Annotated in this window: 64 protein-coding genes and 1 pseudogene (1 of these 65 only partly in view); 50 read left to right on the top strand and 15 right to left on the bottom strand. The window is 54.9% G+C overall.

The features are described 5' to 3' along the window. Positions 1-59: 59 nt before the first annotated feature. Positions 60-527 carry a YcgN family cysteine cluster protein gene (locus tag AC0JZ8_RS18095; protein WP_092662467.1) on the top strand — a complete coding sequence of 156 codons (468 nt, stop codon included), beginning with the start codon at positions 60-62 and terminating at the stop codon, positions 525-527. 10 nt (positions 528-537) lie between these two features. Beyond that, a complete protein-coding gene (locus tag AC0JZ8_RS18090; protein WP_471893391.1) occupies positions 538-831 on the top strand; it encodes a heavy-metal-associated domain-containing protein in 294 nt (97 codons plus the stop codon). A gap of 302 nt (positions 832-1,133) precedes the next feature. Here the strand turns inward: AC0JZ8_RS18090 and AC0JZ8_RS18085 are convergent, their stop codons facing one another. Further along, positions 1,134-2,147, bottom strand: a complete 1,014-nt coding sequence (locus tag AC0JZ8_RS18085; RefSeq protein ID WP_471893112.1) for a hypothetical protein — start codon at positions 2,145-2,147, stop codon at positions 1,134-1,136. Between the two features lie 191 nt (positions 2,148-2,338). Here AC0JZ8_RS18085 and AC0JZ8_RS18080 point away from each other — a divergent pair, with 191 nt between their 5' ends. From AC0JZ8_RS18080 to AC0JZ8_RS18040, 9 genes are all read left to right on the top strand, one after another. Beyond that, positions 2,339-4,813, top strand: a complete 2,475-nt coding sequence (locus AC0JZ8_RS18080) for a heavy metal translocating P-type ATPase (RefSeq protein ID WP_471893111.1) — start codon at positions 2,339-2,341, stop codon at positions 4,811-4,813. Further along, positions 4,810-5,220 (top strand): Cu(I)-responsive transcriptional regulator, encoded by a 411-nt coding sequence (gene cueR / locus AC0JZ8_RS18075; RefSeq protein WP_062453472.1) that lies wholly within the window; start codon positions 4,810-4,812, stop codon positions 5,218-5,220. Before AC0JZ8_RS18080 ends, cueR begins: the two co-directional genes overlap by 4 nt. A gap of 15 nt (positions 5,221-5,235) precedes the next feature. After that, the gene (locus tag AC0JZ8_RS18070) at positions 5,236-5,436 is read left to right on the top strand and encodes a heavy-metal-associated domain-containing protein (protein ID WP_062453471.1); all 201 of its coding nucleotides are present in this window, start codon (positions 5,236-5,238) and stop codon (positions 5,434-5,436) included. Between the two features lie 44 nt (positions 5,437-5,480). Beyond that, positions 5,481-6,446 (top strand): magnesium and cobalt transport protein CorA, encoded by a 966-nt coding sequence (locus tag AC0JZ8_RS18065; protein ID WP_062453470.1) that lies wholly within the window; start codon positions 5,481-5,483, stop codon positions 6,444-6,446. A gap of 84 nt (positions 6,447-6,530) precedes the next feature. Continuing rightward, on the top strand, positions 6,531-6,728 hold the full coding sequence (locus AC0JZ8_RS18060; RefSeq protein WP_062453469.1) for a hypothetical protein: 198 nt from the start codon (positions 6,531-6,533) through the stop codon (positions 6,726-6,728). Positions 6,729-6,816: 88 nt separating this feature from the next. Next, positions 6,817-7,152 (top strand): hypothetical protein, encoded by a 336-nt coding sequence (locus AC0JZ8_RS18055; protein ID WP_062453468.1) that lies wholly within the window; start codon positions 6,817-6,819, stop codon positions 7,150-7,152. A 400-nt stretch (positions 7,153-7,552) separates the two neighbouring features. After that, positions 7,553-7,753 carry a hypothetical protein gene (locus AC0JZ8_RS18050; RefSeq protein ID WP_062453467.1) on the top strand — a complete coding sequence of 67 codons (201 nt, stop codon included), beginning with the start codon at positions 7,553-7,555 and terminating at the stop codon, positions 7,751-7,753. Between the two features lie 113 nt (positions 7,754-7,866). Next, positions 7,867-8,148 (top strand): metal-sensing transcriptional repressor, encoded by a 282-nt coding sequence (locus AC0JZ8_RS18045; protein WP_062453466.1) that lies wholly within the window; start codon positions 7,867-7,869, stop codon positions 8,146-8,148. Between the two features lie 26 nt (positions 8,149-8,174). After that, entirely contained in the window at positions 8,175-9,401 is a 1,227-nt protein-coding gene (locus tag AC0JZ8_RS18040) for a nickel/cobalt efflux transporter (RefSeq protein ID WP_062453465.1), read from the top strand. Positions 9,402-9,425: 24 nt separating this feature from the next. On the opposite strand, the gene AC0JZ8_RS18035 is transcribed toward AC0JZ8_RS18040, so the two are convergent. Both AC0JZ8_RS18035 and AC0JZ8_RS18030 read right to left on the bottom strand, forming a co-directional pair. After that, on the bottom strand, positions 9,426-11,345 hold the full coding sequence (locus tag AC0JZ8_RS18035) for a diguanylate cyclase (protein ID WP_082476146.1): 1,920 nt from the start codon (positions 11,343-11,345) through the stop codon (positions 9,426-9,428). Positions 11,346-11,613: 268 nt separating this feature from the next. Next, positions 11,614-12,243 carry an outer membrane protein gene (locus AC0JZ8_RS18030; RefSeq protein WP_062453463.1) on the bottom strand — a complete coding sequence of 210 codons (630 nt, stop codon included), beginning with the start codon at positions 12,241-12,243 and terminating at the stop codon, positions 11,614-11,616. 181 nt (positions 12,244-12,424) lie between these two features. Here AC0JZ8_RS18030 and AC0JZ8_RS18025 point away from each other — a divergent pair, with 181 nt between their 5' ends. The 7 genes and pseudogenes from AC0JZ8_RS18025 (at position 12,425) to AC0JZ8_RS17995 (ending at position 17,934) form a co-directional block, all read left to right on the top strand. Continuing rightward, the gene (locus tag AC0JZ8_RS18025) at positions 12,425-13,822 is read left to right on the top strand and encodes an MFS transporter (protein ID WP_471893110.1); all 1,398 of its coding nucleotides are present in this window, start codon (positions 12,425-12,427) and stop codon (positions 13,820-13,822) included. Between the two features lie 107 nt (positions 13,823-13,929). Beyond that, positions 13,930-15,390 (top strand): protein adenylyltransferase SelO, encoded by a 1,461-nt coding sequence (locus AC0JZ8_RS18020; RefSeq protein WP_062579679.1) that lies wholly within the window; start codon positions 13,930-13,932, stop codon positions 15,388-15,390. Between the two features lie 247 nt (positions 15,391-15,637). Continuing rightward, positions 15,638-16,276 (top strand): hypothetical protein, encoded by a 639-nt coding sequence (locus tag AC0JZ8_RS18015; protein WP_471893109.1) that lies wholly within the window; start codon positions 15,638-15,640, stop codon positions 16,274-16,276. A gap of 88 nt (positions 16,277-16,364) precedes the next feature. Then, positions 16,365-16,856: pseudogene (locus AC0JZ8_RS18010) on the top strand (terminase large subunit domain-containing protein); the annotation flags it as partial. Between the two features lie 159 nt (positions 16,857-17,015). Further along, positions 17,016-17,153 carry a hypothetical protein gene (locus tag AC0JZ8_RS18005; protein WP_471893108.1) on the top strand — a complete coding sequence of 46 codons (138 nt, stop codon included), beginning with the start codon at positions 17,016-17,018 and terminating at the stop codon, positions 17,151-17,153. Next, positions 17,150-17,482, top strand: coding sequence for a DUF2958 domain-containing protein (locus AC0JZ8_RS18000; protein WP_471893107.1), 333 nt, complete (start codon positions 17,150-17,152; stop codon positions 17,480-17,482). The genes AC0JZ8_RS18005 and AC0JZ8_RS18000 overlap by 4 nt, the downstream gene beginning before the upstream one ends. Positions 17,483-17,544: 62 nt before the next feature. After that, positions 17,545-17,934 (top strand): GNAT family N-acetyltransferase, encoded by a 390-nt coding sequence (locus AC0JZ8_RS17995; protein WP_471893106.1) that lies wholly within the window; start codon positions 17,545-17,547, stop codon positions 17,932-17,934. Here AC0JZ8_RS17995 and AC0JZ8_RS17990 read toward each other — a convergent pair. Together AC0JZ8_RS17990 and AC0JZ8_RS17985 are read right to left on the bottom strand one after the other, a co-directional pair. Further along, on the bottom strand, positions 17,931-18,191 hold the full coding sequence (locus AC0JZ8_RS17990) for a hypothetical protein (RefSeq protein WP_471893105.1): 261 nt from the start codon (positions 18,189-18,191) through the stop codon (positions 17,931-17,933). The genes AC0JZ8_RS17995 and AC0JZ8_RS17990 overlap by 4 nt on opposite strands. Positions 18,192-18,301: 110 nt before the next feature. Further along, positions 18,302-18,460, bottom strand: a complete 159-nt coding sequence (locus AC0JZ8_RS17985; protein WP_471893104.1) for a hypothetical protein — start codon at positions 18,458-18,460, stop codon at positions 18,302-18,304. A gap of 343 nt (positions 18,461-18,803) precedes the next feature. Between AC0JZ8_RS17985 and AC0JZ8_RS17980 the strand changes: the two genes are divergently transcribed. The 5 genes from AC0JZ8_RS17980 to AC0JZ8_RS17960 all read left to right on the top strand — a co-directional run bounded on the left by AC0JZ8_RS17980 (position 18,804) and on the right by AC0JZ8_RS17960 (position 22,942). Next, positions 18,804-20,264: a VapE domain-containing protein gene (locus AC0JZ8_RS17980; protein WP_471893103.1), complete on the top strand. Its 1,461-nt coding sequence runs from the start codon at positions 18,804-18,806 to the stop codon at positions 20,262-20,264. 482 nt (positions 20,265-20,746) lie between these two features. Continuing rightward, on the top strand, positions 20,747-20,935 hold the full coding sequence (locus AC0JZ8_RS17975; protein WP_471893102.1) for a hypothetical protein: 189 nt from the start codon (positions 20,747-20,749) through the stop codon (positions 20,933-20,935). Positions 20,936-21,319: 384 nt separating this feature from the next. Then, positions 21,320-21,883 carry a hypothetical protein gene (locus tag AC0JZ8_RS17970; protein WP_471893101.1) on the top strand — a complete coding sequence of 188 codons (564 nt, stop codon included), beginning with the start codon at positions 21,320-21,322 and terminating at the stop codon, positions 21,881-21,883. An 11-nt stretch (positions 21,884-21,894) separates the two neighbouring features. Continuing rightward, complete coding sequence (locus AC0JZ8_RS17965; protein WP_471893100.1) at positions 21,895-22,290, top strand: hypothetical protein; 396 nt, start codon at positions 21,895-21,897, stop codon at positions 22,288-22,290. A gap of 253 nt (positions 22,291-22,543) precedes the next feature. Further along, positions 22,544-22,942 (top strand): hypothetical protein, encoded by a 399-nt coding sequence (locus AC0JZ8_RS17960; RefSeq protein ID WP_471893099.1) that lies wholly within the window; start codon positions 22,544-22,546, stop codon positions 22,940-22,942. 91 nt (positions 22,943-23,033) lie between these two features. On the opposite strand, the gene AC0JZ8_RS17955 is transcribed toward AC0JZ8_RS17960, so the two are convergent. Together AC0JZ8_RS17955 and AC0JZ8_RS17950 are read right to left on the bottom strand one after the other, a co-directional pair. Beyond that, positions 23,034-23,456, bottom strand: coding sequence for a hypothetical protein (locus AC0JZ8_RS17955; protein ID WP_471893098.1), 423 nt, complete (start codon positions 23,454-23,456; stop codon positions 23,034-23,036). Positions 23,457-23,469: 13 nt separating this feature from the next. After that, positions 23,470-23,694, bottom strand: a complete 225-nt coding sequence (locus AC0JZ8_RS17950) for a hypothetical protein (protein ID WP_471893097.1) — start codon at positions 23,692-23,694, stop codon at positions 23,470-23,472. Positions 23,695-23,732: 38 nt separating this feature from the next. Here AC0JZ8_RS17950 and AC0JZ8_RS17945 point away from each other — a divergent pair, with 38 nt between their 5' ends. Together AC0JZ8_RS17945 and AC0JZ8_RS17940 are read left to right on the top strand one after the other, a co-directional pair. Beyond that, a complete protein-coding gene (locus AC0JZ8_RS17945) occupies positions 23,733-24,173 on the top strand; it encodes a lysozyme (RefSeq protein ID WP_471893096.1) in 441 nt (146 codons plus the stop codon). 40 nt (positions 24,174-24,213) lie between these two features. Further along, positions 24,214-25,143, top strand: a complete 930-nt coding sequence (locus AC0JZ8_RS17940; RefSeq protein ID WP_471893095.1) for a DUF4238 domain-containing protein — start codon at positions 24,214-24,216, stop codon at positions 25,141-25,143. A gap of 348 nt (positions 25,144-25,491) precedes the next feature. On the opposite strand, the gene AC0JZ8_RS17935 is transcribed toward AC0JZ8_RS17940, so the two are convergent. Further along, positions 25,492-26,193: a hypothetical protein gene (locus tag AC0JZ8_RS17935; RefSeq protein ID WP_471893094.1), complete on the bottom strand. Its 702-nt coding sequence runs from the start codon at positions 26,191-26,193 to the stop codon at positions 25,492-25,494. Positions 26,194-26,391: 198 nt separating this feature from the next. Here AC0JZ8_RS17935 and AC0JZ8_RS17930 point away from each other — a divergent pair, with 198 nt between their 5' ends. The 7 genes from AC0JZ8_RS17930 (at position 26,392) to AC0JZ8_RS17900 (ending at position 31,422) form a co-directional block, all read left to right on the top strand. Continuing rightward, positions 26,392-26,637, top strand: a complete 246-nt coding sequence (locus AC0JZ8_RS17930) for a hypothetical protein (protein ID WP_471893093.1) — start codon at positions 26,392-26,394, stop codon at positions 26,635-26,637. A 100-nt stretch (positions 26,638-26,737) separates the two neighbouring features. Continuing rightward, complete coding sequence (locus AC0JZ8_RS17925) at positions 26,738-27,223, top strand: hypothetical protein (protein WP_471893092.1); 486 nt, start codon at positions 26,738-26,740, stop codon at positions 27,221-27,223. 250 nt (positions 27,224-27,473) lie between these two features. Then, positions 27,474-28,310, top strand: a complete 837-nt coding sequence (locus AC0JZ8_RS17920; RefSeq protein WP_471893091.1) for a hypothetical protein — start codon at positions 27,474-27,476, stop codon at positions 28,308-28,310. Between the two features lie 168 nt (positions 28,311-28,478). Continuing rightward, entirely contained in the window at positions 28,479-29,093 is a 615-nt protein-coding gene (locus AC0JZ8_RS17915) for a recombinase family protein (protein WP_471893090.1), read from the top strand. A 194-nt stretch (positions 29,094-29,287) separates the two neighbouring features. After that, positions 29,288-30,223 (top strand): STM4504/CBY_0614 family protein, encoded by a 936-nt coding sequence (locus AC0JZ8_RS17910; RefSeq protein WP_471893089.1) that lies wholly within the window; start codon positions 29,288-29,290, stop codon positions 30,221-30,223. Beyond that, positions 30,220-30,945 (top strand): hypothetical protein, encoded by a 726-nt coding sequence (locus tag AC0JZ8_RS17905; RefSeq protein WP_471893088.1) that lies wholly within the window; start codon positions 30,220-30,222, stop codon positions 30,943-30,945. The genes AC0JZ8_RS17910 and AC0JZ8_RS17905 overlap by 4 nt, the downstream gene beginning before the upstream one ends. Positions 30,946-31,038: 93 nt before the next feature. Continuing rightward, a complete protein-coding gene (locus AC0JZ8_RS17900) occupies positions 31,039-31,422 on the top strand; it encodes a hypothetical protein (RefSeq protein WP_471893087.1) in 384 nt (127 codons plus the stop codon). 543 nt (positions 31,423-31,965) lie between these two features. Here AC0JZ8_RS17900 and AC0JZ8_RS17895 read toward each other — a convergent pair. The 5 genes from AC0JZ8_RS17895 to AC0JZ8_RS17875 form a co-directional block, all read right to left on the bottom strand. After that, positions 31,966-32,403: a hypothetical protein gene (locus AC0JZ8_RS17895; protein ID WP_471893086.1), complete on the bottom strand. Its 438-nt coding sequence runs from the start codon at positions 32,401-32,403 to the stop codon at positions 31,966-31,968. Positions 32,404-32,405: 2 nt separating this feature from the next. After that, a complete protein-coding gene (locus AC0JZ8_RS17890) occupies positions 32,406-32,690 on the bottom strand; it encodes a hypothetical protein (protein WP_471893085.1) in 285 nt (94 codons plus the stop codon). A 95-nt stretch (positions 32,691-32,785) separates the two neighbouring features. Beyond that, positions 32,786-33,403: a hypothetical protein gene (locus tag AC0JZ8_RS17885; RefSeq protein WP_471893084.1), complete on the bottom strand. Its 618-nt coding sequence runs from the start codon at positions 33,401-33,403 to the stop codon at positions 32,786-32,788. A 325-nt stretch (positions 33,404-33,728) separates the two neighbouring features. After that, positions 33,729-34,136: a DUF5681 domain-containing protein gene (locus AC0JZ8_RS17880; RefSeq protein ID WP_471893083.1), complete on the bottom strand. Its 408-nt coding sequence runs from the start codon at positions 34,134-34,136 to the stop codon at positions 33,729-33,731. After that, entirely contained in the window at positions 34,136-34,387 is a 252-nt protein-coding gene (locus AC0JZ8_RS17875; protein WP_471893082.1) for a hypothetical protein, read from the bottom strand. Before AC0JZ8_RS17875 ends, AC0JZ8_RS17880 begins: the two co-directional genes overlap by 1 nt. A gap of 106 nt (positions 34,388-34,493) precedes the next feature. Here AC0JZ8_RS17875 and AC0JZ8_RS17870 point away from each other — a divergent pair, with 106 nt between their 5' ends. Further along, positions 34,494-34,931: a hypothetical protein gene (locus AC0JZ8_RS17870; RefSeq protein ID WP_471893081.1), complete on the top strand. Its 438-nt coding sequence runs from the start codon at positions 34,494-34,496 to the stop codon at positions 34,929-34,931. 94 nt (positions 34,932-35,025) lie between these two features. Beyond that, complete coding sequence (locus tag AC0JZ8_RS17865; RefSeq protein ID WP_471893080.1) at positions 35,026-36,471, top strand: hypothetical protein; 1,446 nt, start codon at positions 35,026-35,028, stop codon at positions 36,469-36,471. 15 nt (positions 36,472-36,486) lie between these two features. On the opposite strand, the gene AC0JZ8_RS17860 is transcribed toward AC0JZ8_RS17865, so the two are convergent. Continuing rightward, complete coding sequence (locus tag AC0JZ8_RS17860) at positions 36,487-36,996, bottom strand: DUF6998 domain-containing protein (RefSeq protein WP_471893079.1); 510 nt, start codon at positions 36,994-36,996, stop codon at positions 36,487-36,489. A gap of 153 nt (positions 36,997-37,149) precedes the next feature. Between AC0JZ8_RS17860 and AC0JZ8_RS17855 the strand changes: the two genes are divergently transcribed. The 15 genes from AC0JZ8_RS17855 to AC0JZ8_RS17785 all read left to right on the top strand — a co-directional run bounded on the left by AC0JZ8_RS17855 (position 37,150) and on the right by AC0JZ8_RS17785 (position 53,620). Then, the gene (locus AC0JZ8_RS17855; protein WP_471893078.1) at positions 37,150-39,366 is read left to right on the top strand and encodes a portal protein; all 2,217 of its coding nucleotides are present in this window, start codon (positions 37,150-37,152) and stop codon (positions 39,364-39,366) included. Between the two features lie 3 nt (positions 39,367-39,369). After that, the gene (locus AC0JZ8_RS17850) at positions 39,370-39,618 is read left to right on the top strand and encodes a hypothetical protein (RefSeq protein ID WP_471893077.1); all 249 of its coding nucleotides are present in this window, start codon (positions 39,370-39,372) and stop codon (positions 39,616-39,618) included. Between the two features lie 59 nt (positions 39,619-39,677). Beyond that, entirely contained in the window at positions 39,678-40,691 is a 1,014-nt protein-coding gene (locus AC0JZ8_RS17845; RefSeq protein ID WP_471893076.1) for a hypothetical protein, read from the top strand. A 13-nt stretch (positions 40,692-40,704) separates the two neighbouring features. Next, positions 40,705-41,655, top strand: coding sequence for an SU10 major capsid protein (locus tag AC0JZ8_RS17840; protein WP_471893075.1), 951 nt, complete (start codon positions 40,705-40,707; stop codon positions 41,653-41,655). A gap of 138 nt (positions 41,656-41,793) precedes the next feature. Further along, the gene (locus AC0JZ8_RS17835) at positions 41,794-42,024 is read left to right on the top strand and encodes a hypothetical protein (RefSeq protein WP_471893074.1); all 231 of its coding nucleotides are present in this window, start codon (positions 41,794-41,796) and stop codon (positions 42,022-42,024) included. A gap of 2 nt (positions 42,025-42,026) precedes the next feature. Then, the gene (locus AC0JZ8_RS17830) at positions 42,027-42,623 is read left to right on the top strand and encodes a phage adaptor protein (protein WP_471893073.1); all 597 of its coding nucleotides are present in this window, start codon (positions 42,027-42,029) and stop codon (positions 42,621-42,623) included. Continuing rightward, entirely contained in the window at positions 42,613-44,142 is a 1,530-nt protein-coding gene (locus AC0JZ8_RS17825; RefSeq protein ID WP_471893072.1) for a hypothetical protein, read from the top strand. Before AC0JZ8_RS17830 ends, AC0JZ8_RS17825 begins: the two co-directional genes overlap by 11 nt. A gap of 4 nt (positions 44,143-44,146) precedes the next feature. Further along, entirely contained in the window at positions 44,147-44,446 is a 300-nt protein-coding gene (locus AC0JZ8_RS17820; RefSeq protein WP_471893071.1) for a hypothetical protein, read from the top strand. Further along, a complete protein-coding gene (locus tag AC0JZ8_RS17815) occupies positions 44,446-44,865 on the top strand; it encodes a hypothetical protein (RefSeq protein ID WP_471893070.1) in 420 nt (139 codons plus the stop codon). The genes AC0JZ8_RS17820 and AC0JZ8_RS17815 overlap by 1 nt, the downstream gene beginning before the upstream one ends. A gap of 3 nt (positions 44,866-44,868) precedes the next feature. Continuing rightward, on the top strand, positions 44,869-46,914 hold the full coding sequence (locus tag AC0JZ8_RS17810) for a tail fiber domain-containing protein (protein WP_471893069.1): 2,046 nt from the start codon (positions 44,869-44,871) through the stop codon (positions 46,912-46,914). Then, positions 46,915-48,294: a hypothetical protein gene (locus AC0JZ8_RS17805; RefSeq protein ID WP_471893068.1), complete on the top strand. Its 1,380-nt coding sequence runs from the start codon at positions 46,915-46,917 to the stop codon at positions 48,292-48,294. A gap of 50 nt (positions 48,295-48,344) precedes the next feature. After that, positions 48,345-49,271, top strand: a complete 927-nt coding sequence (locus AC0JZ8_RS17800) for a phage tail tip lysozyme (protein WP_471893067.1) — start codon at positions 48,345-48,347, stop codon at positions 49,269-49,271. After that, a complete protein-coding gene (locus tag AC0JZ8_RS17795) occupies positions 49,264-51,135 on the top strand; it encodes a hypothetical protein (RefSeq protein ID WP_471893066.1) in 1,872 nt (623 codons plus the stop codon). The genes AC0JZ8_RS17800 and AC0JZ8_RS17795 overlap by 8 nt, the downstream gene beginning before the upstream one ends. 68 nt (positions 51,136-51,203) lie before the next feature. Then, positions 51,204-53,132 carry a beta strand repeat-containing protein gene (locus AC0JZ8_RS17790; protein ID WP_471893065.1) on the top strand — a complete coding sequence of 643 codons (1,929 nt, stop codon included), beginning with the start codon at positions 51,204-51,206 and terminating at the stop codon, positions 53,130-53,132. Next, the gene (locus AC0JZ8_RS17785) at positions 53,132-53,620 is read left to right on the top strand and encodes a hypothetical protein (protein WP_471893064.1); all 489 of its coding nucleotides are present in this window, start codon (positions 53,132-53,134) and stop codon (positions 53,618-53,620) included. The genes AC0JZ8_RS17790 and AC0JZ8_RS17785 overlap by 1 nt, the downstream gene beginning before the upstream one ends. Here AC0JZ8_RS17785 and AC0JZ8_RS17780 read toward each other — a convergent pair. Next, a complete protein-coding gene (locus AC0JZ8_RS17780) occupies positions 53,617-55,332 on the bottom strand; it encodes a recombinase family protein (protein WP_471893063.1) in 1,716 nt (571 codons plus the stop codon). The two genes, AC0JZ8_RS17785 and AC0JZ8_RS17780, sit on opposite strands and share 4 nt — an antisense overlap. Here AC0JZ8_RS17780 and AC0JZ8_RS17775 point away from each other — a divergent pair. Beyond that, positions 55,327-55,381, top strand: the 5' portion of a protein-coding gene (locus AC0JZ8_RS17775) for a phage terminase large subunit family protein (RefSeq protein ID WP_471893062.1). It continues 884 nt past the right edge of the window; 55 of the gene's 939 nt are visible here — the first part of the coding sequence; the start codon lies at positions 55,327-55,329; the stop codon falls past the right edge of the window. The two genes, AC0JZ8_RS17780 and AC0JZ8_RS17775, sit on opposite strands and share 6 nt — an antisense overlap.

The raw sequence follows: 55,381 nt of genomic DNA, 5'->3' as shown, positions 1-55,381 counted from the left end.
GAATCCGCAACAGGGTAAAGGCGGCAGGGGAAAATTGGTCCCCATCCGCGACAGATATGATGATGGAAGACGCATTCTGGAAAACCAAGACGCTTGAGGATCTGTCCCAGCAGGAGTGGGAAAGCCTGTGCGATGGCTGCGGGCTCTGCTGTCTCAACAAGCTCGAGGATTACGACACGGGCGAGGTGGCTTTCACCTCGGTTGCCTGCCGGCTTCTCGACGGCACGAGCTGCCAGTGCAAGGACTATCCCAACCGCCAGGCGACCGTTCCGGAATGCATCCAGCTGACGCCGGCCCAGGTGGACGAAATCCCCTGGCTGCCGCCGACCTGCGGCTACCGCCTGGTGCGCGACGGCCATGATCTTTACTGGTGGCACCCGCTGATCTCAGGCGATCCGGAAACGGTTCACCAGGCCGGCATCTCGGCCCGCGGCCGCACGATCAGCGAAGAAGAGGTCGATGTCGAGGATTTCGAGGACTATCTGATCGACTGGCCACTGCATGTCGGCGAGGCACAGCGGGGCTAGGTAGCAGGCGCTGAGGCGCATCCATCGCCATGAACCGATCACCGTTGCCATCGAGGGCATGACCTGTGCCTCTTGCGTGCGCCGGGTGGAGACCGCGGCGGCCAAAGTGGCGGGCGTTGGAAAAAGCGCCTTCAGTTTTGCCACGAAGAAGCTGACTGTCGAGACAGGCGAGGGGTTCGATCCGGAGACGCTCGAAAAAACCGTTCGGAAAACGGGGTATGAAATCCCTGACGGCGCGATGGAACCCGCGCTGCGGGAAGCGGGTTGTCGAGATGGCGCTGCTCATCACCCGGCACCTGTCTAGGCGTCCGTTAAACTTCACCAGCCTAGCGACGTCAAAGATCCAGGAGTAAGATTACAGCATGCTCAAGATGTCGCCACGACATCAGAGCGCGACGGAATCCAAAATTCGTCGCGGGAAATTCAATGCTGTGCCGGAAAATCGAGATGGCCCTGTTTCAGGGATCATCGCATCCGGCATGCAATTCGAGCTAGAATTCAGACCAGAGTTTCGTCGGGAAAGCGCATCTACAATCCTTTCATGCCTCGATCGAGCAGTTTTTGCCTAAAAATATTTAGGCCTTATGCGAGTTAATAACAAGTAACTCAACTGGTGATTTGGAAATACAGTGAAAACCCGTCTCCCGGCAAAAGCGTATCGGTGCAGGTCTGTCTCTGGTCGCCGGGCCTCTCCTTTTTCTGGTCTTCTGCCATTTCGTCCTTGAAACACTTTCGAATTCCGTTCTGTCTAAACCGGGTTTCGATGTTCTTCTCCTTGCAATTGACTTCAAGAGTGAAGCCGTCGCAGACGTGGCGCGATGTCACTGAGAAAATGGGATCGTTGTCGACTGCCCATGAGACGATACGGTCACGTTTGATATCGTAGGTCGATGCGCCGGAAAGCTCGTAGGTCGTCACCACTCGATCGTGGAGTTTTTCCCGCTTGAGATCGATTGGCTGGCGGATGTCGACAGACTTTAGGAAAATGTCGTCCTTGATGACCTTGTAATCCCTCATCTTCAGTTTTCCGCCGGTACTGATCGTGGTGGTGATGGTGAATTTCGCGGTGCTGCTCGGGATGACCTTATAGGTCTGTCTCTCGGTTATCTGGATGATACGGTTCGCTTCATCGCGCCAGTTGATGTCGATGATCCTCCGATGGTCCCGGATCATCTGTTCTTCCTCGCGACCAATGACGGCACGAAACGCGGACGTAAGTCTGTCGAAGAATTCCGATTGCTCTTTTTCATGAAGATTGGAAAAGCGGCGATAGCGGAAAACCGCCAGTCTTGCCCAGAGGTCGTCAATATCGTTTCTCTTCGAGAGAAACTCGGTCGACCACATGACGCGATTAAGCGCATCCTCCAGAAAATTGATGGAATGCAGCATTCGGATGAAAACCGCGACAATTCCGCCGGTCAGGCTGAGCGTTCCCAAACCCCATGCCAGATCTCCGAACCACATCGCGGATGGAAACACGACCGTTGGCGGTGTTCGTAGGAAATGCCCGACGATCAGCAGCGCAAGCGAGAAGAGCATGATCGTCGATGCTGCGATGACCCAGAGCAAGCCGCCGGTCTTCTTTGCAAGATTTTTCCAGATCTCCGACAATAACTGCACGGCCGTCCCCCTCCCTGGAGTGCAACCCCTACAGTGTCGGTAGAAAAAATGCAACATTATAGTGCATTCTGAAGAAGGTTGTGCGCCGTAGGGAGCGGGAAAGTATAGGATACCCCATCATACCCGACGTCATCCCTTGACCTTCCCATGATGGGAAGCCCTACATGGTGATGCGAAGAGGATCGCGACCCATGAACCAGATTATTCGCCCCATCCATCGCTCCGAACCGATCACCGTTCCCGTCGAGGGCATGACCTGTGCCTCCTGCGTGCGCCGCGTGGAGACCGCGGCTGCCAAGGTGGCGGGTGTCGAGAAAAGCGCCGTCAACTTTGCCACGAAGAAGCTGACGGTCGAGACAGGCGAGGGGTTCGATCCGGAGACGCTGGAAGCGGCTGTCCGCAAGATGGGGTATGAGATCCCCGACGGCGCGATGGACCAGGCGCTGCTGGAGGCGGGTTATGGCGAGGGCTCTGTCGATCACACGTCGTTGAAGCCTGTGGCGAAGAGCGCGCAGGCTGATCATACCCATTCCGATCAGACCAAGTCCGCTCATTATCAAGCGGAAAATCTGCATCCGGCGCATGACAATGCCACCCACGACCATGCTCACATGCATGGCGGTGAAGCCGGTGTCCTGAAGCGTGATCTCGCCATTGCGGCAGTGCTGACGTTGCCGCTGTTCGTGCTGGAGATGACGGGCCACGTCTACGCGCCGTTCCATCACTGGCTGATGGGAGTCATCGACACGCAGAACCTCCACTACCTCTACTTCGTGCTGGCAACGGTGGTGATTTTCGGACCGGGTCTGCGGTTCCTGAAGCTTGGTCTGCCGGCCCTGTTGCGGGGCCATCCGGAGATGAATTCGCTGGTCGCAGTGGGCGTTCTTGCCGCCTATGGCTATTCGGTGTTTGCCACCTTCGCGCCGGGACTGCTGCCGGAAAGCGCGCGTTTTGTCTACTATGAAGCGGCTGCCGTTATCGTGACCCTGATCCTGTTCGGCCGCCTGCTGGAGGCGCGTGCCACAGGCCGCACCGGCGAGGCAATCGAGAAACTGGCCGGTCTGCAGGCGAAAACCGCGCGGGTTGAACGGAGCGGGGCGGTCGTCGATATTCCCTCGTCCGAGGTCGTGGTCGGCGATATCGTCGGGATCCGTCCCGGCGAACGTCTGCCGGTCGATGGCACCGTGATCGACGGGCAATCGAATGTTGATGAATCGATGATCACAGGTGAGCCGCTGCCGGTCGAGAAGATGGCGGGTGCAATTGTCACCGCCGGAACGGTCAACCGCACCGGCTCCTTCCGTTTCCGCGCCGAAAAGGTCGGCCGCGATACGGCGCTTGCCGGCATCATCCGCCTGGTGGAACAGGCGCAGGGCGCCAAACTGCCGATCCAGACGCTGGTGGACAAGGTGACTGCGTGGTTCGTGCCGGCCGTGATGCTTCTGGCGGTCGTTACATTCGTCGTCTGGTTCCTGGTGGGACCGGAGCCGCGGCTGTCGCATGCGCTGGTGGCGGCGGTGGCGGTGCTGATCATTGCCTGCCCCTGCGCCATGGGTCTCGCCGTCCCGGTCTCGATCGTCGTCGGGGCGGGCAGGGCGGCGGGCATCGGCGTGCTCTTCCGCAAGGGCGATGCGCTGCAGGCGCTGTCGGATGTGGATCTCGTCGTGTTCGACAAGACGGGCACAGTGACGATGGGACGGCCGCAGCTGACGGATCTGGATGTCGTGGACGGGTTATCGGAAGACGAGGTTCTGCGCCTCACCGCCGCCGTCGAGCGTCGCTCCGAACACCCGATTGCGGATGCGATCGTCAAGGCGGCGGAGGCGAAGGGTCTGGTCTTGGCCGAGACCGAGGATTTCCGCTCCGTCACCGGCTACGGCATCAGTGCCCGCGTCGATGGCCGGGACATTTCGGTCGGCGCCGACAGGTTCATGGACAAGCTCGCCATTTCGGTCGCACCACTGGAACAGACGGCCGCCCGGTTGGCCGGCGAGGGCAAGTCGCCGCTCTATACCGCGATAGACGGTCGTCTGGCGGCGGTGATTGCCGTTGCCGATCCGCTGAAGCCGTCGAGCGTTCAGGCCATCAAGGCGCTGCGGGCGATGGGCATCGAGGTTGCCATGGTGACCGGCGACAACCGTCGCACCGCACAAGCGATTGCAGCCCAGGTGGGGATCGATACGGTCGTTGCCGAGGTTCTGCCCGAGGGCAAGGTGAAGGCGCTGGATGACCTGCGGAAGGGTAGCGGTTCCACTGCTCTGTCCTCGCCACAGGCGACTTCGCCTCGGCCGCGCCGGATCGCCTTTGTCGGCGACGGTATCAACGATGCGCCGGCGCTGGCGCATGCGGATGTCGGCATTGCCATCGGTACCGGCACGGATGTGGCGATCGAGAGCGCCGATGTGGTGCTGGTCGGCGGCGATCTGACCGGCGTGGTGTCGGCGATTGCCATCAGCCGGGAAACGATGCGCAATATCAGGCAGAACCTGTTCTGGGCGTTCGGCTATAACGTGGCGCTGATCCCGCTCGCCGCCGGTCTGTTCTATCCCTTGCTCGGATTGACGCTTTCGCCGATGCTGGGCGCCGCCGCCATGGCGCTGTCGAGCACGTTCGTGCTTGGCAATGCGCTGCGATTGAAAACCGTCGCACTGGGAGAGAAAGCGTGAATATCGGCGAGGCCGCACAAGCATCCGGCGTTTCGGCCAAGATGATCCGCTATTACGAGGAGATCGGCCTGATTACGCCGGCCGCCCGCACCGGCAACAATTACCGGACCTATGGCGGCGATCAGGTGCATGTGCTGCGCTTCATCAAGCGCGCCCGCTCGCTGGGGTTTTCGCTCGAGGAAACGCAGGCGCTCTTGAAACTGTGGCAGGACCGCAGCCGCGAGAGCGCCGCCGTCAAGGACATCGCCACCACTCATATCGACGATCTGGAGCGGCGCATCGCGGAGATGCAGGGCATGGTCAAGACATTGAAGCACCTTGCCCATTGCTGCGGCGGAAACGACCGTCCCGACTGCCCGATCCTTGACGACCTTGCCGGTTCCGCGTCACCGGCGCATACAGATTGAAGAAGGAGACCTGAGATGACCGTGATCTTCACCGTGCCGGACATGACCTGCGGCCACTGCGAAAAGACCCTGCGAAACGCTCTCGCCGAAGCGCTGCCGGATGCACCCGTGTCGATCGATCTTGTCACGCATACGGTGATGGTGGGTGGCGACGAGGCAAAGGCCGCGCAAGCGATCCGTGACGCGGGTTATTCGCCGGAACGGGCCAAGGCCTAGTACGTTATCGGCATCGCAGACCATACTCCATCGCAGAGCATACCATGACAGTTGTCGCCTCCTATGTGTACCGCAACGGAAAACGTGCCGAGGCGGTGCCTGTCGATGGGCCGGCGCCGAGACTGTCCGGTCAGGATTTCGTCTGGATCGGCCTGCACGAGCCGTCACCGGACGAGCTACATGCGCTGGCCGAAACCTATGAGCTGCACCCTCTCGCGGTCGAAGACGCCATCAACGCCCATCAGGTGCCCAAGGTGGAAGCCTATGGCGAACAGCTGTTCGTGGTGGCAAAGACCGCCCATCTGGAAGGCGAGAAATTCAAGTATGGCGAGACGGCGATTTTCGTCGGAAGGCGCCACATCATCACCGTCCGGCACGGCTCGGCCCGCAACCATGCCGCCATCCGGGCACAGCTCGAAGCCTCGCCGCAGCTTCTCTCCAAGGGGCCTGACTACGTCCTGCACGGGATCATCGATTTCATCGCCGACGGCTATCTGCCGCTGGTGCAAACGATCGAGGACAAGGTGCTGGAAATGGAGCAGAAGATGCTCGCGAACTTTCTCGAACGCGAGCAGATCCGCCGTCTCTTCCGCCTGCGCCGTCAGCTGATCCTGTTCGGGCGTATCCTGGGCCCGATGTCGGAAGTGGCGGGCAAGCTCGTCAATCTCGACCTTCCCTGCCTCGACCGGGACGCCAAGCCGTTCTTCCGTGACGTGCTCGATCATATCCGAAGGGTCGAAGGCATGGTGGGCGGACTTCGCGAAGTCATCACCTCGGTCTTTGAAGCCTCGAACCTTCTGGAACAGCAGCGCCAGGGCGTCATCACCAGGCAGCTGGCTGCCTGGGCCGCCATTCTTGCGGTGCCGACGGCCATCGCCGGCATCTACGGCATGAATTTCGAGAACATGCCGGAATTGAAGACCGAATACGGCTATCCCGCCGTGCTGGTTGCGATCGTCCTTCTCTGCAGCATCCTTTTCTACCGGTTCCGGAAGTCCGGCTGGTTGTAGCTGCAACCAAGCAAGGGAACTCTCGAGCCGGCGTCGAGTTGGTTCGGTCAGAAAGATGAAACCCTTGCTACGGAGAACCCCGCCATGGTCGACCAGACCCCGATGATCCTGCTGGCCGTTGTCTTGCTTGCCGGTATTGGCACGCTCGGATTTTTGATCCTGCGCCGCTGGAAGACCAAGCGCATTCCCAAAGCGCACGATCTGCCCGAGGTCGCCAACCGGCGCTGGCTGCGACGCGAAGCGCGCAATGCGCAGTCGCTCATCGACAAACGGGTTCCATAGAAGCGCGGTTCCTCACGGGAATTTGAGATGAAACCAATTTGTGCCCGGCCGGTTAACACCCTGTAGGGATACGAAAAGGAATTCAAAAATGATCAAGACATTGACAGTTGTTGCCGCACTTTCGTTTGGCCTATCCTCTGCAGCATTTGCGCAGACGAGCTATGATATGAACGGTTCGGCCAACCGCGCGGACGTCCAGCAGAACATGAGCGGTGCCGGCGGCAACATCCCGCCGAAGCCAGCCGCATCGGGTACTGTAGACCCCTATTCGACAGGCAGCGTTACCCCGGGCTCGGCAGTCGGTTCGACCGGCGCCTACGGTAGCCGCGCAGGCTGCGCACCGGGCGGTGAGCCAGGCGATGCTGCAAACTCCGGCAACCTGCCGAACCTGACGGGCGAAACTGCCCAGGGTACCGGTTGCTGATCACACAGTGACGGTAGCGGTTGGACGGGTCTTACCCCCGTCCGATCGAGCTTGATCAAAGGTCCTCGGTGAAAGCCGCGGGACCTTTTTTCATGGCAAAAAGGGGTGCGGTCAGAACCACGGTAAGTTGAATGCTGGGAAAACTGGGAAATCAAAAGGACGGCCAGCGTGATCTCGCGGCAGCGACGTGACGTCAATCGGCCACCCGACCCCGTTCTAAAGATAACGGCAGTCGCGTCCTTTCGCGCTTTTGGCAGACCGCAGCCGTCAAGTCCATTGCAAATTTGGCAACACGGGCCCGACATTCCTGCATGAACATCGGTCATTGCAGGGGATCGTGCGAAAAGCTATTCGTCTGGCCTGAACGCATTGGCCGGGAGACACGACAATCATCAAGATCATGGTATTGCTTCACAGCGCCAACGGCCTCGAATGGCAGTCTCCGCCCAAGGGCACCAGCTTGAAGACGCTGAGCGAAGCCGAAGAGCAGGGCTTCATCACCATCCGCGGCGAGTTCCAGAAACGCCAGTTCCGACTGACAGAGATGGGTTTCGAATATATCCAGCGTGACAAAAGACGTCTGGAAGCCCGGCGGTCGTAAGCCAGGCTAACGGCACAACGCTCGCAGCCTCCACCCAGAGAGCTGGAGGAACTCGTATGAAAGCAGTTCTGAAGATACTTGCCTTATCCCCTCCAGGGGGATAGGATTATCGCATGACAGAACACGATCACGTCCACGAAAGTCATCCCGAAATCGTCAAGCGGCTGAAACGGGCTGAGGGACATCTCAAAAGTGTGATCGCCATGATCGAGGGCGGCAGGCCGTGTCTCGACATCGCCCAGCAGCTGCATGCGGTGGAAAAGGCGATCACCAATGCCAAGCGCACCCTGATCCAGGACCATCTGGACCACTGTCTCGAAGACACGATCGGCGCGCTCGATCGGGAGAAGCGCCACTCCATCGACGAGTTCAAGTCGATCACCAAATACCTTTGAGACCTAAATACCCGTGAGATATTTCCATGCCTGATTTTGCCGACCTCCTGCAGCAGGGATCTGCCCATGCCTGGCTGTTTGTTCCAAGCGCCATCCTGCTTGGGGCCTTGCACGGCTTGGAGCCGGGCCATTCGAAGACGATGATGGCAGCCTTTATCGTTGCGGTGAGGGGGACGGTCACGCAGGCGGTGCTGCTCGGTCTTGCCGCGACGATCTCGCACACGATCGTCGTCTGGGGCATCGCCTTTGCGGGCATGTATCTCTGGCAGGGCATGGATGCCGAAGCTTCCGAACCCTATTTCCAGCTTGTTTCCGCGGCGGTCATCATTGCGATCGCACTCTGGATGCTGTGGCGAACATGGCAGGATCAGCAGATGGGAAAGGCCGCTGCCGCCCACGGGCATGATGGCTCGCATGGGCATGACGGTCATCACGGCCACCACGGTGGCCATGGCCACGACGGCCATCACGGCGCCCATCACGGCGCACATGACCACGGTTCAGCGCAGGGGCATGCCGCAGGCCACGGTGACATCACGCGGGTCGATACCGGGCACGGCATCGTCACGCTCGAAATCTTCGAAGACGGCGTTGCGCCTGTCTGGCGTTTTCGCTCCGAGCGCGGCCACGGCTGGACGGCGTCCGATGTCGTCGTCACGACACAGCGCCCGGATGGATCGCGGCAGGCCTTCGTCTTTGCCGATCAGGGCGGATATCTGCAGTCGACCACGGACATTCCCGAGCCGCATGCGTTCGTCGCAAGCCTGAGCCTTGGCCACGGCAACCATACCCATGACTACGACCTGTCCTTCACGGAAGGCCACGACCATGACCACGCCGAGATGCAGGGGCTAGACGTGGCGACGGACGGGTATCAGGATGCCCATGAAATGGCGCATGCCAACGACATTCGTCGCCGGTTCGCCGACCGCAAGGTGACCACATGGCAGATCGTTCTGTTCGGTCTGACCGGAGGTCTCATCCCGTGCCCAGCCGCCATCACGGTTCTGCTTCTCTGCCTGCAGCTCAAGGAGTTCACGCTCGGCTTCGTGCTGGTCATGTGCTTTTCCATCGGCCTTGCAATCACGCTGGTGACCGTCGGGGCCGTTGCTGCGCTGAGCGTGCGTCACGCCACGTCGCGCTGGAGCTGGTTTTCGACAGTTGCCCGTCGCGCGCCTTATGTCTCCAGCCTCCTCATCATCGCCGTCGGCCTCTATGTCGGCATCCACGGCTGGCAGGGACTGCCGGCGTAAGGGGCGTCGCGGATTGGGCGGGGCTTAGCTCCCCGCCGTCTCCACCCGGTTTCGGCCTGCAGCCTTGGCGTTGTAGAGGGCTTCGTCGGCGCGCTTGAAGAGGGCTTGCGAGGTTGTAACGAGGTCCTGGCCGGGGATGAGCGTGGCGAGGCCGACGCTGATCGTGGCGCGGTTGGAGGGTGGGTTTCTGCCGTGTTCCAAGCCGATCTCTTCGACGCCCACGCGGATGCTTTCGGCGATGGCATGCGCGGCCTTCGCGTCGGTTGCGGCGAGCAGCACCGCCACTTCCTCGCCACCATAGCGGGCGCAGACATCGCCGGGGCGGATGACGGTTGACCGTACCACCTGTGCGATCGCGCGCAGGCATTCGTCACCGGCCGCGTGGCCATAGGTGTCGTTGAAAAGCTTGAAACGGTCGGCGTCGATCATCAGCAGCGACAGCGGCGTCATCGAACGGTTCGCCGCAGTGACCATCGCCTCGAACCGGGCGTTGAAGAAACGCCGGTTGGCAAGCCGTGTCAGGTCGTCGGTATTGGCAAGAAGATCGAGCTCATCCTGTGCGCGCTTGTGGCGGCTGACATCGCGGGTGATCGCAACCACCCGCGGCGCCTGGGCCGGATGCGAAGCCGGCAGACGGCTCATCGCCGTTTCCAGCCATACTTCCTCGCCGTCGGGCTTGACGTGGCGAATCAGGAATTTCTCATGACCAGGCCCGCTGCCGAGACGCTCCGTTGCCTGGCGCACCAGGAATTCGGTATCTTCGGCCATGCCGGCAAAGATGCTGCGGCCGATCAGGTCCTCTGGCTCGAGCCCGAGGATGCCGATCGAGGAGGGCGAGACATATTCGCGGATGCCGTGTTCATCGAACCGGGTGATGAGGTCGCTGGAGGATTCAGCGAGCAGGCGGAACTCCGCTTCGCGCGCGGCGACCAGCGCTTCGCGCTCCTGGCGCAATTGCATCTGGCGGCGCCAGTAGACCGTGGCGAACCCGGCCGCGATGAGAAGGATCGCCGCATAGATCCAGCGCGTCCTCGCGGTCGACGCCCAGGAGATCAGCACCTGCCATTCCGATGCGGCCGCGAGCGCCACCAGGCCGGTCAGCTGGCTCTGGTGAAAGCCACCCGCCCGCGCCGTCTGGTCGATCGGTGACTGGTAATGAAAGGCGCCGACGCGGGTCTGGCGGACATGGGCAAACAGGTCGCTCTTGGACATGTCCTGGCCGAGAATGCTGTCGGCCATGGGCGCGCGGGCGAGAACCACGCCATCTCCGCGAACGAGCAGGAAGGAGGCGTCGGACCCGATATCGTAGCGGCTGAAGAAATTGACGAAATGGTTGACCTTGATGGTGGAGACCACAACCCCGCCGAACGTGCCGTCCGGCAAAATCACCTTCTGCGAGATCGGCAGGACCCAGGTCTGGGTCAGCCGGCTGAGGATGGGCTTGCCAAGGACCGGGAGCGGGAAGGGGCTGGCCTTGTGGAACTTGAAATAGTCGCGGTCCTGGTAGGAGACCCCGGCGGGGCGTGTTGCCGACGAGGTCGCAACCATCTGGCCATCGGCATTGAGATAGGAGAGCGTATCGAGTGTGGGCGACGCACTGAGCTGGCGCTTCATCAGCGCGTCGATCGCCTGGGCGAGATCGGCCTCGCCGTCTTTCTCCTCGATCTTGGAGATCAGGCTTGCGAGCGGCAGCCGCGACATTTCCACCACGTCGTCGGCATGCTGGGTAATTGCTTCGGCCGTCTGTTCCAGTGCCGCTTCGACCCGTGCGACCTGTGTCTTCCAGTTGGAATATTCCGCCCAGCCGAAAAGTGCCAGAAACGCACCGAAGCCCAATACCGCCGCAGGTGTCGCCAGAGCTGGGCCAAGGCCGTGTCTGGTGCGGCGGCCTAGCCCTTTGCGGTTCTCGGGGTCTGCCCCGCGAGACGATGGGGAAAACGGCATGCGCAGAAACTTCCGAAAATAGTCAAAACACGAAACTGCAACCCGGCTGATTTACGTCGCGCACGACGTCATTGGCAGGACCACGGGCAAAGAGCCGACAAGTCCCGTCTAATACAGGAAAGTTAAGCGAACCTCTCGCAACGGGAGCCTAATCCTGCCGTGATGATGGCCGGGACAGTGGTCGAAATCCCTGAAGAGCAAGTTCCAAAGAAAAAGGCCACCGCGCGAGCGGCAGCCTTCTCCTTATACAATCAGATGCTTGACGCGATCAGAACTTCACGCCGAGGCCAACCTGCACGACGTGCTGGTTGAAGTCGACATCAGCGCCGGCGAGGTTGCCGTTGCCGTAGTCGTTGTAGCGATACTCAACGCGGCCGAACAGGTTGTCGGTGAAAGCGTGATCGACGCCAGCGCCGATGGTCCAGCCGTGCAGCGTGTCGTCGTCGTCGCCAACCGGCGTGTCGACTTCAACATTGGTGGCTGTCCAGCCGCCTGCTGCGTAGATCAGGGTGCGGTCCATGGCGTAACCGAGACGCGCACGGGCCGAACCGGAGAAGCCGCTTTCGGCATCGACGCCAGCGGCGACATCGTCGTTGTTCCAGTCGTAGTTGACGTCGCCTTCAACACCGGCAACGAAACCGTTGGAGAACTGCCAGTTGTAGCCAACGAAGCCACCCATGCGGGCGCCGTCGAAGTTCTGGGAACCAGCGCCTTCGATATCAGCATCGCCCCAGCCGTATCCGCCGTGGATACCGAGGTAAGGACCGGACCAGGAAAATGCCGGAGCGGTTTCGTAGGCGACTGGCGCGCTCGGAATGGTCTCAACCGCATCGGCGGCGAGAGCTGCGGACGAGAGGCCGGCTGCAAGAGCTGCGGCGAGAACGAGTGTGTTCCTCATGATGATTTCTCCGTGTTTTCAACGACTGCTTGTTATGAGGATCAATGTAGTGCGTTCGGCTTGGAAAGCTGTAGCTAAAATGTCACGCGCGCCAAAATCGATCCTTGACCGTTGACCGGGGGACTTTGCGCCGCCACTGCTGCGGTCGGAAAAGCCTTGCGGATGAACCGGGGAGCATGCCGTGCTGACAAGAACAGACACCGGATGGAAAACGCTTTTGTCCGGCCGGAACGGCCTGATGCTGGGGCTGATCTCCGCCGGGATCGGGTTGCATGCCTTCAACCAGTTCGCGATTGTTGCCGCCATGCCGCTGGCCGCCGCCGAACTTGGCGGGCGCGACTGGTTCAGCTGGGTCTACAGCCTCTATTTCATAGGTTCGATCGCCGGCGGCACCAGTGCTGCCTATCTCCGCGATCGGTTGGGTGTGAAATCCAGCTTGTTCTGGTCCATGGCGCTGTTTTCGCTGGGCGGTCTGATGGCGGTTCTGGCGCCGAGCTTTTTCTTTATCGTTGCGGGCAGACTGTTGCAGGGGATTGCCGACGGTCTGATCGTGGCAATCTGCTACAGCCTCATCCCGGCCAATTTCTCGTCCGCGGTGACGGCGAAGGTATTTGCGGTGGAGGCAACCGTCTGGGCGGTCGCGGCTCTGCTCGGGCCGCTGATCGGGGGGCTGCTCGCAGAGGCGTTTTCGTGGCATGCCGCGTTTCTGGCGGTGACGCCGTTTCTCATCCTGCTTGGTCTTTTCACGCTGTTGACGACGCCCGAGACCGGCAGCGCGGCAAAGGCCGCGTTTGCGCCTCTGGCCGTAACGCTCTGCGTGACTGCGTCCTTCATTTTCGCACTGTCGTCCGCAACGGGGGTGATCGGCTGGCAGGTCGCCTGTCTGGTGCTGGGATCACTGGCGCTGGCGCTGACCGTGACGACGGATGGAAAGCTCGGGCCGCGGTTGTTTCCGGCTGGCGCTTTCAGGCTGGGATCGGTGCTTGGCCACGGGTTCTGGATGCTGTTCCTGATGTCGGCGGGCCATGCCTCTGGTGCCACCTATCTGGCTCTGATCATCCGCGACGTGTGGGGCATCGGACCGGCGGCGGTCGGCTATATCGTGGTGGCGATGGCGCTGACCTGGAGCGCGGTCGCGATGGCCTCCAGCCGGATCAAGTCTCTAAAAGGACGACACTTTGCGATGCGGGCCGGGCCGCTGTTCCAGCTCGCGGGCTTCCTGATGATCGCGGTATCGATCGACGTCCGGGAGATCCTGCTCGTGGTCCTGAGCCAGATGGCGATCGGCACCGGTTTCGGTCTGTCGTGGGCGGCGATCAACCAGGCCTCGATGGAGGCCGCCGGCGACGAGGAGCGTGACCGGGCTAGCGCGCTTTTGCCGACCATGTCGACGGCCGGCTACGCCGTCGGATCGGCGCTTGCCGGCATGATCGCGGCAGCGACCGGGCTGACACGGCAGTTGTCGCAAGGCGATCCCGGGCAGGTCGCCTACTGGCTTTACGGGACGTCCGCAGCCGCGGCGCTGGTGACGTTTCTGCTCGGGTTCGGGGTGCGGTTGAAGGCGGGCAATAAGGGCTGATCTTGCTTGTTCCGCAGGCGCGAGACCCCATATTGGGGATACGCCACAGACCAGACTCAAGCACATACCCGAGACCAAGCCCCTGAAAGGGCCGAAGGAGAGATCCCGTGTTCCAGTTCGACAATTCCTATGCCCGCCTGCCGGATCGGTTCTTCGCTTCCGTCTACCCGGAGCCGGTGGAGGGGCCGAAGCTTCTGAGGTTCAACCAGAAGCTGGCAGCGGAACTGGGCGTCGAGGCGGATCTTTCGGATCCTGATCGTCTGGCATCCGTGCTTTCCGGCAATGTCGTGCCGCAGGGGGCATCGCCTCTCGCCATGGCCTATGCTGGGCACCAGTTCGGCAATTTTGTACCGCAGCTCGGCGATGGGCGGGCGATCCTGATCGGCGAGGTCATGGACCGTGCCGGACAGCGCCGCGACATCCAGTGGAAGGGCGCGGGGCCGACGCCGTTTTCGCGCCGTGGTGACGGGCGGGCAGCGCTTGGGCCGGTCATCCGCGAATATGTCGTGTCCGAGGCCATGCATGCGCTGGGCATACCGGCGACGCGGGCCCTGGCGGCGGTTTCGACCGGTGAGCTCGTTCAGCGCGAGCAGGAGCAGCAGGGCGCAGTGTTCGTGCGGGTCGCGGCAAGCCATGTGCGAGTGGGCACGTTCCAGTTCTTTGCCGCCCGCGGCGATACCGAGGGCGTGCGGACGCTGGCGAACTACGTGATCGAGCGGCATTACCCTGACCTGATGGGGGCGCAGAACCCGTATCTGGCGCTGTTGCAGGCCGTGGCGGACCGGCAGGCGGAGCTGATTGCCCGCTGGCTCGGCGTCGGTTTCATCCATGGTGTGATGAACACCGACAACATGACGATTTCAGGCGAGACGATCGATTTCGGTCCTTGCGCCTTTCTCGACGAATACAACCCGATGAAGGTGTTTTCCTCGATTGATCGGCAGGGACGCTACGCCTATCGCAACCAGCCGGGCATCGGCCAGTGGAACATCGCAAGGCTTGCCGAGGCGCTGGTGCCGCTGATCGATGCCGACGAAGAAAAGGCGGTGGGAGCCGCCAATTCTGTCCTGAAGGCATTCGGCGACACGTTCCAGGCGCACTGGATCGAGGTGTTCCGCGCAAAGCTCGGTCTGGTCACCGCGCGCGACGGTGATGGCGATCTCGTGCAGGGACTGCTTTCTGCGATGGAGGAAAACGAAGCGGATTTCACGCGGACGTTCCGAGCGCTCTGCAACGCCGCGGAAGGACACGACGACGACCTGCTCGCCTGTTTCGCGGATCCATCCAAGCTGCGGGAATGGTTGCCGAAATGGAACGAGCGCCTGGCCGAGGAAGGCCGCAGCCCGGCGGACGTGGCAACAGAGATGCGCGGCGTCAATCCGTGGCTGATCGCCCGCAACCACCGGATCGAGGAAGCAATCGCGGCTGCCAATTACGGTGATTTCAGCTTCTTTGAAAAGCTGGTGGAGGCGCTCGAAAAACCGTTCGAAGAGCGGCCGGAATTTGCCGACTACGCGATTGCGCCGACGGCGGAACAGAAGGTTGCGCGCACCTTCTGCGGGACGTGAGGGAGAAGCGGCTCCGGTAAAATTTTCGAGATAGGAATTTAATCCTTGACGGCGTGACGGTTGTCGGGTAGTGTTTAGGCATAGTCGAAGAGTTGCGTCGGGAGAGGCTTCACGCCCCGACCGCCGCAAGGCTTCCAGTCAGGGCTCGGATTGACCTCCGGGCCCTTTTTTTTCCAGGACATCGATATCGAAACCGAACGTGCGACGGCAAGCCGGCGCGGCGGGTTTTCGGCTGTGGAGATCTGCCATGAACCGTTCCGATGCTCTCGCCGGTTTTGATCCAGACCTGTTCGGCCTGTGGACGGACGAACCGCTTTACGACGCGGATGACGACGTGACGCAGGATGCCGAACTGGAAGAGACGGTTCGAAACGTTCTGCTGGAGCTCAAGTCTGCGGAAACCGAGCTGAAGCCCGCAGATGAACTGCGGCAGCTTTTGAACGAGATGACGGCGGAGATGCGCCAGCAGTTCGCCACGTTCCGGACGATGCGGGAAGCGGCGTCCGGGCTGTTGTCCGGCGAGGCCGACGACGCGGTGTCAGCTGACGGCAACGAGGCGGCGCAAAAACTGGCGCGGGCCGATGTGAAGGCGGCGACCGATGCGATGAGCCTGATCGTGCGCACGCTGGAAAAGGTCGATGCGCTGCAGCGTCAGCTGTCCCGCGACCGGCAGGTGGAGGCCGACAGGCTGGCCGATGCCAGCGGATACGAAGAGGCGAAGGCCCGCTTCGTCCGGATGATCGAGGATCGCGCCAATGAAACAGCCTTTGGGTATTTCGAAGCCTGGAAACGCGATGGCCCACCGGGATGGGTGGCGCAAAGGCTTCCAGCCGGCGGAGCCGAGCCAGCGGAAAATGCGACGGGCGACAGAAAAGATCACGGGTGAGGCGGTGAAGGCATCCGGGTCATTCGGGGCAGTCATGTCTGGCATCGGTGATGCCAGGGAGAAGACTGGCCGCGATCTGGAGGCCGGAATGGTTTTGGCCGGTGCGATGGGGTTGCCCCGCGCTCCGGACGCGACAAAGGCGCAGAGCTGTGACGTGCCTGGCTCGGGAGAGAACGCGTTTGACGGGTTCGTCTCCGGTCTCGACCGGGACTGGGCTTTTGCGGCGCTTCCCGGCCAGAGGCCGCCCGAGGGCGACTGGCGGACATGGCTGATCATGGGCGGGCGGGGATCCGGCAAGACGCGGGCCGGCGCCGAATGGGTGCATGCGCTGGCGTGTTCGGCCGGAGAGCGGTCCGATCTTCGCATCGCGCTCGTGGCGGAAACGCTGGGCGATGCCCGCGAGGTGATGGTGGACGGTGTGTCCGGCATCTGCCGGATTGCGGCACGGCACTGGCCCGAATTCGAGATTTCACGCAAACGGCTGGTCTGGCCGAACGGCACGGTGGCGCAGATCTTTTCCTCCGAGGATCCGGAAGCCCTGCGAGGGCCGCAGTTTCATTACGCCTGGTGCGACGAACTGAATAGTGCATTGTGTGCACACGCGTCAATCCGGAAAAAGTGCAGCGTTTACAGTGCATAACACCTGAAAAAGAATTGGATGAAACGCCAGTCTTTGGTCGCTCTGACTGCGAAACGGCAATAACTCTGAGTTGCAATTAGGCAACAAGGAGTTGAGCAAATGAAGTTTCGTGTTTGGGGTAAGATCGACGGAAAGCAGTTCGATGAAGTGTTCGCAAGCGTTTCCGAATGGAAAACAGAACGCCGGATGATCGAACAGGTGTTGGCTGTCGTCGTAATGGGGATGGCTTCGGTATGAAACTGATGACCGCTGAAATCTTGCTGCGCTTGCGGCAAAACAACCTCACCAAAGACGACGATCATGCGCCGGTCGTGAAGTTCTTTACACCGTGGGCGAACGCCACATGGCTAGTCTCGGATATCGATGCCAACAATGATATGATGTTTGGCCTCTGCGATCTCGGATTGGGTGAACCTGAACTCGGATACGTGATGCTATCCGACTTGGAAGAAGTGCGCGGGCCGGGTGGTTTGCGTGTTGAACGCGATATCTACTGGACCGGGAAAGCGCCGATGTCAGCTTATACGCGTGCTGCTCTTGCAGTGCGGCGTATTGTCGACATTTAACTTGAGAATGGCCCGAACCGTTCGGGCCATTTCCGTGACTCGAAGCAAGCACTGAGGAGAAGATGATGACTTTTATCGACAAGAAAGGCCGTAACATCACTATTGAGGTGGTCCTCGATGATGCCTTTGCAGTCCATCACGGTCACGAGATCGGTAGTGTTACGACTACTGGCAGGAGAGAAATTGACGACAATGGAATGGATATGGCTGCAGAAATAACTGGTTGGGAGGTGAATAGCGACTATAGGCGTGCGGGTATTGCCACGGCGATGGTTGAGGCTCTCGTACATGAACTGGGCAAACTCTTGCCGCCAGCCAAAGATTCGGGAATTGGCGGTATGAATGCTCTTACCGGTGATGGCTACGCGATCACCAGGCATTGCCAGTCTCTAGGTCTGATCTATGGCTTTTCTGATGAGGAGCAGGATTGGGACGATGACGATGATCGTTAAAGATCGATCGTAGTGCCGCTGAAGCTGGTATCGTGCTGCTTACGGGCTTTGTAGGGAAGCCATGCGAACAGGTAGACTGACTCAAAAGCCTTGAACCATGCCCACGCTAACAGTGGGCTAGCAACGGACCAAAACGCCAGTTGCCAAAGCTGAATATTGCCGATCCAGAGCAGGCCGTTGGTGATGCTGTTACCGGCAAAATTGATGAGGTCGAGGATGGTCATAAGGCGCTCCCGCTGCGAGAAAAACAGCAGCATGCAGCCATCCGTTCAACGGAGCGACCAAAGAAAAAGGTCTCGCCAAAACCAAATCAGCGAGACCTCTGCATAGGAGACCGATAGGGAATGAATGTAACCTATCGATGCTTTTATTTATCTGTCCAGCTTCGTTCGTGCTTCATTCGGGCCATCCACTGCGCCTTTGTCAGGATCGCAATTTTCGTTCCGCCCTTCACATTGGCCTGCCGCTCCAGTGCTGCGCGGTAACGTTCGGTTCGCTGATAATCGGGTTTTGCTGTCTTCGTCATCTCGTCCATCCGGGAAGTGAAAACGGGTGAGACAGAATATCCCACCCGCTGAGCAATCAGGATCGAAAGGCTTGATCCGCCACTATTTATCAGGACCGGCCGACGCGGCTAATTCCGGGCGTTTATCAAATGATTTCAGATACTTGTAAAAAAGATATCGACGGCGAAAAACACGGTTTGCTATAAATAGAACTGTAGGAACTTACATCTTGGCCGGTGAAGAACTCTACACTTCACCGCAGATGCGGGTTCCGAGATGACTACTGTTCTTCCTGGGAAACCCACGTTGCTTCTGGCCAAGATGTGCAACGTGGGTTTTTTTGACCTTTGAACTAGGAAGAATATGGCAGACAGTAATACACACCCAGACTTGCAAGACGAAATCATCCAGACGCTCCGCGATCTAGAGATCAAGGGCGACGACATCGACTTTGTCGAAATGGCAATGTCGCTCAACATCGACGCCAGCATGAAGAAGCTGCGCAAGTATCTCGAATCCAGAGGCCTCGCCACCAAGGCCGATTGGAATCAGGCTTTGAAGATTCGAAAGGTCATAAACGACCTTGGATTCTATCCGAAGTCGGCTTCCGACTATCTTGAACGCTACATTTCGGAAAACGGCATCGCTGTTAACTTCCAGAAGGCGATAAAAAAAGCTGTCGTGCCGACGATTGACGGTAACGCCGTCACGGCCGAGGCTCGCAAAGACGTGCTTGTAGATGCCGTGGCTCGCATCCAAGAGAACGCAGACGTTACCCTGGATTCGCTTATGGCAGAATTGCGCATCAAGGCGAGAGAACTTGGTCTCCTTTATAATAGAGAGGCGATTGCAGACGTTACCGGTCGCTGGTTCAAGGCGTCGCTGGCGGCTCGCATTACCGAGGTTTATCTTCAAGTTGCGAAAGGCCACGAGGGTCCAAACAGCGTGGGCAACGTCGCGGCTTGGGATGCTGTGGCCAGCCAGTTCGACACAAGCGAGTTCGGCGCGGATTTCGTCATTGCGGTTTTGAAGAAATTCATCTGGCAGGTGAAGCGAAAGATGATTGGGTTGCCAATCGACAACCACCTGATGCCGGTTCTAACCGGACCACAAGGCACGGGTAAATCGACCTTCGTTCGCGAAGTCCTGTTAAAGCCGATTTCGGAACTGGTGTTGAACAGCAACTTTGATGAAATCGCAGAGGGTCGTAACTCCGAGCAGTGGCGGTTTTACGCGCACTTCTTTGACGAGATGGGCCATGCACAGAAAACGGATATCGATGTCGTCAAGAACCTTATCACGGCCTCGCACGTTTCCAGTCGTACAATGTATACGAACGATGTTCAGCAGGTGCCGCAACACAGTACCTTTATCGGCTGCTCGAACAAGGAACTGAATCAGCTGATCCGAGACGAGACCGGCATTCGTCGTTTCGTGGCGTTGCGCTACGCGTCCAATCCGCAGTGGTCCAAGATCAATGAGATAGACCCTGTCACCCTGTGGACGTCTGTAGACGAGCGCGGCGATGATCCGACGCTTCCGATTGCTGCCACACTGAAAGCAGCACAGGCGGCTATGAGAGAGCAGAGCGTTGTCGAGATGTGGTTGGGCGCATGGACGGTGCCTATGGCAACGTACGGAAAAAAGCAAAAGGCTTCCGCAATGTATCCGGACTTCAAGGAGTGGTGCTTGAATTTTGCTTCCGGTCGCATGCTCGACCTCAACATGTTCGGCAAGGAGCTGACGCGCCTGATCAATTCGGGCAACCTCCCGGACTGGAAGAGAAGCAGCTTAAACGGAACCGCCGTGTATACCTACAAATGACCCCCACTTGTTTCGACACGAACGGGAATTGGATCTGGAAGGAAGTGGGGTTGAACCCACTTTCGCCAGTTCTAGCAGTCGGCATGCCACCGCTGTCACGTTTCAGACCGCACGACTAAAGACCCCGATCAGCCTCAAGTGGGGTCGAGCACCACTTCATTTCGCGATGCTGTCGTCACAGCCCCACTGCTGAAAGCCTTATTTTCCAGCACTTTTTCTTCTTTCAGTGGAGTAAGTGGGGTAAGTGGGGATAAAACTAAAATTTATTATTATTCTTTCTTATGGAAATGGCTAAGCCAGATTCACCCAAATTACCCCTATTAGCCCCACTTCATTATTTTGCCCAAGGCCTCTTTCTTCATCCAGATCGGAACAGAGGATCGCGAAGGCGAGTCTAGCCGAATGACGGCATAACAGGGCCGTTTGGCCGGGTCTGGATAAATACTCTTGAAAGCAATTTCAGTTTTTTAAGAGGTATTTTTATGTCTAATCAAGACCCACATTCAGAGGCGTCACACGACGCGCAGAAGTCATTTTCCTTTTACTCGATCAGCCATCCAACCGTAGCTGACCGCGACAACAAATCACTCATCGCAGCACTACAGCATGCCGAACAGGCAATTGCTAAGGCGTTGGCGGTCTTCGAAGCAAATTCGAAGGAGGCGAAGTGATGTCTCAGAAGGGTATCCCACTCACACAACAGCACCGCGACCGTATCTCGGCAGGCGTGAAAGCCGCATGGGTAAGACGCAAGGCGTCAGTCGTCGCGCAGGCGCAGCCAGTCTCCGCAACGCATAAAGCTTCAGTCTTCAAAGCGGGCTACCGATGGTTGGTCAGGAATCCGGTTAAGGCAGTCGGTGTTTCGATTGTCGCGCTCGGCGTTCCATACATCATCCTCATGGGAGTGTTGTGATGGCGACAGTAACGACAACGATAGTGCTAGGAGCACTCCTTTGGGTCAATCCGGCGCTCAATACAGGGGTTGTGGTCAAATTCGACACAATGGCGGAATGTGAAGCAGCAAAAGCTTCAGTGGTCAGATTCTACGGAGATACATGGTCACCATTCGCCGGGAGAAAAGCGGATTGCATTCCCGTTACCTCGCACAGCGTGGAGGTGAAGTGATGAACGACAAGCCAGACATTTTCAACATCAACATTTTCGTCGGCCTCGACACACCAGCACCGACTCCACCAAAGCCAGTGCCAACACGGCTAGACCCGATTGCGGAACTTAAAGCTGCATCCGGCCCGATCACCATCGAATTTAAGACGCGCTACCAGAACAGCAATATCCCGTTCGTGGACATGTCGCGTGGTGACAGACGTTGGCTTTCCTACCTGCTTCAAGACCTACAGACAATTGCCGTGGCAAGCCCAACGGACAACGCCATCATGAAAACTAACGCCTCGGCACGAACCCGATTCAAGCAGTTGCAGACATGGCAGAATTTCGTGGACGATCTCATTGCCGACAAGGTCAACACCGGCCACGATTTCACGCAAGGGCAGTTGAAGCATTTGCCCAAGCTTATCGCGTTCCTGAGCAAGGGAACGAAACTAAAAGGATGTGGCGCATTACAGTTTGAAGATACGACCACAGGCACGATTTTGAAGTAAGGAATATTGCAGTGAATAAAGACCTACAACACACGGATATCGAAATTCCAGACATCGAAATTGATCGCGGCTGGACGGTAAGCGAACTTTACACGATTGACGACTGCGACGACGCATTCGCGTTTCTCACATCGGCTATCGCGCAAATCGAGTTCCATCTTGAACTTGAAGATTTGAAGCCAGAGAAGGATCAGCGAAAGGAGTGGCGTGCACGCTCACGCGTTGCGCTACGCTTCAAGAAAGCTGCATTGCAAATTGTTGGCGTGACTCGCGGCAAACTCGTGCGCGAGACAGAAGCAAAAGCCAAGAAGGCAACGGAGCACATGGTTTTGAATTATGTGCGCGAACAGGTCGGAGAAGAAAAGTTTCTCCGCTGGATCGCTGATGCGAAAGCGAGGGCAGTGTAATGTTAGACGCTCTATTGAAGGAATACGGGTATCGGAAACTTAAGGCGGAATTAGACGGCCGTGTGCTTATCACCGACAGCACTGTCATTATGGGATACCTGTACAACGAAGTGAGTCTCGGTAATCAGTTTCGCAGTACGGCTGTGACGGACGCTTTGGAAAAATACGTGCATGAATTTCCACGGTACCACGACGTCACTCCACAGGAAGTCGAAGATAGGATTCGTGAGTTTCGCGAACTGCTTGGCGAATAATGCTGGTGGGTCTTCTTCCAAATAAATGGGTGCTGCTAGCAATGGCGGCACTCATCGTCGCATGTGGATACCTGTATCTGTCCAGACAGATCGCGCAATGCGATCTCCAAACCACACAAGTGGAATTGGAACAAGCAAAGCGCGACATCGATATCCAGAAGGATACAATCGACAACCTACAACGCGATGCAAAGGTGCAAAGCAGACTGATGCGGACAGCACAAGAAGCACTTGCAGCCATTCGGATGCAAGCGCAGCAGGATGCAAGCGTTTATGTGGATCGCGATATCGCACAAGAAGCCAACGATAACGTCGAGGTCCTACAAGACGAGATCAACAAGCGCATGCAAAAGATATTCGCTGACATCGCAACGATATCAAATGAGCGGTCGCAATAACGATTCAACGGCTATAGCGATTCGAACGTAGTGTTTGTTTCGATCGGCATTACCAACTAAAGCGCAGTCGGGCAGGGCTGCGCTTTTTCTTTCATAATTGGCGCAGCAGACGGTCCAGCTTTTCTTGGATTTCCGTTAGTTCTCTACGAGAGCCGTCGTGATCGTCTCTGATATCGCGCATTTTGTTCCAAAGACTTTCGCTTTCGTTGGCGTGCCGATCTTTTGCGTCCTCTGCCAACTCGTCAATACGGAGTGCTAAGGCAGTTACCATGTGGCCCAAGTCACTCGGTAATGCTTCGACCTTATCACGCACGAGTTCAGCCGAAAACATGTAGAATCCTGAGAGACAAATAACCCCGGCTACGGCAATGCCGTCGTTCGTCTTCCAGATCCAGCCTAAGCCCTCAACATAGATCCGGTAAAACAGCAGTCCCCAAAACGCTACGGCGCCGACCAGAGCACTGCAGGTTAGAAAGTATTGGGCGAATGTTACGTCTTCACTGCGGGTTCTCATGTGTCACCTCATTTCAAAGATTGCTAGCTGGCGGCTTCAACAGCACGACTCGATTCCCGGAAATCATATGAACGATTCCGTTGGATTCCATCGAATACAAAGCATCAACGATGTCCATTTGATCGAATCCCGCTCCGACTAAGTTCGGACCCACCACAAGCAGACTGATCGGCACATCGGGCGCAGCACCAGCAGCGGCTAGTTCGCGCAGGATCGCGGTCCGGATGTCTTCGGTCATGTCGTCCTCTCTTTAGACGTCGTTCGATTAAATAGTAGATGTTAAACAAAGCATCTATTGACCTCATCAAGTCCTTCGAAGGATTGAAACTCACTGCCTATCTATGTCCGGCAAACGTCCCGACAATCGGCTACGGCACGACAAAAAACCTCACCCGAGGAGACGTTGGTAAAAAGACCGTCACGGAAGCGGAGGCAATACGCTTGCTGCGAGAGGATGTAGCCCGTTTCGAAAAGGCCGTTGCCAGACTGGTAAAGGTCAAACTGACGGAGAACCAGCGCGGCGCGCTTGTTAGCTGGACGTTCAATCTCGGTGAAGGGGCTTTGGCCTCGTCAACGCTGCTCAAGTACATCAACGCTCAGAAGCCAGTAGCCGATATTGAACGAAGTTGGCTACAGTGGGTGAATGCGGGCGGCAAACGCTTGCAAGGCCTTGTGAGGCGTCGTCAAGCAGAGATCGCTCTGTGGAAGAAGCAGTGATACTACTTTACCCAGTAAGCCGCACCTGTGATACTTGCTCATGTCAAAGCAGTTCGTGCAAAACCCACCAAACAAACACCATTATATCCCAGCTTTTTACATTAGCCGGTGGAGGTTCGAGGGCGACGGACGTTTGGTCGTTTACAGCAAGCCTTACAAAGACGTGATCGATCGCCTTAAATACCCTGACGCAACGGGTTATCAGGAGGGGCTTTATGCACTGCGGACATTCGAACCAGCGTTGAAAAATCGAGTCGAAGAACGTTTCTTCAAGCCAGTAGATTTTCAGGCAAGCGAGGCACTTGTCCAGTTGGAGCACTACGGCAATCGTGTGAACTGGAACTTGGACAATAGGACCGCATGGACGCGCTTTCTGCTTTCGCTGCTGCTACGCTGCCCCGAGGATCTTGAACTTCTTCGAGAATACTGGGCAGAAGAAAGCGTGGCGAGTAGTGCATATGCAGAAGCCCGGTATGAGGTGATACGCAAAGGTGAAGATCCGTCAACCTTTCGGGACTATCTGCTGTCGCGCCCAACGTGGGAACACGAAAGCAGTTTGTTCAATATCTTTCAAAATCTGATCGATAACGAAAACATCGGCTCATACATAAATCAGATGAAGTGGAGTGTCATCGATACCCGCAAGTCCAACTTGCCATTGATGACCTCTGACCGTCCATTGATCCGCACGTCTGCCTTGAAGGCAACTAACGGGCACCTCGCTCTGCCTATCGGCCCTTACAAACTGTTTAAAGCCACGCACGAGGAGCGGTATCTACGCGATTTGCTCCAGACACCCGCTCGTTTGCTCGTGAAGGAAGTAAATCGCACCGTGATGCAACATGCGGTTAAGTTTGGGTACGCAAACGACACATCGCAGCGTAAGTTCGTTCAGAGCGTATTTAATACTCGGCATGAACCGCGCCTTGTAGAGGGTATTCTGAGAAAGCAGCGTGAGCGCAAACTTTAGATTAGGGCAGCTAAGGTTCTTCGTATCCGTTTGGCTTAGATGGCGCTTTGGAAGAAACCGTAGTCAGTGAGAACCCGCCACAGCCGCCTGAAAGATCGATGCGAATGCGGGAAAGTGGTTCGGTGCTTGTATTGCAATGATGAGTGCTCCGACCGCGTAAAATGACAGAGGTCGGATGACTAATCTAAAGCCCACTCCTTTTTTCCAACTGAACTCCACGGGCCGTCTCCATGCTCACAAACTTCCATGCCCCTATATACAGCGGATCTCGGATTTTATTAAGCAAAAGCCCGTCTTTTCCAAGCTTTCTCTGAATCGACGCGATTGAGGTGGAGAGTGGGGAGAACTTTATTTTGGCTCCTCGTGCTTGAGTACTTCGACGCGTGCGCCAAGGATTTGCAGTTGCTCGAACACAACGGCGTCCACTGGTGCTTTCGTCCGATCACGATATGACGCTTGGACGCGACCGATCTGGTGCCCTTCGACGGTTCGCAGTCCGCACACAAAGACAACATCCGATCCTACCGATCTCATTGCAGCGCGGAGATAGGAACTGCGGAAGTCCTCTGCATTGTAGCGTTTGCAGGCGGTGCTATCCTTAGTCGGGAAAATATCATCCATGACCTCAGCCACAAGTGAGTTGTGGCGTTTCTCGGACTCGTCAAGTGGCGCGATGCCATCACCAACACTTTGATACATCAGGTTCGAGAAGTTCCAACTTTCACCATCGACGCCGGACGTACCATTGCTAAACGCCCAATAGGTGAGACGATCTGCATTCAGGACGCCTCCAACTCGATCAACCGCAATCGTGATCCGCTTGCTACGCTCGATGCTGCTTTCCATGCGACGGTTTTCAGTCGCCGGTGATGTGTCGATGCGATCCCAAACGGTTGAGATGACATCAAATTTGTCATGGATCAGTTTGTTGCCGCTATAGGTGAGATATGCCACCATCAGCATGAGAAAAACGAGTACCGATGCGAATGGATACCTCGCTACGGTGCGCACGGCACTGCCGAACGCCTTTGAAATGATAGAAGGATCCATGTGTCTGCCTTAATGGAGTGATGCTCCAATATTTAAGCAGAAGTGCGCGTTTGAAGCCTCTATACGGCGACGGAGATAAATACCTTTGGAGAGCAGTAAGAGGTAGCAAATGCCCCCATATCGTAACAAGTTCGAAGCGAAGATCGCCAACGATGTCGATAAGCAGTTAATGTTCAAACTGGCCTATGGTGGTGTCCATTGAGCAAGCTGACCCCCGAACAGAAGCGCATGTATCAGGACATCATTATGTCTCTCAAGCGCAAGCGAGATCGACTGTCCAGCAAGCAAGTGGATTTGATCAATACCTACAATCGGATCGCTCGGGACATGAGTGCTGTTTACGCCGGTATTGCCTCGCTGGATGCTGACCGCGCCCATTTTGTCGCCTCGGCAAAAGAGGGGATCGACCCACTGATAGCGAAACTGTCCTACGGCGGAAACTAGTCAGTCGAAAGCCGTTACTCTCCCGCCTAAATCACCAGAAGCCATCTTCCCCAAACAACTGCGCCGGTTATAGTGACGCATAGGGGCGTTGGGGAAAATCATGGGCAAATCAATAAACTGGGTAGCGGCAGCACTCGTGCTTGTCGTGGCGTATTTCGTCATCGTGATAACGGCCATTGGTCCGTCTACAATTGTCGCGTTCTTCAGGGGCAATAACCAACTAAACACCGTGGGCGACTTCCTTGCTGGTGTGTTCGCTTTCCCGGCATTCATCCTGTTGGGTATGGCAGTCATAATGCAGCGGCAAGAATTAAACGATGCACGCGCTCAAGCGGCTGACAGCGCCAAACTGATCAAGGCTCAACTCGACCAAGTCGAGCAGCAAAACAGAATTACTCACAAGGCCGCAAAAGCCAATTACCGATTAGCGGTGCATGAAAAGCGGATGCTTGCGTATCATCACCTTACAGATGCACGAACGACATTTTTACGGGAGGGTGTCGAAGGAAACGCAGTATTCAACTCACTTCGGCTCGCATCAATTCAGGCGGAGTTCATTTTGGTCCAGAAATTGAGACTTTTATAACAGATGTGTTGCAGCACTCGTATATGCTTCGGATGTTCACTTCACGCCTGACTAAATCGTCCGAAGACAGGAAAAACAATCCTGATGAATGGGACGAAACTAAAGAAAAGAAATTCCTGGAGGCCGTCACTGGCGTTGAGCGGGAGACGCTACGGTTGAGCGATATATTCATGACCGACAGCGTGAAAAATAAGTTCCTACCATACCTCGAAGTGCCATTGTCACTCGACGAAACTGAATAGGTGACAGCATGAGCAAGCACGGCATCCTGATCGGTACAATCGCGATCACCATCGTCTACGTGATCGGAGTGTTAGTCCTCCACAATTGGGGCGGTGAAAACGAAGTCGTCTCGTATGTGAAATCCAAAGACCTCAACCTTGTTGGTGACTTCCTTGCAGGTGCGTTTAGCCCGCTGGCATTCTTGTGGCTGACCGCAACAGTTCTCATCCAATCCAAGGAGTTAAGTCTCCAAAGAGAGGAAATGAAAGAGAACCGCGTAGTTATGAAGGATCAGGCAGACGAAGCCAGAAAGCAGGCAGAGTTCCTTGGTGCCCAAACAGTCGCCATGCAAAAACAAACGGAACTTCTCACGGAGCAACAAAAGGCAACGAGTGATGCAACCGCCAGAAATTACAAACTGAGTCTGTTCGAAAAACGGTTTGATATCTACAAAAGGGTTGAAACAGAAGCCGACTACATAGAAGTAAACGGTCCTCGAAACAACTCTGAAATGGTTTTTCAGATTCTTTCTATTGAGTCATTGTTTGTCTTCAGTGAGGAAATAAGTCGATACCTTGCGCAGGTATCGAGAATATTATCGACACTGCATATTTTGGAGAGGCAAGCAGATAGGGTTCGTTTAGCGGAAGAAGGATTAACAGATGAAGAAAAGCAAGAGAAACTGGCATCACTTTCGGATAGGCGATCCAGCAATTACAAGCGTATGAGGCAGTTGATAAAAACCGAAACGCGGGTACGGAGGTTCAACGATTATCTAAATGTAACCGACAAGCCAGAAAGAACGACGCGGATCAACACGGTTTCAGCAGAGTTTGATTCACACGATACGGTAGAGGAGCGTTAGCGTAATTTACTGGCATCCACACCCAACAAAACCATAGAGCCCGCAGAAATCCAGAGCGGCGCATAGTAACGCCTTTCAAGGGCAAAGCGACCGTAAAGGCAGGTCGCAATCAAATCTTTTTGGCACTATTGACACACTAGGAGCGTAACGTGTCAGTGGAGAATGGGAATGCAGTTTGTCGCATACTATCGTGTCAGCACGCAGATGCAGGGCAAGTCGGGACTAGGGCTTGAAGCGCAGCGTAATGCAGTCGCAAACTTCCTCGGACAATGCCCGGTGATCGCGGAGTTCACAGAAGTTGAATCCGGCAAGCGCGATGATCGCCCACAATTGGAACTGGCGCTGGAGTTTGCGAAAGCGAACAAGGCCACACTGGTTATCGCAAAACTCGACCGTCTCTCTCGCGATGTCCATTTCATCAGCGGACTGCTCAAGCGCAACGTGCCGATTAAAGCTTGCGACATTCCCAACGCAGACAACTTCCAGTTCCACATAATGGCAGCAGTTGCCGAGAAGGAACGAGAGATGATCAGCGAGCGCACAAAGGTTGCCATCGCTGCAAAGATTGCTCGCGGCGAGAAGTGGGCAACAAACGATATCAAGATCGAACGCGCCAACAACTTTGCCAACGATATCGCAGAGACGATACAGACGCTCATAGACAGCGGAACAGACACGCCAGCAGCAATTGCACGCAGACTCAACGAGATGGGCGTAAAGACCCAACGCGGGGCAGAGTGGGGCGTTGGACAGGTAATCCGACTGCTCCACCGTCTAGCCTAGACCAAGGGGTACACCCCCATAGCGGTAGGAAACGTCTTTAGATCTGCTCGCCAACCTATTGGTCAATTTCTGCAAAGGTTTTGATGTCAGCAGGCTTCAGGGTGTTTGTATGGGTCGTTGACGCTTTTAAGTTGTGCGAATCATCGCATGCCTCCATGTTCGCCTCCGCGATACTTACGAGACAGAGTAAACCCATGGCGATCACCGATATTTTTTCTAAACGTCAGCGCAGAGCACGTGGCGAAGTGGTCGACACGTATCAATACGACCAGATTAGCGAAATGCTTCGCAACCAGGTGATGTACGCAGCTGACGACGCTTTGGGAGGGCGGCACGGGTCGATACATTACCATGAAGCTGCAGAAGCCTACAGATATGCCGTCGAGACGCTTAGGCGAGAGTATGGCGTTCAGTCTCTCTCTCCAAAAGCGAAGGGATACTATGACGAAATTGTAAATTTCTTTATAGATGTACGTGACGTGGAAAGGGCGCTCGACGTTGTCGAAATTCTCTGTCAGTTGGTTGATACAGTGGCCAGCGAAGACGGCTTTTACTATCGATCAGCCGTAGAGGCCCAACGTATTGCCGATGAGGCCCTTGAAGAGATCAATGCACGCTTCAAGCAGCACGGACTTGGGTATCAGTTCATAAGCGGCGAGATTGTTCGCGTAGATTCAGAACTGATCCATGCAGAAGTTGTCAAGCCTGCTCTTCGGCTGCTCAATGGCCAAGAGTATGCTGGTCCACAGGAGGAGTTTCTTGCTGCTCACCAGCATTATCGCCACGGTAACAACAAGGAAGCCCTTGTCGACTGCTTAAAAGCTTTTGAAAGCACGATGAAGGCTATCTGCGACAAGCGTGGTTGGGAGCGTGACCCTAGTGCGACTGCGAGCCAACTGATCAAGCTGCTGTTCGAAAAAGGGTTGGTGCCTACGTTCTGGCAGACGCAGATCAACGCGCTCAAGAGCAGTCTCGAAAGCGCAGTGCCTACCGGTCGAAACAAGTTGGCTGGGCATGGCCAAGGCAGTGAGCCGGTTGCCGTACCTGACTACTTGGCTGGATATATGCTCCACATGACGGCTTCAACAATCCTGTTTCTGGTAGAAGCCGAAGAGACGCTCCAACAATGAGTTTGCGCAAACCGGATTTTCAGGAACTAGCAACCGCTTTCACCCTGCTTCTTTTGATGGCGGCACTCGCGACGATTTCGAACGTGAATGGAACGGCCCGGGTCGTCGGGAGACGTTTTTTCTCAGTGCTGATCCCGGGTGACGTTGTAGACATCGCGGCGACAAGCATGATGTTTATTATTTTCTCAGGCCTCCTCGGTCTCATTGGTTTAGTCTTCTACCTTTCTCGGCGCCTTTCGTCCGCTCTTCATTCTAGCGCAGGTAAGATTTCGCTTGTCGGTATGCTCATTCTTACTTTTGGGGTATCCGTTTATTGGTCTCGGGGTCTTGATGTAACTTCCAACTTTGTGGCTCTAATTGCGAACTATATAACTTATGGAGCAGTCATAATTTGGGGGGCCTCGATTCCACAAAGGTCCGGCCTGATGACGACGTTGTTCGTTGGTATGGTGGTGATCAGCGTGATCTTAGTCAATCAACAAACCGGCAGAGCATCGGCGCTTCAGTCATTAAAGGGCGAGCAAAATCGTGCGCATATCGTCACGACCGACCGCATCTACGTGAATGCTGCCCTCATAACATTATACCGGCACGGGGCCTTAATTAAATCGGGCAGCGACATCATCTATTACCCTTCCGATAAGATCGTTCGAATTTCGAAAGCTTATGACCCAAGTCGTCGCTGCGACTGGCTGTTGAAAATGCTCGAAGCGTGCGACTGACAAACAGGAAATCTTCGGTCGCAACGGCAACCAGAAGGCTATTGATAGACCAGTACGGCAGCAATGGCGCTGCCGGTACAAGGTAGATCGAAAATGACGAACGCACTGGAACTTCTCAAGTCGGCAGCAACCACCGGCAACGTTGGCGGTAAGAACCCACTCGATATCTTCTACAGCAAAGTCGATACGCAGATTGCTTTCGCCAAGCAGGTTAAAGAAGGCAAGGACATCAACACCCGCAGCCTGTGGTTCCGCAAGGACGGTGCAACGTATGTTGTGCGAGTCGGACGCAATGCGCTTGAGATCGCGGGCAGCAAGTTGTTCCGGGCAAACGATCTCGACGCCGTTGTTGAACTCCTGACGGCGGCTAAGATGGCCGTGCAGCAGGACAAGAAACTGCAAGATGCCATCGCACTCCACAGCATGGAGCGCAGCGAGCGGTTGAAGAAGGGTCGGGCGAAAGCCAAAGCCAAGTAACCAAACGGTCTGATTGCGCAATCGGACTTAGCCTCACTGGAAACAGTGGGGCTTCTCCATGTCTGGCATTCTAGCGCAGCCACACAGGGGTCGTGTAGCGCAGCGGACAGGTGGGCGAGTACAAGGCTGTACGCCAGCCACGGCACGCGCTGTTGACCCGCTATGACAACAGCAGCAGCGGCTAACATGCGTGGAAGCTTGCGGGATCGTAAAGGGTCAGTGAGGTGTGCCAGGTGCAGCGGGCATACTGGTAGCGCAGATGCCGTGTATCGCAGCCAGTGACGCGCTGTGGGGCGGCAAGGCGTATTTGCGAGGGGAAGGGTCTGGATATACGCATGACCCCCTACACCCCCTGTGCGCAGCGGCAGAAAGATAGATCTGTGTAGTTTCCTAGCGGCTCATTTCTGAGATTTGTTTCAGGATCGTCCCACGGAGTCAGTTCTCGGAAACGGAGACCTCGAAATTTTGGCGGCACTCTCTCAAAAACATTTGACCCCCGACACGTTTCCGTATCGAGGGCCATTATTTGTCTCGTCTTACTGACTAGTGTTCCGCCAGTTTGAACCGCATTGCGTCGGCGTTTCCGGCGGCGTCATCCCGGAACGTTGCGATAATAATCCGCTGCGCGTCCCAGCTGCCATCCAGTTCAACCTCGATGAATTGACCCTCGGGGTAGAGTCTGCGCCAGTCATGGATGATGTCCCTGTCAAACGACCCGGATTCCTCCTCTGCTCCTTGATCGAAGGCCCAAAAAGTTGGCAGCATCTCGTAACTTACGAGCACGTCATGGAAATGCTTCGGGTCAACCGGGTTTCCGTGCGGCTCGTCTAAATTACTCTCGTACGATACGAAGATTGGACGCCGTCGTTGTTTCTCGAAAATGTCGACGGATATATCGTACATTCGCTGGGAAAAACGACTCTCGATGATCTCGCAGATCTCACTCCAACTCGTGTTGATCAATTCAAGGTTCTTGCGCATGATCAGCCTCTTCTACGTTCTGCCAGCATGGCCCTGAATTCATCGAGAACACTGTTATCGCCGCCCATGAAGCGATCGTGCGGCTCAATGTCGCCAGCAACCGCGCCCTGATAGATCGGATTGCGTGCAAGCAATTCGAGCGGGACGTCGCTGTCGAGGATCATTTGCAGTGCCACCATCTGGCAACGCAACGCATCGATTTGATCGTTGATCGGCGGATAAAGCTGGGCTTGTTTCTGGTGATTGCGGAGTGCTTGTTCCGCATCTGCGATAATATCGCTGAGCATGTAGTTTCCTTTCGTTGAACACAGTTGTCCGTTCGCGCTCGCGGCGCGTTTCAGGTCGATTAGCGACGGGGCTCTCGCCCCGCCTCTAGTTCATGTTAGGATTTGTTGACCCAGCCTTGCTTCAATGCGTGATATGCGAACGGCGTGACCTTCCCGATATCGGCATGGCCGCATCGATCCTCAAAGGTGCCGTCCTCGTCGCGAGGATCAAAGCCGTAGGTGCTACCACTGTAGAACGCGAATTTCGTTCCATCGCCATCGGGGTTACCGTCATCGGGAATGAAGCACAAAAACTCGTCTTCGTAGCCGTCATGGTCGTGCCACACGAGAACAAGTTCGTTGCCCTCGTAAACTTCATACGACTGCCCGTACTGGCCGGGAACAAATTCAATTCGAAGATCGAAAGCTTTTCCAAACATCGCATCGATTGCCAGCCCGCTCTCATGCAGCAGATCATCGCCCTCAATAATCAGCCGGTCTTTTTCTTCGGGTGGTTTCACCGGAACCCAGACACGAGAGGTGTCGAGTTCCATGAATGTCTCATAGCCAATCTGTGCCAATGCGGTGTAGGTCTTGGGGCGCTTTTTACTCGCCTTGGTCTGAAACCAAGTCATGAGTGAAACGCCGTTTAGAATGACGTTTACGGCCTCGCCATCGGCCGCGAAAATGCGCCGTTGAGGGACAAGTTGGATGTTCCGTTCGATTTTAGACATGTTGCTCCGTTCTCGCCACTTAGGGCAAGTTACGCAGTCGCAGTGAGGGCATGAACTGACACCCATGCGCTAGCCTATGGGCACAGTTTACCTGTCACGCAAAAGCGTGTTTCGACAAATTCGGGAATTGTCGGAAGCAGCAACAAGGATCGGTTGCCGTCGCTTGGGCCCTTTGCAAGAGGGCTTTAAAAGACACTTGCACCTGAAACGGTGGACGGCTTATGCCGTGGGCCTATCGTTTGCCAGCCCCGGGCGAGTGTCTCTTCTGACAGACGCAACCCTATCTTTTTCCAGCCCCGAACGCAAGCTGATCGTTAATTTAAGGTTAATGCAGACTGTCCGGGTCGCTCTCGATTTCCGTCACATCATCCGGCGATGCCTCGATGACCGTTTGGCGGCTGTTCGCACGCGCTAGCCAGGACGCCGGGGAGGTGGTGACGTTTACGTCCACCTTTTGCTCCGTTGCTGCATCCGAGACGTTGATACGCATAATCGCCTTTGCGGCCTGCAATCGCACCATTTCGTTCGGGCTGTTATCGCGGAGATCGCGGAGCGTTTCGAGAGAGTCCATTGTCATGTAAGCCGCTGCCATCTTGATCTCTTTGGCAGTTGGTGGTCTGCCAGCAGCATTCCCCGATTGTCCCTTCTTGAAGCCAATCGTTTTGAGGTGAGCATGATGTTCCGGTGTTACCTTGAGCGTCTTCGCTGTCTCGGTTGTCGTTTTCTTTGGCATTATTCCTCCAACATTCTTCCGCCGATCTGCGAAACAAAAGTCAGGGCATCCGTGTCGTGCAGGAAGTCGAAACGCAGATAAGTGGCCGTCACTTCGTAGATGGTGAAATCCGAAATTTCGTTTCGAGTTAGCCATCCGCCAAAGCGTTTGTTTGCCCAATCGTGAATAGCGTTCACACGCGTTTCTTGATCAACGCTGTCATCGAACCATTCTTTGAGTTCTTGCTTTTTGTATCCACCAGCGATGTTCATGTGTACCTTCATGGGCTTTTAACCTTGCTCTTTTGCGAGTGATCGGATTTACCGATTATTTAAGCCCAGAACGCTTAGATCGGCGTCAAACGAAAAGGAGAGCATGATGAGCGACGACATTAGAGCGATGTTTGATAGTGCAGGAACAAATGCACCGGGACGCGGTGCAAGCGATCCGATATCAACGTTTAAAAAAGCAGCGAGAGCGCAGATCACTCGTGCGGAAGATACGTTAGGCAAAAAGACGATCAAAACGCCCGCACTCAACTGGTTTAAGTCGCGCAACGGCGAATACGTTGTTCAGCTGGGAAAGAAGCCTATTCCGGTCGGGAAACATTCGCACTGGTCGGCTTCCGATCTCGATGCGGTGATCAGACTGTTCAACGGCGCGATCAAGCTGGCCGATACTGATGCTGAGTTTCAGGCTGCAATCGTCAAGGCTGCTAAAGAGGCTTCGGCGAGAAAGGCAACGCTAAAAAATGCAGTCTCCACTACCGCACCAGCGGCCGTGAAGAAGACACGCAAAGCGAAGGCCAAAGCCTAACAAGAAGCCCCGGAAACGGGGCTTTTTTCGTTTGAGGCATCAACGAGCGTGCCGCCAATAAATATCGCCGGGTCCAACAACCGGTTGATAATTTATGACGACTACCAAACAGCAGTTAGAGGCCTTTGGCCAACTACTGGAAGACTTTCGCACCGACATTCCTCTCTTCTCGCACGTAATGTTCGGTTTCGACTTACGTCCCAAGCAGATCGAGTTTGCCGAAGCTTTCATGAAAAATGACCGCATCACCTTCAAGGGTGGTGTCGGATTCGGCAAAACGGCCGTGATGGCGGTCTGCATCTGGTGGGCGCTGTTTTGCTGCAAGGGCGATACGAAGGTTTCGATCTTCGGCCCAACGCAGAGCAACTTGGAAAACGGCATCTGGAACGAAGTCGAACTGTTTTATAACAAACTCGACCCTGTGTTTCAGGACATGTGGGACTTTACGGCGACTGCATGCGAACGCAAAGAGAATGGCGCAGCGTGTTGGGCGAGATGGCGCACAATTCCAGTCGATAAGATCGGTTCGATTGCCGGTCTGCACGCCGAGAACAATTTCATCTTTGTGGACGAAGCAGCAGACGTTCCAGACATCGCTTTTGAGAAAGCACTACAGAACCACCTAACAACGGACATCAATCCGAAACTGATCCTCGTGAGCAACCCACGCCGAGCCGCTGGGTTCTTCTACGATACGTGGGAAGGCGACATATCAAAGCAGTGGACGAAGGTTCACGGTCGCATGCAAGACAGCCCGCGAGTTACCGAGGAACACCTTGAGTACGCGGCGCTACAGTACAAGGGTAAAGGCTCCAACGATTACATAATCAACGTTGAAGGCGACTTCCCAACCGACAGCGAAGAAGGACTTATCCCGGCATCTCTGATCGAGTACGCAGTCGAGAACAAGGCGGCAGGATTACCAAGCCCGAGCCGCCCGAAAGTTTGGGGCGTTGATCCAGCTGGTCCAGGTCGCGACAGAACGGTTGTTGTCAAACGCCACGATAACTACATCTACGAAAATCCAATCGAATATCGCGGCCTGAACATCGTTCAGTTGTCCTACAAAATCCGCGACATGTATGTGGCTCTCCCACACAGCGAACGGCAAAACCTGATCATCGCGGTTGACGCTAACGGTCTGGGTCGCGGTCTATACGACAACCTCGTGCACTTTGGATTGCCGGTCCACAAAGTGACCACGCAGAGCAGTCCGACGAAAATCCGCAGTGCCAAAGAGCAGTTTGCAAAGCTTCGCGATCAATTGTGGTGGCAGGTGCGCGAGTGGTTCGAAACGGAAGACGTTTCGATTCCATACAACAAGGATTTGATCAAGGAATTGAAATCGCCAACGTGGGGATACGACAAGGGCGGTAAAACCAAGGTCGAAGGCAAAGACGAAATGAAGAAGCGTTTGAAGGTGTCGCCGGATTACGCGGACGCGCTCTGCTTGACGTTCGCTCCAGATGAGAAGCGATACATCGGCAAGTACTCATGGAACCAGCCGGTCGGCGGAACTAACCACTCGGCGTACGAATAAACTTATGTTTTTGCCCTATGCAGATATGATCAGCGAGTGGTCAACTATGGGAAGGCGCTGATCGGGGGGTATCTGCTCGTGGAAGCGGCGAATTTTCCCCCTTGCGACCGTCATCTGGTCGCGTTTCCACGGACCAGATGGGAGTTCTTGGATTGCGATATGCTCTGGACCGTTGAAGATGATTTCTCCGCATAAGTCGCGGAACTGGAAATCTAAAAAAATGAGATAATCGGCGCGAGTTTCAACTTTGCGAAATGCGGGACCACCGGAACGATTGGTGGCTTTGATTTGAACCGTTTTACGACCAACTTCGCTTTCGATGTAGCCATCGATGCCGGTGCCGCCTCCTGGTGTGAGAGTAATCCCAAATATTTTTGCCGCCACGACCTCACCGATGTCACCAACAAGCTTTCCGTCGAATGTGAAATCCACGCCCGGAACGGCGTAGTGGTCCTTAACTAGGTCGCGGGCGCGTACCAAATCTCGGATTACAGAAGGTAATGTGAAGAATATCTGTTGGCTCATGCACGTTCCCAAAATCTCACCACGTCAGCGATAGAAGTTCGTACATTTCTCTCTGAGCGTCCATGAAGAAACGAGGCTTTCCAAGCTTAAACAGTAAATAGGGAGTAACCACAGCCCAACGAGACGGCGGAACCCACCGCCGCGAAAGGTACGATGGCAAAAGACAAAAAGAAGTCAGTCAATGACTCCGATATCGCCAACAAACTAGCAATCTTGGCACAAGATGCCGTTGGTGTTTCAGCACAGAATATCGCCAACCGACATGAAGACGGCCTACGTGGGTATCAGCGTGAGGCGTTCGTCAACGACGACAAAATCAAAGGTCGATCCAAATACGTTGGACCGGAGATCACCACGCAGGTGGATTGGTCTGTAGCCAACGTCTTCCGCGTCTTCATGTCGATGCGGTATCCCGTAAGCTTTCAGCCAAACACTTCTAGCCCTCGTGATGTTGCCGTTGCCGAGCAAATGACAACGGTTCTCAACAACTTGCTGCGTGAACGCAACAAGCACGGTGCCTTGCTTCTCCAATGGCTCAAGAACGGCTTTATGACCGGCGTTAGCATCGCAACGGTGCGTATGACCTCGATCGAGGAAGAAAGCCTTCCGCAGATGATCAAGGGGCTAACCGATGAGGCGCTTGTTGAATATTACGACATGGAACAGGCCGGCAAGATTACAGATATTGAGGTAGGGGAGCCATATGATGCTCCAATGCCAGAACTACCGCCAGGTACTCCACCGGAGATGGTGGAAATCACGAAGGCCATGCTCCCAAAGGTACGCGATATCAAACTCCGACACGTTAAACGCAACCCTGACCTCTGCATCGACAACTTGCCCGTAGAAGACTTCATCGTCTCCAAAGACGCACGTATTTGCCAGAAGACCGGCGGTATTGCTGCCAAGCTGCAAGGCCATCGCCGCACAATGAGCCGCGACGATCTACGCGAGCAGGGCTTTGACGAAGACAAGATCGCGAAAATTCCATCGGCGACCGAGAAACAAGACGGCATCGCCTTACAGCGTAGCAAGATCACCGACTTCGATGACGGAACTAACGATGTCACCGACGATGTCACGATCTACGAAATCTATACAAAAATGAACATCGACGGCGCACGCGCTCGTCATTACCGTTTCACACTGGCAGGTGACCTATCAAGCAAGCCGATCCTTCTCGAAAAGCAGGAGGTCAGCAAATACTACCCGTATGCGCCTTTTGTCCCGTATCCGATCCCGAACACCCTTTTTGGGCAAAGCATGATCGACCGCATCGGTCAGGAACATAATTTTCTGAGTAAGTCCAAGCGGTTCGTGTTTGATAATCTTGCTGCGCACTCCAATCCGATCAAGGTTGTGAACCCGGAAATCACGAACGTTGATGATGTTCTAAACCTGTATCCGGGTGCTGTTGTGCGCTCGGCTGATCCCACTGGCGGCATTACCTATAACCAGCAGGCTTTCACTGGCGGGAACGCGATGAGCGTTATCGATGCCATCGGCCGTGAGTTGGAAAATTCCACCGGCGCTGGCCCCGGCATGATGGGTCTTGATACCGGCGATATGGTTGCTGAGACAGCGACAGGTGTAAGCAGCCGCAAAAACGCTGGCATGATCCTCATGGAAACGATCTGCCGTTGGTTTGCTGAGACTGGTTACTCTTACCTGATGAAGCTTTGTGTCGATGCCTTCGTGACCAATCCAGAGGACGCACAAACATACATCCAGCGTCTTACAGACGAGTACGTTCCAATCGTTATCGATGACTGGGACGCCGACATGGACGTTAGCGCGAACGTCGCCTTTGGTGTGATGAACAAGGATTTCAACTCGGTCGCGTTGAACCAGATCCTGCAGGAGCAGAAGCAGGCACAAATGACTGGTCTGGCCGGTCCAAAGGAAATCTACAATACTTTGATCAAAATCACCGAGAACGCGGGCTTTACTAACGTCCACGATTTCTACCTCGATCCGTCGAAGCAGCCACCACAACCGCCAGCACCGCAGCCACCCGATCCGGTCCAGATTCAAGCGCAGATCGCGCAACAGCAGTTGGAAATGCAGAAGCAAGAAGCCGACCGCAAGCACGACTTGGCACTTGCGAAGCTCAAAATCGATGATGATTTCCGTCGCGATGCTATGGCCCAAGACCTACGTATCAAAGAAGCGGAAATGAGCGGCAAATACGGCGCACAGGTCAATATTGCACGCATCAACGCAGAACAGGCACTCCGTCGAAACGATGTCGATATGGCACTAGCGCAGCAGGATGCGCAGAACCAAGCGATGGGTCATCTAGCAGCGATGCAACAGGCACCCGCTGCACAAGCGCAGCCACAGCAGCCACCGCCAATGCCGCAGGAGTAATCATTGAGCCAAGAAGTAATCGCACGCGCCGAAAGCGCACAACGCCTATTGGGTAATTCCGATTTCCTTGAAATTTTCGATCATGTGAAGCGCGAACTATTCGCGGAGTGGTCTGGTTGTCGCGATGGAGAAAAACTTAAAGAGATTCATACTGAAATGGTTGGAATGGATCGCTTGTTTAAAAAGATTGCAACATACCGGAACATCGCAACTCTCGTGCAGCACAATGAAAGCATGAAAGACGATCAATAAGAGCACCGAAATCTCGCGCGGAAATAAATAACATATCCGATTAACGCGAGTAAATAATAATGGAATCGACCAACAATCCCGACATGGGAACTGGTTTGTCCGTAGCAGACGCGGCAACACACATCGAACAACTTTTGGACTCCGACAATGGAACAACCGAAAAAGTAGATGCTGATCACGAAACCGAAGAGGTTTCAAACGTCGAAGTTGATGAAGCCACAGATGAGGTAGAGGAACAATCCGAAACGGACTCCGAAACCACAGAAGATGAAGAAACTGAGACGCAGGACAAAACAACTGAACCGGAAACGGATGAACTAAGCGACGACACACTCGTAGACGTACAGGGTGAAAAAAAGTCTCTTAGAGAAATTCGTGAAGGCTACATGCGCCAGTCCGACTACACGCGCAAGACTCAAGAACTAAAGCAGCATTTGAAGACGTATCAGGTGCAGCAGCAGGACATTAGTCTGGTTCGTGCAGAAGCACTACAGAAAATTGATTTGATGGCATATCAGATCAGCAGGGCTGTAGAGTTGGCAGAAGCACCAAGCGAACAACTGTTAGCAGATGATCCGCATGAGTATCTTCTTCAACAAAAACGATTCGAACGTCAGCAGGGTGCAATCCGTGCGCTACACGCTGAACATTCTGGCTTTATTGCGCAGAAGGAAAAAGCAGACGCCGAACAACTGACTCTAAGGCAAGTCGCTGCAAGAGATCAGTTGAACGAATGGCATCCAGAGTTTGCAGATGGAAAGACAGGCGATGGTCTGTTGATTGAAGTCGGCAAGTTTATGATCAGTGATCTCGGTTACACCGCAGACGAAATTAACCTGATCGATGATCCTCGTCATTTCCGCGCAATGTATCGTCTGTTCCAGTCGGAACAGCGTAAAAAGCAAGTTGCTAAGGTCGTCCCGCACTTTAACAAGAAGCCGCCGCTAACAGCGCCCGGCACTTCGACAAAGTCGCACAAGCAATCCAGCAACGGAGTTTCAAGCGACGTTCAAAAGGCAAAGCGAACCGGCTCACTAGATGATGCCGCAATCGCACTCAGCAAACTACTATAAGGAGAAGCCAAAAATGGCCGCATACACAAGTTACTCCGGCAAAAACATTGCCGAAGACGTTGATGGTGTTATCAACAACATCGACCCAACCGCAACCCCACTTTACTCTTCGCTGAAGAAGCGTTCAGTTGCCAACCGCAAGGTAGAATGGCTATCGGACGAGATTCGTCCATCGAACGCGCTTAATACAGTTCCAGAAGGTGCGAACAGCACTGACAGCGTTCTTTCTTCGCCAAAGCGCATCAACAACTACGTTCAGGAATTTCAGGGCGTTGTAAACGTTTCCGACATTGCTAACGCCGTTGACACAATCGGCTACAAGCAGGAACTCGGCTACAAACTAGGCCTCGAAGGCAGCGCAATCAAGCTAGACATCGAGACTGCGATTGTTGGCAACAACCCAAGTCGCCCGGGCGTCGAAATGGTCCAAGGTGGCCTGTTTGCTGGTATGGAATCTTGGATTTCTACAGCGGAATCGCACGGCGCTACCGGTACAAAGGGCGGCTTCGATGAAGCGACGCACCTTGTTGCTGCACCAAAAGACGGCACGTTGCGTGATCTAACTGAGGAACTTCTGCTCGACACGTTGCAGTTTTCTCACGTTGCGGGTGGCAAGCCATCGAAGATCATCGTTCCGGCTAACCTCAAGCGTGCGATCTCCCGCATGTCTGGCGATGCAGTTCGCAACATGGAAACGAAGGATCGCAAGGTAACGAACACTGTTTCGATCATCGAAGGCGACTTTGGTATCTACGAAGTTATGTACCACGACCGCGTCCGTGACCGTACCGTAATTGCATACGATCCAGACCTTTGGGAACTGGCTGTGTTGCAGGGCTTCAAGCAGAAGGATCTACCAGCTGGTGGTTCTTATCAGCGCAAGTTGCTCAACACCGTTGTATCGCTCGTTTGCAAAAACGAGAAGGGCAACGCGAAGATCGCTGACGTTCAGCGCAGCGCATAATTGACTATGGTGGGGGCTTTAAGCCCCCACTGCACCCAATAATAAAAACAGTAATGGTGCGCTTTGGACAAAAGAATTCTTTACCAGACTAAGCCCGACGGTACGCAAATTTGGTGGCATACAGACGGCGTTTTTATCATGATCGAGCACGTTGTGCCGGTCGATCAAATCGTCTCCGACAACAAGGCCGCGGAAGCAAATTTCAATAGGTCTGGACGCTTGAGCGATCTCGTCCACCAAGCAGAACTTCCAGCGCAGTTGTATTGGGATTTGCACGCCAAAGGCGTCACTGAGGATCGAGACGCGTTCAAGCGTTTCCTCAACGATCCTGACAACAAATATCTCCGCACTACGAATTTGAAGGTGTAACGATGGCACTTTTAAATTTCGACGACCTACAAGCGGCTATCGTGGACTTCTCTCCCGAGATTGCTCCAAGCGATCCGCTTGCGACGTTTATCGCGCTTGCAGAGAGCGATGTGTTTCCGCGCCTAAAGCATTACAAAGCCGAAACCACGGTCACGTTGACAACTTCCAATAATGCAATTTCCATTCCCGACAACAGCAACGAAATCCGCACGATACGCGTCGATGGCGTTATCCCGAAACTCGTCTCCGTGTACGGGTCCGAACTCTATGCGGGGGAAGTCGGCTATTTCCATTCTGGCGATAAACTCGTTTTCGTTCCGGCCAGCACGAAATCGCGCAAAGTCGAACTGACCTATTTTGCTCGTCCAGTCGCACTATCCGACACGGTAAGCACGAACTGGCTTCTAACGAAATTCCCCGCTGTCTATCTGCACGCATCCTTGGCACGCGCTTATCGCTGGCGTCAGAACGCAGACGCAGAGGCACGCGAAAAGCAGTCGCTTGAAGAAGCACTTGCCCTAGTAGCACTCGACCACAGGACGCGCACGCAGAGCGGCAACACGATTATCCTGAACGGAGGTAATCCATATGCTGCTTGATAGCACCTTTGGTCCGTGGCTTCCTGACATGCCGGATTATCAAAATCCCGGCGTCACCGTTGCCTATAACGTCTCACCTGCACCTGGCACTCAGCGCGGCGCAATTGCGTACGAACCCGTTTATGCGGCTAAGGCCTATTACGCGACTGCCAGCATGCCTAGCCGTCCGCTTGGCACAGCCGTGGGCAAGGACAAACTAGGCGTTGCCAAGGTCTACGCCGGTAACACCACTCAGCTTTGCAAGATCAATCCGGCGACATCGAACTGGCAGAACATCAGCCGTTCCGGGGCCTATACGACAGCCGAAGGTGAACGTTGGGAAAACACCGAGTACAACGGCAACGTCTTTTTCACCAACTATTCCAATGAACTCCAATGGATCGACAAGAACGTCGATACCCAATTCGCCAACGCGACGACGCTGGTAAAAGCCCGTCATATCGCCACGGTCAAAGACTTTGTGGTTGTCGGCAATACGTTCGACGCGCTCGACGGCGCAATGCCATTTCGCGTGCGCTGGTCTGGAATTGGATTGCCTTTGTCGTGGGACTTCTCGCAAACGACTGGCGCTGACTTTCAGGACATTGCTGGTTACGGGGCAATTCAAGCAATCGTTGGTGGCGAAGCTGGTTGGATCATTATGGAGAAGGCAGTCGTGAAGATGACCTTCATCGACTACCCATACTGGTTCCGTTTCGATCCGATTCCATTTTCCAAAGGCTGCACCGTTCCACAAAGCGTGTCAGAGCCAATCGAAGGCTTTACGTATTTTCTAGCGAATGACGGCTTTTACCGCATGAACGGTAACACCGGACAGACCGAAGCGATTGGCGCTGGTCAGATCGATGAGACCTTTTTGGCATCGGTTGATACCGGACAGTACAGTTGGATGACTGTCGCGGCCGATCCACGCAAGAAACTCGTTTACTGGTCGTACGTCAGCACAGACGCCGAAGATGGCACCCCAGATAAATTGCTGATCTACAACTACCAGACTGGTAGTTTCAGCCATGCCGACGCCACAGCGGATTTCGTTTTCAACGCTCTCTCGCTCCCTTGGACAATTGAAGCACTCGATGTGTTCGGATCGGTAGAGAACGTTCCAGCGTCGTTCGATAGCCCGATATGGGCAGGCGGCAACGCGATGCTTTGGGGCATGAAGAAGAACGGATCGGTTTGGGTTTTCTCTGGCGATACGCTCCCGGCGACTATTGAGACCGGCGAGATGTACTACGCCGATATCCTGCGTCAGGCCGAGCAAGGCAATTCGGATAAAGCCACGATTAAAGCTGTACGCGCCGTCTTTGATGGCGGTGGTGGTGCAAGCGTATCGATTGGTTCGCGCACGTTGTCGAATGACGACATCACTTACGTTCCCCGCAAGCAACTGCATCTGCACACGGGCTTTGCTTACTTCCGTGTAACCGACCGATATCACCGCTTTCGTCTTCGACTTAGCAGCGATTGGACAAAGGCAATGGGCCTTCAAATCGACGCTCAAAGTGCAGGATGGAGGTAAATAAATGCAGTTACCAAACAACCTCACCGACGAACGAACGCTCCGAATTGCACTGGAACAAATCGTACGTTCAATCTGGAATACAACGGGAACTGTGACGCTAAACGCAAGTGCGACGACCACAGTTGTGTCTAACAACAAAGTCAATCCAAACAGCGCGATCAGTCTCACAGCAATGACAGCAAATGCGGCAGCAGCGGTAGCGACTACATGGGTTGTGCCGGGAGATGGTCAATTTACCGTCAACCACGCAAACGCAACAACAACAAATCGAACGTACACCTATTCAATTATCGGAGTGTAATGGCAGTCAGGAAGATAGACAACGCAGACAAATTTCACAGTGAGATTGAGCGTTGTCTACCATGGCTGATAGAAGCACTCGCGTATTCCAATGATGAAACATCGATTAAGGATCTTTTAAAAGGCCTTGTCGAAAGAGACTACCAAATGTGGACCGCGAACAACGTCGCTTGCGTAACTGCGCTGACGAAGTGGGACGGTAAAGACGTTTGTTGCGCGTACATGGTTGGCGGTCAAAAGGGCCGGGCTTTACGAGAAACACTCGCGTCGTACCCAATCATTGAAGAGTACGCAAAACAAAAAGGTTGCGATGGGTTTCTCGCAATTGGGCGAAGCACATGGCGCAATGCACTAGCACGCGTCGGTTTCAAAGCAGTTCAACAAGACGGAGATGCCTTCGTATACTTTAAGGAAATCTAATCGATGGGTGGAGCACCAAAAGAACAAACAACAAAAGTCGAACCCTGGGATGGCGCAAAGCCATATTTGACTGACGTTTACAAGCAGTACAACGACTTGATTGCAGCTGGCGCACCTGCGCAGTGGAGCGGTTCAACCGTTGCGGATCAATCGGCGGCAACGAAGGCTGGTCAGACTGGCACTTATAATTATGCGAGCAACGCTGCCAACTCCAATATTCTAGGTCAGGCTTCGCAGACTGCCAACAATATCGCAAACGGCTCGGCTATCAGCCAGACCGGAAACAACGCATTGCAGTCGCTACTAGGCGGCGTGAATGTCGGCTCGAATCCAGCAGCGAACACCGTCAACGGTATTGCCAATGGTTCAAAGAACGGTCAGGCACCGGGAAGCGGAACAATCAACGCGGGTATGAACTATAGCGATCCATCGCTTAAGAACACCGCTGGCCTCGCTGGTTCACTTACCAACAACTACACCAATCCGGGTCTGGCTGCGACACAGAATGCGGCTGGCACGATTGCCAGTTCCTACACAAATCCGGGCGTTGCAGCCACACAAAACGCAATGCAGGGCGTGAATGCGAATTACGCAAATCCAGCTATACAACAGGCCGCAAACTCCAACAATTTCACGAACGCCGCAACCGGCTTGCAAACGCAACAGGCGAATGGTCTTGCCTCCGCGAACAATCCTGCATTGGCCAATCTACAGGCCACGGCTTCGGGCGCTAACATTGGGAAGAACGCTTATCTCGATCAGTCCGTTACCAACGCTACGCAGAAGATCGCGGACCAACTTGCGAACGTAACGAACCCACAGATCATGGGCGGTGCTGCTGGTGCTGGTCGTCTCGGATCGAACGCTTTTGCTTCGCAGCTGAACAATGCGCAGTCAGCAGCCGCAGACGCCATGACGAAAACCGCCACCGACATGTATGCGAACCAGTACAACACTGACGTTTCCAACATGCTCGGCGCTAACAGTCAGTACGGCAACTTCTACAACAGCGACGTTTCCAACCAGTTGAATGCGAATTCGGCTCTGGCTGGCACTTCCAATTCGCAACAGTCGCAGCGTTTGAACGGTACGCAACTCTACGGTGATCTCAATAACACCCAACAGGGCTTGCGCAATGATGGGTCAAACATTCTGCTAAACGGTGCCGGTCAACTAGGTAGTCAGTCCATCGCTCAGCAGGGCATGAACAACGATCTAACAGGACTGCGCTTGAACGCTGCCAATCAGCTGGGCAACCAGTCGGCAACTCAGCAGGGACTTCGCAACGATCAGACAAGTTTGATGCTTAACGCCAACGGCCAACTTAGCAGTCAGGCGCTTGCGCAGAATGGTCAGCGGTTGGACGCGGCGAATGCAGCTAACAGCCAGTACAATACCGACCGCAATTATCAGATGGCCGGTCTTGGTTTGCAGAACGACATGTATCAGCAGGGCGTCGCGAACCAATTCACCAATGCTGGCTTGAAGGCCGATGCTGCAAACTCACTGAACGGCAATCAGAATGCGCAGAATAACTTGTCGCTTGCTGGTGCTGCAATGGCTGGTCAGAACTACCAGAACGGTATGCTGCCTTATCAGTCCTTGCTTCAACTCGGCCAGAGCCAAGACGGTCGAAATCAGGACATTCTCAACAACACGATCCAGCGTTACGAACAGGCTCAACAGCAGCCGCTTACGAACCTTGGAAACTTTGCGAACCTGCTAAATGGCGGCGGATATTCGAACACGACGACGCCGGTATATTCGAACACTGGCAGTCAGATCATGGGCGGTATTTCGTCCGCTCTCGGCGCTCTTGCTTTGTTCTGCGATGCGCGTGCGAAGACAATCATCCGTCAGGTTGGCAAGCTGCCGACAACAGATGGCGCTACAATCCCGATGTACGAATTCACCTACAAGCACGACCCGGAGCAGACTGTTTATGTCGGTCCAGTCGCGCAGGAAGTCGAAGAAGTGTTGCCGGAGGCAGTGGCAGAGGTGGACGGCGTCAAGTTCGTTCTCGTGACCCCACTCATGGAGGCAATCTAAATGCTTATCGACTTTCTAGATCTTTTCCGAAAGCGTGTCGAAGGTGGCAACGGGGTCATCCCAGAGCCATCGGCGCAACCACAGGACAATATCAAGCCGCTTGGCGTGGCACCAGCGTCAGACGAACAAACACCGTTCTTGTCGGGAATGTTCGGTAGTGATCCATCGAAGCGCGAGGCACTAGGCCACTTCTTGCTGAATGGCGGTGCTGGTATGATGGCTGCTGGTGGTCCAAGTACTGACCCCGGCGCTTCTAGTTTCCTTGGTAACATGGGCAAGGGGCTGGCTGTTGGCGGGCAGGCCTATGCGAACTACGGAAAAGATCAGGTAGACAACGAGTACAAGCGTGCGCTGGTTGGGCAAGCGAAGGCAAAGCAGGAAGCCGCAGCGCAGCAGAAGCAGTTGATTTCGGGCTTGTTTGGCAACAGCGGTGAAGCTGGAACGTCTGCTCTAATGCCTTCGGGGTCCGGTTCGGCTGAACCTACTTCCGATCTCGCTGGCACGATCAATGCGCAGCGTAACAAGTTTGAAAAACTCTACACCGGACTGATGCAATTGAATCAGGGTGACGATGCACGCCCAGTGTTTGCTCAGATGAACCAACTCGACAACGAGATGGCGAAGAACGGCATGGTTTGGGATGGTGGAAAATACACGGCTGCTCCCGGCTACAACGAGGGTCTACGTTCCAGCGAAGCTGCAAAGGTCGCGGGTCAGGAAAGCGAACGTCTCACAGACGGCCAGCGTGAATACCGTTTCGATCAGCAAAATCCCGAATACGTTACGCCGCAAGAACAGAAGGCGCTTGATGATGCCGCTGCACGTAAGAGCAAGGTGTTTGGTACAGAGCAGGATATCCGCAAGGAGTACACGAGCAGCCCGATCTACAAGCGTTACGATAACGTCCGCGCATCTTACGACCGTATCCAGTCGGGTTCGCAGCGCGATTCCGGTGCTGGCGACCTTGGCGTCATCTACGGCTACATGAAGATGCTTGATCCGGGTTCGGTTGTTCGCGAAGGCGAATTTGCGACAGCGGAAAATGCGTCGGGTATCCCAACCTACGTTTCCAACCTTTACAACAAACTGCTCAACGGTGAGCGTTTGACCGGAGATCAGCGCAAGGAATTCGTTAGCGCGTCCAAAGACCTTTACGCGAAGGAAGCGGGTAAGATGGGCGAACTCAACACACAATTCCGAGACATCGCAACAGCGCAAAATCTCGATCCATCGAAGATCATCACCGAACCAAAAGACTACGAACCAAAGAGGCTTCCGTGGCCGAAAGTTGGTGAGTTACGAAAAACAGATGATGGTCGAACTGTTCGTTACAGAGGTGGCAATCCAAACGATTCAAAAAATTGGGAGGACTCGCTTTAAGCGCGTCTCGATAACTAATTAGAAGCCCGATTAACGGGACGAGGTGAATATTGGCTAAGCCATCATTGAACAGCAATGCGCTGTATGCGTATCAGTATTTTCAGGACAAATACAAACTCGCACCACATCAAGCGGCAGGCGTCGTCGGCAACTTGATGCAGGAAAGCACCTTCAACACCGGCGCACGAAACGCTGGTGACGGTAGCGATGGTTCAGACAGTATCGGTATCGGGCAGTGGAACGGTGCACGCGCTCGAAACCTACGAGCGTTCGGCGGCGACAACTACAACAACTTGGACACTCAGCTTGATTTCGTAATGCACGAGATGAACGGCGAGGGCGGTAAGAACGGCGCTGGGTCGGAACGTTACGCTTACAATCAGTTGATGAATGCCAAAGACGTTCACGGCGCAACCGCTGCGATGATTTCGTTCGAACGTCCATCGGGTTGGTCACAGAAGAACCCAACAGCCGGTCACGGTTTCGACAATCGCTTGTCATGGGCTGGTGAGGTCATGGGTTTGTCGCCGGATGAGATCGCGAAGGCCAGTCCATCCAGCGCCAGCATCGCTCCCCTTGCTATGGCACAGGCAAAGGCCACTCCAAACAATCCTGCAACGAGCGCGGCACAAGTGGCAACCGCTGCGCCTGACTTGTCGGTCTCGGAAAAACTTGGTTTCGGTAAGATGCCGGACAAAATTCTGGGCATGGATGTGAACAAGGGCATCAACGTTTTCGGCAATATGTCGAAGATGCTGGAGCAGCAGACGCAGGCCCAGAACCAACAAGCGCAGCAGACCGCACAAATGGGGCAAGCGCGCCGCGCAGGTGCTTCCGCTCCAATCGAGATTACTCCGGCACAGTCGGCAGTCATGCAATCTGGCGGCGTCGGTGCATCAGATCAAATGGAAGAATTGAAAAAGCGCATGTTGCTGGCTCGTATGCTGGGCAATGGCGGTGGAGGTTTGCTTGGCTAATCCGTGGGAAGAGAATTGGGCTGTTGAAGCAGCCGACGAGAAGAAAAAGAAGGGCAACAACCCATGGGACTTAGATTGGGATGCTCCACCGGAAGAAGCACCGGCCAAGGCCGTTGCGGCTAAGAAAGAGGATCAGTCCTATCAGGGATCGATTCTGCCGTTCTCCGTTGATGCAGCCGGTAACAAGTCGTTTGACAGCGATGCTGGCTTGCTCGGCGCGATCAAACGTTCGTTTATGCTTCCGGGTGATGCAATGGCCGGTAAGGTTGATCCGACCTCACAAGAGGGCATCGGCCGCGCATTGGAATTTGCCGGTACTATGGGCTTCGGCGGAACGAAGTTTGGGGGCAATGCCGCTGCACCTGCCGTTGTTGCTGATGAAGCGATTGAAGCAGCACCGCAAGCCTCGCGTGGCTTTGCTCCACTCAAGAAGTTGATCATCGGTGAGGCAGATGAACCGGCTTTGGTGCGTCAGCGCACGGAAGACCTACAGGCTATCGGAATTGAAAATCCTACAGTTGGTATGGTGGCAGGTTCGGAACGCGCTGCTTTGCGTGAACAGGCTCTTTCTCCTACCAGCAACCGTATTCAGGCTGCGCAGTCAGCTTCGAAAGATGCGGTCGAGAACTCGATTTCCACACTTGCAGAACGTATGGCAGCAAACACCAATCCCGCTGCTCGTCCAACCAGCAAAGCGGAATTAAGCCAAGCGTTGATCGATCAAGCCGATAAGGTTCGACAGGCCCAGGTCACGAAGGCAAACGAACGTTACGGCAAGGTCGGTGAGTTGACTGGCAACAGCGCAGCGGTCGGTGATAGCAGCCGCAAGGTTCTTGCCGGTCTACGCGAGGCGAAAAAGAGCCTCAGCAACAGTGCAAAGCTGACAGAAGGCCCGCAGTTGAACGAGGCGATCAAACACGCCGAAGCGGTCGTAAAGGACTTGGACAACGGCGCTACGTTCGAAACCATAAAAGAGGCACGGACATCGCTTGGCGCATTGACCAGCGATCGTTCCCTAAACCCCACGCTCAAAACGCACCTAAACGCCCTGAGAACTGCTCTCAGCGAGGATATGGGAGCAACGGCACGCACGACAAGCGACGAGGCTTTCACCGCGTGGAAGGCTGCCGATGACTTTTACAAGACGCACAAGGATGTCGATACCGGCTTTGGTCGTGGCTCCGATCCGTCAGCACTTTTAAACAAGAACGCCGATAACGCTTACGACTTCCTCATGGGCAAATCCAAAGCGGGCGCAGAGCGCATTCGCAATCTCAAAGGTCAGATCGTCCAAGAGGGCGGTGACGAGGTTTGGGATCGAGTGAAGGGTACGACGCTGTTGCGCGTTGCATCGGACAAATCTGGCACTGTTAGTGGTTCGACTTACGTTCGCAATTTCCGCCAGTTTGCACCAGAAGCAAAAGATGAGATTTGGGGTCCGATTGGTTCAGCCGAACGCGATCAGATGGAAACGATTGCGCGTGCAGCCGAGACACTGAAAAACTACGGCAGCAAGGCCAACCACAGCAACACCGAAAATCATCGTGCCGTCAAAGGCGAGTTCACTCGCGACAGTTTGCTAGCAGCGGCTGTCGTCGGTGGCGTCGGTTGGAAAGCCCTTGCTGGTGCTGCCGCCGTTAAAGGCATCAACGCTGTCAGTAAGGGCTACCAAGCCAAGATGCTGACAAATCCAGCAACTCGTGAATGGCTATCAGAGGTTCCCAAAACGGGCATCAAAAAGGGTGGCTTGACCACGCACGTTGACAAGCTGGTCGAGATGGGGCGTGCGACGAACGATCCAAGCATGCGAGTGGCAATCAACGAATATCTGCAGGCGGCAGGATACGAACAAAGAAACCGCTAACCGCGATAAATATGAGGTACGGGCAACGACCCGATCACCCAATAACAAGAATAATAAGGTGGTGACGAATGGCAGATTTCTCTGCAAGTACATGGAAAGAACAGGATTCGGCCAACACGGCACCGGCACCTAATGGTTTCCCGACTGGCGCTGCGCCAAATACGCTGCATCCAAGTCTTCGAAATCTTGTCGGCGCAAGCGTTCGCTCGTATCGCCGTATCAACGCGTTTTACACATCTACGGGAACGGCCACGGCGCTTGTTCTTACTCCAGAACAGGCAATCACAGCCTATGAAAAGGGTGCTCGCTGGGCATTCTATCCAAATATTGCCAATACCGGCGCAATGACGCTCAACATCAGTTCGCTTGGTGCAAAAAGCATTCTGCGTCGTGACGGCACTGCATTGGTTGCCGGTGATATTGCCGTTGGGCAGTTTACGGAAGTTGTCTATGACGGGTCAGCTTTCCGTGTCGAGTCCGGCGCTGGCGTCAAGTACACAGGCAACGTTACGGCTGGTTCGTTTACTGGCGGCACATTTGCCGGAAATGGGGCTGCGCTTACGAACTTAAATGCATCTGCGCTTGCAAGCGGTGCAATTCCGAATGCTGTTATTACGGGTTCGTATGACGGTATGGACATGCTGACTGCAAACCGAATTCGTTTGCTTGCGACAAATGACGCATCGAACGTATCGACAGCACACGCGTTTCAAGTCGGTCCAGATACCGGCACAAACCTAATTATCGACAACAACGAGATCATCGTTCGAACAGCTGGCGTCGGCGCTACGCTTTACATTCCGTTCGGTCTTGGTGTTGACGAAACCTCGAAGGTTGTTCGCAATAACGTCGAATACTGGCACCCATTGAATGATGGTCCCGGCACTGGTTTGGATGCTGATACCGTCGATGGCTACGAAGTTGCTCGTCTGTTTCGTGATAACGCATCGTTCTCGACAACGGGCAATCTCACCATGTCGAATAGTGCTCCCGAAATCGTAATGACGGACACGACTGCTGGTTCTTACAATACGAAGATGGCGGTCAACGCCAACAACGTTTATTTCCAGAAGCAGGCCGATGGTGTGACTACATGGACAACGTTCATGCAGTTCGAAATGGACACGACGAACGCTTACATCAATGGCGCTCAAGTTCTAACCAACGACAATTTCACAACCAACTATGTGAACGGTCGAATTGGTTACGTTCCAGCGAACTCCACGAACAGCATTGTTGCTGGAAATGGTATGTCGGGTGGCGGCACATATGCGGCATCTCGCACGCTAACGCTTGGCACTCCCGGCACGGTTACAAACACAAGCACGAACAGTGTTTCGGCCACATCACACACTCACGAAATTTCGCTTACATCAGCTGATATCAACGGCTTCCTTGGCTATACCGCTGCAAACGCCGCGAACAGCATTGTGGCCGGAAATGGTATGTCGGGTGGCGGCACAATTGGCGCCTCACGCACTCTCACACTTGGCACTCCGGGTGGCTTGACTGGCTCGACAACGAACGCTGTATCGACAACCAGCCACACACACTCGATCTCGCTGAACACTGCGGATATCGAAGGCTTCCTCAATTATGTCCCGGCTCGCAACACAACCAGCGTTGCAGCGGGCGATGGTCTTACTGGTGGCGGCACATTAGGTGCAAACCGTACGATCACGATGGGCACGCCATCCAGCATTACAAACTCAACCAGCAACAGCGTTTCGGGAACGTCACACACTCACGCATTGTCATTCACGGCTGCGGAAGTGTCGGGCAGTTCATCGAACACAGAGACGAACCTACCAATCGGCAGTTTTGTTGCCGTCTCAACAGGTGGTCAGGTTGTGAGACGCAGTTTGGCATCCGTCTATATCGATAACGGCAACACCTACAACTACACGCTCAACACTGGCGGCGCTCAATTGTCAGGTGGTTGGAGATCATGCGGACGCACTTCAAGTGACATTTATTTGTACCAAAGGACTAGTTAATGGACGATATTGCAGGAAAGATTGAAGTCGTAGCAGGCGAATATATCCCAACCACATTGATCAGTGTCGATGAGGTTCACGCTACAAACTTTGCGGATCACTATCAGTGCTTGATTACGATCAACACCAATTATGGTGTGCAGCAGATCATGTACGCATCCAACCCAACCGATCCGTATGGTTTGGGACCGGCAGTGAGGCAGTGGCTCGTTGATAATGAAGGATCATATATCATCCATCCATATGTTCCAGCACCGCCGATGCCGTACACGTATCAGGTGGCAACACTGTGGGAACGTTTGACGGATGACGAAGCGGAAGAGTTTGATGTCACATCAATGACGGCTTCACCGTTGAAGCTTCGCAAGCAATTCCTGCTTGCCGTCACAATGGCCTCGGATAGTGAATTGTTCGCGTGGCTACTTGCGCTGCTTACGAGCCTGTTTGGTGCTGCACGCGCTACAGCATTGCTAGCCCAGACGGCTTAACCAGCCGCCCGGATTTTATCGTGCGCTTGTCTAGCCCGCGTTATAGTGGCTTCGTCGGCATTGTCGGCACGCATGACCTGTTCAATCTCCGCGAATGGTAGGCTCATGCTGTTAAGCGCCATTACGAGTTCGCCTTGGGCATTGAACTGGTAAATGCGGCTGTATCCGGCAACGTAGACGAGGGCATGCTGTGACTGGAAATCGACCTGAACGGCAGTGATGAACTTTAGCAGCGATTGGGAAACCAGTGCACGGCTCTGATAGACAGCGAGATTGTCGTCGCTGTCCCAATTGGCCCGTTCAGTGGCGATCGTTTGGCTGACCCCTTGTAGCGCGTTGGACTGTTCTTCGAGTTGTTGGGCTTGCTTCTGCGCGTCCTTCAAATGGGCTGTTGTGTCCTGTACCGCTCTGCGAATTTCAAACAGGCGCTCTCTTATTTGAACGCGTTCGTCGCGATCATCGGCTAGTTCAGCCATATCCAGCAAGTTTGCTCTGCGCCGTTCCAAATCAGCCAGCGCGTTCTCGTCATTCTCGATGGCGGCCAAAAGCTGATTGCGGCTGGTGTTGTGAGGTACAGCACCACGCAAGGCATCAAGTTGGAACTCGGAAACGTGGTCTAGGATCGCTGCTTCCAAGGCATTGTAGCGAAACATTCTTGAGCCTGCCGCGCATCCAGTGCCGTGGGTTCGTGCTCTCATGCAGCCAAAATAGGAGTGGCGGTTGTTGGTTGAGCCGCCGTAGTACATTTTGAGACGGCCACCACACGAACTGCAAACGGTTGACCTCGCGAACAAGTTTGCGAAGCGTTCGCCCTTTCGGCCAACCAGCGGGTGATCTGGCCGATTGCGTTGGACGCGCCAATACTGTTCTTCCGAGATTACGGCGGGATAGTAGTTGCGGATCGGTTCGCCCATTACAACGCGCTTGCCGTCAATCTCCTCGTAAAGCGTTAGCGTGCCGATACAGGTCTCGTCTTTGATGATCCGCGTTATCGCAGCATCACGCCATTGCTGTTTCGGATTGATGCCGCGACGAAGGACAGGGGTGTTTTCGAGATTGAGAATGCGAGCCGCTTTGTGGGTGCCAACGCCAGATTCGATTAGATCGAAAATCCGTTGAATGGTTGGCCCATGGCTATTGATCTCGTACCGCCATTCGGAACTGTCACCGACACGTATCTGGTCGATCCATCCAGCAATGTTTTTATTGTAGATCGGCTTACCCGCTAACGCATCGATCTTCTTTTTGCGGATTCGATCTTTTGCGCGAAACGACTTTGTGGCGCTTTCTTCGTGGGCGCGGCTCATGATCGTAAGCGAGATTATGAGTTGCGTGAAATCCTTGCCTTCGCTGTAAACGTTGCCGTCGATCAGCGTTACGACCGTCACGCCAGCTTTAAGCAAATTGAGAAGTTGCAACTGGGCATCAATGACTGCTTCGCGAGATAAGCGGTCAAGGCTTTCGACTATTAGGAACGAGCCTTTAGCGACTTCACCGCGTTTGACGAGATCGAGAAAACCGCCGAGTGCGCCAAACTTTACGTGCTTGCCGTGGTAGCCCGATCCAACGTCTTTCAGTTGTTCATCGAGATCTAGTCCGTGCTCGTCAGCGTAGGCTTTTGCCTGTCGCAACTGACGGTTCAAACCATCACCAGCAAACTGTCCAGCCGATGAAATTCGTATGTAGGAGTATGCTTTAGGTTTCGCTTGCATGGCTTTTCCGTCTTGCTGCGCAGTCTAGCGCGTAGGGGTAAACAAAGCG

It is taken from the genome of Velazquezella soli, assembly GCF_977018685.1.
Note: the sequence above shows the minus strand (reverse complement) of the source record. Positions and strands in the feature narration are given on the sequence as shown.

Bases quoted from the DNA above. Each gene is read 5' to 3' on its own strand.
- AC0JZ8_RS18095 (WP_092662467.1), top strand. From the start codon at position 60: ATGATGGAAGACGCATTCTGGAAAACCAAGACGCTTGAGGATCTGTCC.
- AC0JZ8_RS18080 (WP_471893111.1), top strand. From the start codon at position 2,339: ATGAACCAGATTATTCGCCCCATCCATCGCTCCGAACCGATCACCGTT.
- AC0JZ8_RS18070 (WP_062453471.1), top strand. From the start codon at position 5,236: ATGACCGTGATCTTCACCGTGCCGGACATGACCTGCGGCCACTGCGAA.
- AC0JZ8_RS18065 (WP_062453470.1), top strand. From the start codon at position 5,481: ATGACAGTTGTCGCCTCCTATGTGTACCGCAACGGAAAACGTGCCGAG.
- AC0JZ8_RS18060 (WP_062453469.1), top strand. From the start codon at position 6,531: ATGGTCGACCAGACCCCGATGATCCTGCTGGCCGTTGTCTTGCTTGCC.
- AC0JZ8_RS18055 (WP_062453468.1), top strand. From the start codon at position 6,817: ATGATCAAGACATTGACAGTTGTTGCCGCACTTTCGTTTGGCCTATCC.
- AC0JZ8_RS18050 (WP_062453467.1), top strand. From the start codon at position 7,553: ATGGTATTGCTTCACAGCGCCAACGGCCTCGAATGGCAGTCTCCGCCC.
- AC0JZ8_RS18045 (WP_062453466.1), top strand. From the start codon at position 7,867: ATGACAGAACACGATCACGTCCACGAAAGTCATCCCGAAATCGTCAAG.
- AC0JZ8_RS18040 (WP_062453465.1), top strand. From the start codon at position 8,175: ATGCCTGATTTTGCCGACCTCCTGCAGCAGGGATCTGCCCATGCCTGG.
- AC0JZ8_RS18035 (WP_082476146.1), bottom strand. From the start codon at position 11,345: ATGCCGTTTTCCCCATCGTCTCGCGGGGCAGACCCCGAGAACCGCAAA.
- AC0JZ8_RS18030 (WP_062453463.1), bottom strand. From the start codon at position 12,243: ATGAGGAACACACTCGTTCTCGCCGCAGCTCTTGCAGCCGGCCTCTCG.
- AC0JZ8_RS18015 (WP_471893109.1), top strand. From the start codon at position 15,638: ATGAACCGTTCCGATGCTCTCGCCGGTTTTGATCCAGACCTGTTCGGC.
- AC0JZ8_RS18005 (WP_471893108.1), top strand. From the start codon at position 17,016: ATGAAGTTTCGTGTTTGGGGTAAGATCGACGGAAAGCAGTTCGATGAA.
- AC0JZ8_RS18000 (WP_471893107.1), top strand. From the start codon at position 17,150: ATGAAACTGATGACCGCTGAAATCTTGCTGCGCTTGCGGCAAAACAAC.
- AC0JZ8_RS17995 (WP_471893106.1), top strand. From the start codon at position 17,545: ATGATGACTTTTATCGACAAGAAAGGCCGTAACATCACTATTGAGGTG.
- AC0JZ8_RS17990 (WP_471893105.1), bottom strand. From the start codon at position 18,191: ATGCTGCTGTTTTTCTCGCAGCGGGAGCGCCTTATGACCATCCTCGAC.
- AC0JZ8_RS17985 (WP_471893104.1), bottom strand. From the start codon at position 18,460: ATGACGAAGACAGCAAAACCCGATTATCAGCGAACCGAACGTTACCGC.
- AC0JZ8_RS17980 (WP_471893103.1), top strand. From the start codon at position 18,804: ATGGCAGACAGTAATACACACCCAGACTTGCAAGACGAAATCATCCAG.
- AC0JZ8_RS17975 (WP_471893102.1), top strand. From the start codon at position 20,747: ATGTCTAATCAAGACCCACATTCAGAGGCGTCACACGACGCGCAGAAG.
- AC0JZ8_RS17970 (WP_471893101.1), top strand. From the start codon at position 21,320: ATGGTCACCATTCGCCGGGAGAAAAGCGGATTGCATTCCCGTTACCTC.
- AC0JZ8_RS17960 (WP_471893099.1), top strand. From the start codon at position 22,544: ATGCTGGTGGGTCTTCTTCCAAATAAATGGGTGCTGCTAGCAATGGCG.
- AC0JZ8_RS17955 (WP_471893098.1), bottom strand. From the start codon at position 23,456: ATGAGAACCCGCAGTGAAGACGTAACATTCGCCCAATACTTTCTAACC.
- AC0JZ8_RS17950 (WP_471893097.1), bottom strand. From the start codon at position 23,694: ATGACCGAAGACATCCGGACCGCGATCCTGCGCGAACTAGCCGCTGCT.
- AC0JZ8_RS17945 (WP_471893096.1), top strand. From the start codon at position 23,733: ATGTTAAACAAAGCATCTATTGACCTCATCAAGTCCTTCGAAGGATTG.
- AC0JZ8_RS17940 (WP_471893095.1), top strand. From the start codon at position 24,214: ATGTCAAAGCAGTTCGTGCAAAACCCACCAAACAAACACCATTATATC.
- AC0JZ8_RS17935 (WP_471893094.1), bottom strand. From the start codon at position 26,193: ATGGATCCTTCTATCATTTCAAAGGCGTTCGGCAGTGCCGTGCGCACC.
- AC0JZ8_RS17925 (WP_471893092.1), top strand. From the start codon at position 26,738: ATGGGCAAATCAATAAACTGGGTAGCGGCAGCACTCGTGCTTGTCGTG.
- AC0JZ8_RS17920 (WP_471893091.1), top strand. From the start codon at position 27,474: ATGAGCAAGCACGGCATCCTGATCGGTACAATCGCGATCACCATCGTC.
- AC0JZ8_RS17915 (WP_471893090.1), top strand. From the start codon at position 28,479: ATGCAGTTTGTCGCATACTATCGTGTCAGCACGCAGATGCAGGGCAAG.
- AC0JZ8_RS17910 (WP_471893089.1), top strand. From the start codon at position 29,288: ATGGCGATCACCGATATTTTTTCTAAACGTCAGCGCAGAGCACGTGGC.
- AC0JZ8_RS17905 (WP_471893088.1), top strand. From the start codon at position 30,220: ATGAGTTTGCGCAAACCGGATTTTCAGGAACTAGCAACCGCTTTCACC.
- AC0JZ8_RS17900 (WP_471893087.1), top strand. From the start codon at position 31,039: ATGACGAACGCACTGGAACTTCTCAAGTCGGCAGCAACCACCGGCAAC.
- AC0JZ8_RS17895 (WP_471893086.1), bottom strand. From the start codon at position 32,403: ATGCGCAAGAACCTTGAATTGATCAACACGAGTTGGAGTGAGATCTGC.
- AC0JZ8_RS17890 (WP_471893085.1), bottom strand. From the start codon at position 32,690: ATGCTCAGCGATATTATCGCAGATGCGGAACAAGCACTCCGCAATCAC.
- AC0JZ8_RS17885 (WP_471893084.1), bottom strand. From the start codon at position 33,403: ATGTCTAAAATCGAACGGAACATCCAACTTGTCCCTCAACGGCGCATT.
- AC0JZ8_RS17880 (WP_471893083.1), bottom strand. From the start codon at position 34,136: ATGCCAAAGAAAACGACAACCGAGACAGCGAAGACGCTCAAGGTAACA.
- AC0JZ8_RS17875 (WP_471893082.1), bottom strand. From the start codon at position 34,387: ATGAACATCGCTGGTGGATACAAAAAGCAAGAACTCAAAGAATGGTTC.
- AC0JZ8_RS17870 (WP_471893081.1), top strand. From the start codon at position 34,494: ATGAGCGACGACATTAGAGCGATGTTTGATAGTGCAGGAACAAATGCA.
- AC0JZ8_RS17865 (WP_471893080.1), top strand. From the start codon at position 35,026: ATGACGACTACCAAACAGCAGTTAGAGGCCTTTGGCCAACTACTGGAA.
- AC0JZ8_RS17860 (WP_471893079.1), bottom strand. From the start codon at position 36,996: ATGAGCCAACAGATATTCTTCACATTACCTTCTGTAATCCGAGATTTG.
- AC0JZ8_RS17855 (WP_471893078.1), top strand. From the start codon at position 37,150: ATGGCAAAAGACAAAAAGAAGTCAGTCAATGACTCCGATATCGCCAAC.
- AC0JZ8_RS17845 (WP_471893076.1), top strand. From the start codon at position 39,678: ATGGAATCGACCAACAATCCCGACATGGGAACTGGTTTGTCCGTAGCA.
- AC0JZ8_RS17840 (WP_471893075.1), top strand. From the start codon at position 40,705: ATGGCCGCATACACAAGTTACTCCGGCAAAAACATTGCCGAAGACGTT.
- AC0JZ8_RS17835 (WP_471893074.1), top strand. From the start codon at position 41,794: ATGATCGAGCACGTTGTGCCGGTCGATCAAATCGTCTCCGACAACAAG.
- AC0JZ8_RS17830 (WP_471893073.1), top strand. From the start codon at position 42,027: ATGGCACTTTTAAATTTCGACGACCTACAAGCGGCTATCGTGGACTTC.
- AC0JZ8_RS17825 (WP_471893072.1), top strand. From the start codon at position 42,613: ATGCTGCTTGATAGCACCTTTGGTCCGTGGCTTCCTGACATGCCGGAT.
- AC0JZ8_RS17820 (WP_471893071.1), top strand. From the start codon at position 44,147: ATGCAGTTACCAAACAACCTCACCGACGAACGAACGCTCCGAATTGCA.
- AC0JZ8_RS17815 (WP_471893070.1), top strand. From the start codon at position 44,446: ATGGCAGTCAGGAAGATAGACAACGCAGACAAATTTCACAGTGAGATT.
- AC0JZ8_RS17810 (WP_471893069.1), top strand. From the start codon at position 44,869: ATGGGTGGAGCACCAAAAGAACAAACAACAAAAGTCGAACCCTGGGAT.
- AC0JZ8_RS17805 (WP_471893068.1), top strand. From the start codon at position 46,915: ATGCTTATCGACTTTCTAGATCTTTTCCGAAAGCGTGTCGAAGGTGGC.
- AC0JZ8_RS17790 (WP_471893065.1), top strand. From the start codon at position 51,204: ATGGCAGATTTCTCTGCAAGTACATGGAAAGAACAGGATTCGGCCAAC.
- AC0JZ8_RS17785 (WP_471893064.1), top strand. From the start codon at position 53,132: ATGGACGATATTGCAGGAAAGATTGAAGTCGTAGCAGGCGAATATATC.
- AC0JZ8_RS17780 (WP_471893063.1), bottom strand. From the start codon at position 55,332: ATGCAAGCGAAACCTAAAGCATACTCCTACATACGAATTTCATCGGCT.